This window comes from Bifidobacterium simiarum, from assembly GCF_002802905.1.
Taxonomy (GTDB): Bacteria; Actinomycetota; Actinomycetes; order Actinomycetales; family Bifidobacteriaceae; genus Galliscardovia; species Galliscardovia simiarum.
This window is the reverse complement of sequence record NZ_PEBK01000001.1, coordinates 115,343-173,013: the sequence shown is the minus strand read 5'-3', so window position 1 is coordinate 173,013 and position 57,671 is coordinate 115,343. Positions and strand designations below refer to the sequence as shown.

Here is a 57,671-nt window from a genome sequence, read left to right as displayed (position 1 = left end):
AGGCCCGCGGACGCGCCCGCGACGTGGCGCTGATGCTCAAGGCCGACGTCGAGGACGTCAAGTAACAGGCCTAGCGGCAGGCCACCAACGCGATACCAAGCGGCGGGGCGCCGAAACGGCGAATTGTAGCCGCCGCTTGGTATCGTAATTGACGATTATTCACCCCTGATTTTCACTCCGGTAACGCTGTGAGAAAGGTCATGATGGAGAAGCTGGAAAAGCTCTACGAGGGCAAAGCCAAGAAAATGTACGCCACTGACGACCCCGAGGTGCTGTGGGTCGAGTACTCCAACCAAGCCACCGCCTTCAACGGCGAGAAGAAGGAGCAGATCGCCGGCAAGGGTCAGCTCAACAACCGCATCACCACGGTGCTGTTCGACCTGCTCAAGGCCCGCGGCGTGGAAAGCCACTTCATCAAGCAGATCAACGAGACCGACCAGCTCGTGCGCAAGATGACGATGTTCCCGCTGGAGATCATCATGCGCAACGTGGCCGCCGGCTCCTTCGCCAAGCGTTACGGCGTGGAGGAGGGCACCGAGCTCAAGAAGCCGATCCTCGAGTTCTGCCTGAAGTCCGACGATCTGGGCGACCCGTTCATCAACGATGACGGTATCATCGCGCTGGGCATCGCCACCGAGGAGGAGCTCGCCGAGATCTCCCGTCAGGCCCGCGAGGTCAACAAGCAGCTTTCCGACATCTTCTCCAAGATCGACGTGAAGCTGGTGGACTTCAAGATCGAGGAGGGCAAGACCTCCGACGGCACGATCCTGCTGGCCGACGAGATCACCCCCGACACCTGCCGCCTGTGGGATCAGAAGGACCACTCCGGCAAGGTCGAGCACCTCGACAAGGACCTGTTCCGCCGCGGTCTGGGCTCGATCATCCCGGCCTACGAGGAGATCGATTCCCGCCTCGAGGCTCTGGCCAAGGCCGAGGGCGTCGAGATCAAGTAAGACGATTACCGGCCCGTATCCATTACGATGCGGGCCTTTTCTATCCTTTCCATCCCTGTTCTATCGTTTCTATCGTTTCGGAAGGATGATAGCGTGGTCTATCGCGTGTATGTAGAGAAGAAGCCCGGCTTTGACGTCGAGGCCCAGCAGCTGAAGGGCGAGCTCAACACCATCGTGGGCGTCGAGGGCCTGTCCGGCCTGCGGGTGATCAACCGCTACGACGTCGAGGGCATCAGCGAGGAGCTGTTCGCCCGCACCGTGCCCACCGTGTTCAGCGAGCCCCAGGTGGACGATGTGGCGTACGATCTGCCCGATTTCGGCGGCGCCCGCGTGTTCGCCATCGAGTACCTGCCCGGCCAGTTCGATCAGCGGGCCGATTCCGCCAGCGAGTGCATCCAGCTGATCAGCCAGGGCGAACGGCCGACCGTGCGCTCCGCCAAGCTGTACGTGCTCGAGGGCGATCTCGCCGACGATGACGTCGAGGCGATCAAGCATTACGTGATCAACCCGGTCGAGGCCCGCGAGGCGTCGCTGGCCACCCGCGAGACGCTGAAGACCAAGGTGCCGGTGCCCGGCAAGGTGGAGGTCATCGACGGCTTCCGCACGCTGGACGCCGAGGCCGGCCAGCGGTTCATCGACGAGCGTGGCCTGGCAATGGATCTCGCCGACCTCGAGTTCTGCCAGCGCTACTTCACCGAGGAAGGCCGCGACCCCACGATCACCGAGATCAAGGTGATCGACACCTACTGGTCCGACCACTGCCGTCACACCACGTTCGGCACGCGACTGGAGAACGTGACGATCGACGACGCCACGGTGCAGGCCGCGTTCGACAAGTACCTCGCCATCCGCCACGAGCTGGGCCGCGACGCCAAGCCGGTGTGCCTGATGGACATGGGCACGATCGGCGCCAAGTACCTCAAGGCGCACGGCGTGCTGAAGAACCTCGACGAGTCGGAGGAGATCAACGCCTGCACCGTCAAGGTGAAGGTGGACGTCAACGGCCACGACGAGGACTGGCTGTTCCTCTTCAAGAACGAAACGCACAACCACCCCACCGAGATCGAGCCGTTCGGTGGCGCGGCCACCTGCATCGGCGGCTGCATCCGCGACCCCCTGTCGGGCCGTTCCTACGTGTATCAGGCCATGCGCGTCACCGGCGCCGGAGACCCGACCGTGCCGGTGAGCGAGACGCTGCAGGGCAAGCTGCCGCAGCGCAAGCTGGTGACCACCGCGGCCGCCGGCTACTCCTCCTACGGCAACCAGATCGGTCTGGCCACCGGTCAGGTCGATGAGATCTACCACCCGGGCTATGTGGCCAAGCGCATGGAGGTGGGTGCCGTCGTGGCAGCCACCCCGGCCGATCACGTCCGTCGCGAAACCCCGGCCCCCGGCGACAAGATCATCCTGTTGGGCGGCCGCACCGGCCGTGACGGCATCGGCGGCGCCACCGGTGCCTCCAAGGCGCATAACGTGGAGTCCCTGGAGCTCGACGGCGCCGAGGTGCAGAAGGGCAACGCCCCCGTGGAGCGCAAGCTGCAGCGTCTGTTCCGCCGCGGCGACGCCTGCCGCCTGATCAAGCGTTGCAACGACTTCGGCGCGGGCGGCGTCTCCGTGGCCGTGGGCGAGCTGGCCGACGGCCTGTACGTGGATCTCAACGCCGTGCCGAAGAAGTACGAGGGTCTGGACGGCACCGAGCTGGCCATTTCCGAGTCTCAGGAGCGCATGGCCGTGGACGTGGCCGCCGAAGACGTGGACGAGTTCCTCGGCTATGCCCGCGAGGAGAACCTCGAGGCCACGGTGATCGCCACCGTGACCGAGGATCCGCGCATGACCATGGTGTGGAACGGCGACGCGATCGTGGATCTCAGCCGCGAGTTCCTCGCATCCAACGGCGCGCCGAAGCATCAGGACGTGCACGTCAAGGCCCCCGAATCGTATGAGACCCCGTGGATGGCCGGCTCGCTCGCCGACCGCATGACCAGCCTGGTCACCGATCTCAACGTGGCCTCCAACAAGGGCCTATCCGAACGCTTCGACTCCACGATCGGCGCGGGCACCGTGCTCATGCCGTTCGGCGGCCGCCGCCAGCTCACCCCGAGCCAGGCCATGGTGGCCAAGTTCCCGGTGTTCGGCGAGACCACCACCGCCTCGGCGATGGCATGGGGCTTCAACCCGTACATCATGAGCCGCAACCAGTTCACCGGCGCCTACCTGTCCGTGGTCGAGTCCATCGCCAAGCTGGTGGCCACCGGTTTCAAGCGCGAGAACGCCTACCTGAGCTTCCAGGAGTACTTCGAGAAGCTGCGTGACGAGCCGGAACGCTGGGGCAAGCCGATGGCCGCGGTGCTCGGCGCGCTCATGGCGCAGGTCGATCTCGGCGTCGGCGCGATCGGCGGCAAGGACTCCATGTCCGGCACCTTCGAGCATCTGGACGTGCCGCCCACGCTGATCAGCTTCGCCGTGGCCTGCGGCCCGATGGGCAACACCGTCTCCCCCGAGTTCAAGAAGGCCGGTCACACGCTGGTGCGCATCGCCCCGCGTTATCAGGCCGACGGACTCACCCCCGATCCGGAGAGCCTGATCGAAACGCTGTCCGTGGTGGAGGGCCTGATCGAGGACGGCATGGTGGCCGCGGCTGCCACGCCCGGCTACGGCTGCACCGCCGAGACGCTGTTCAAGATGACCGTGGGCAACCGCATCGGCGTGGCGCTCGACCCGTCGATCGCCGTGGACGACCTGTTCACCCCGGCGTACGGCAGCTTCGTCGTGGAGCTGGCCGACGACGCCAAGCTGCCGCCCGTGAGCAATCTGGTGTGCATGGGCCGGATCGGCGAGACCACCGAGGCCTACGAGTTCTCCGCCGCCGGCGAGACGCTCGACCTCGCCACGCTGCAGGAGGCGTGGGAGCACGGCATCGAAGAGGTGTTCCCGTACCGAGGCAAGGGCGAGGCCGTGGAGACGGTGAACTACACCGCCGGCCGCAAGGTGAGCCACTCCTCCGCCACGATCGCCAAGCCGCGCGTGATCATCCCCGTGTTCCCCGGCAACAACTGCGAGTACGATACGGCCGCCGCGTTCGAGCGCGCCGGTGCCGAAGCCTCCACGCTGGTGATCAACAACCTCACCCCCGAGGCCGTGGCCGAAAGCACGCAGGCGCTGGTCGACGAGATCCGCCGCAGCCAGATCGTGATGATCCCCGGTGGCTTCTCCGGCGGCGACGAACCCGACGGCTCCGCGAAGTTCATCACCGCGTTCTTCCGCGCCCCGGCCGTCACCGAGGCGGTGCGCGACCTGCTGAAGAACCGCGACGGTCTGATGCTGGGCATCTGCAACGGCTTCCAGGCGCTCATCAAGCTGGGTCTGGTGCCGTACGGCGACATCGTGCCGATGACCGACGCCTGCCCGACGCTGACGTTCAACACCATCGGCCGCCACCAGAGCCGACTCGTGCGCACCCGCGTGGCCTCGAACCTCTCCCCGTGGCTGGCGAAGACCGAGGTGGGCGACGTGCACACCGTGGCCATCTCGCACGGCGAGGGCCGCTTCGTCGCCTCCGACGAGGTGCTGGCCGAGCTCAAGGCCAACGGTCAGATCGCCACGCAGTACGTGGACGAGGCCGGCGTGCCGAGCATGGATCTGGACGTGAACCCGAACGGCTCGCTGCTCGCCATCGAGGGCATCACCAGCCCCGACGGCCGCGTGTTCGGTAAGATGGGCCACTCGGAGCGTAGCGGCAATGGCCTGTACCTCAACGTGCCGGGCAACAAGTACCAGCCGATCTTCGAGGCCGGCGTCGAGTACTTCACCGCCTGATAGCCGGGCTGCCGATTATCGCCGATAATCAAAAGGGCGTTGTCGCCGGAGCATGATGACTCCGGCGGCAACGCCCTTTTTGTCCTTTTTTCGATGATCGGATCAGTCGATCTGCTTGAGAATGAAGGCGTTGTAGGCGCGATCGGCGATGACCTTCGTGCCGGCGAAATCCATGCCGGCCCCGACCAACGCTCCGGCGACCGGCACGACCTTCACCAGATTGACCGTTCCCGTGGTGCCAAACTTGGTCAGCATCCTGAATCCCACCTTCTTGTTGATGGAGGTCAGTACCGAGCCGGGCAGCTTCTTCAGCATGCCCATGGTGACCTTGTTCGCCACTTCTATGCCGGTCTTCTTCACCGTATCCGTCACGGAGGTACCCACGAGGCACAGGTAGGCCAGCGTCTGCACCTCATCCTCATGGGTGTCGTAGCCTCCCATGTAGGCAAGAGCCGCGACCATGCGCATCTGCACGTAGATCACGCTGCTGATGTTGGCGGGGATGGACACCGGCAGGGTCAGCAGCCCGCCAAAGCCGGTGACGAACCCGGAGGTGGAGCATTTGGCGATCTGATTGGCGATGAACCGTTTGGCCGCCTTCTCCGGCGAACCGTAACGATCCAGATATTCCTGCGCCATATCGTCGCTGCTTTTGCTCACCTTGGGAATGCCGTTCAACGCCGCGTCGTAGCATTTGTCGAGGATTTCAGACATCTGCTCCTGCGTGAGCACGGTGGAGCCGATGTTCTGCACGGTCTCCTTGACCTTGTTCGCCGTATTGGCGGCGCTGGCCGCGGCTCCGGACGCGGCTTTGCCCACGCCGTCCGCCACATTCTTCGCCGCATTGCCTACATTGTCGATCACGCTCATGATCGTCTCCTTAGCCTGATGGTTCACAACCCCCGGCATCACTGCCCTACAGTCATGGTATGGGGGGGCAGTACTTTTCACCGCCATCAACAGCCATGTTTTCGCCGCGAGAACACACCCGGCATCCCCGCCGCGGGCGTCCATCGGCAAAGCCAACCAAGGTGGTAAGCGAATCCATACCGAATAGCGTGGCAAGGGATGCGCGGCACTCAACCGATCCCCTATATCCCCCGATCAACGATCAAAATGAATATCCTCACCGAACAGCCTTCGCCAAGCATCGACAACCTCATCGAATCCCCGGACCAGAGCCGCGTGTATCAAACGTATATGCTTCGGAGGAATTTTGCCATGATTATGGGATAGCGACACCGTACCATCCTCATGCAGCACGAATCTCGCCAAATCCCGCCGTCCTCCACGCGCCACATGAACGTGAACACCATGCTCCCGATCCAGTGTGCTGAAGTAGATGCTGTATCCGGCCAGAAAGAAGATCTCAGGCATCGGCATATTCCCGGTCGATGGCTCGAAAATCGTCGATCATCGGCTTCATCTTCTCGAACCAGTGATGTAGAAAGGGCTCCCCTGCCTTGCCGAACGTGGATGTCAGGATGTTGCCGTGATCATCCAACGTGGCGGTCCGATCGAAGCCGAGTTCGGACACCACCATCGTGGTGTCATCCCATTGGGTTTTGATCCCATCCATAATGAACACATTGTCTTCGGACATCATCGGTTCCTTTCCAATAGGGAACACCATCCATGATAGGTCCCCTGATTCGGTCAAGGCTTCCAATCGCCTCATCCAAAACGACAGAGCACCGGACTCGACCAAATCCTCGGTCAGCGTATGGTCATTCCTCGATTTCCGAAATGCTGTAGTCGATATTGTCCGCATCAGAGGAAAGCGGATAATCCCCCGGACTCGACATATGCAGCACCTCGCCCCCGGTCCTGTAGCAGCTTATCTGATACTGTGCGAATGATTCCGCTTCCGACATGGTATCGAATAGCTCGCCGCATTCCACATCCCCGTCCGGGTAGCACATAGTCACTTGATATTTCATCATTCCTCCTTGAATGCGTCTTCCTCTAGTATGACCGATCATACGAATCGACGTACGTAATGTTCGATGGCAAACCACCATATCCCAATGCGGACATTTCAAGTTCCTTGCCCGCCGATCGAATCCATCCTTCAGGAAGTCGACGCAGATGAGAATCGATGCGCAGTATACGCTCACATTCCGTGTCTGAGGAGCCAGACGGATCAGACAATATGGCGTCACAACCTTTTGCCAGATGATCCATAGGCGTGAAATCCCGGGTGTTGGGCTCGCTCGATTCCCGAGAACAGACATATGCGGCCACGCATGCTCCGACAGTGCCAATGCCAACGGCTCCCATGATAAGAACGGTTCGATGGTTACGCGCCCACCGTCGCGCTCGATCGTATCGCGATGAGCTCTCGGGAGAATTCTCCGCTGCGTTAATCATTTCGTCCATGACTTCCACAGTTCCTTTCCATTCATGCCGTATCGATATTCAAATTCGCGTGGCGCTTTGAATCGTCTTCTGCCTCCCACCATATTCGCGAATGGATTACCTCACCATGGGTTTTATAGTGCGTATGTCGTTTAAATATCAGTAAAATATACCCATGGCATGGGCATATCAAATACGACAATGGAACGAGAATCTGCGTAGACTTCAAAAAGAACGCAAGCTCACCCAGCAGGGTCTTGCCGATGAGATGAAGCTTCGGGGATTCGGCCGCTGCAAGGTCAAGGATGTCTGGCGATGGGAGCACGTATCCGCTGACGGCAAAGGATTCCCCTCATATATGAAGATGCTGGCATTGGCCGACTGCCTCGGCGTCGACGTTCCGTATCTGATGGGCGACATGGAAGCCCGACATTACGATGAGCAGGCCCTCGCCGACCGTCTGGGAATTGACCCCGGTGCGATCGCCCTGTTGCTGGAGCTCAAGCCCGAAATCATCGACGGCATAAGGGTGGAAAATGGATCAACCGTCATGTCCGAAATCATCGTGGACATGTTCGATCCAATGATCCGCAGTGATTACGAGCGTCTGGTGAAAGCCTATATGTGCAGAAGACTCTGCGACGACCCCCAAGAAGCCGAACAGGAACGGGAACGCGTGGAGCAGGAGATACGGCTTGACCGCTTTGAACTCGTGGAATCGTTTTCCTCCATGCTGCGACAACGATACGAAGCCCCCACCGCAATAGACGACTATCTCAGCGACAAGGGGAAGCAACAACTAGCGGAGCAACAACGACAGCAGAAAGTCAAAGAACAACGACACGCGAAGCTGATTCCTCCGGAGCGGATCGGTGAAATAGCACAGCACCTTTCGACTGTTAGCCGAACCGTGGAATCATACGGAAAGACCATCGCCACGATCCGCAATGAGGCCGCGGCACGCATACGCCAGCAAATCGCGGACCACTAATATCCCCTGCCGGCTTATCGAGACACCACACCCGGCATCGCATACCGACATCGGCCGATCATTCGCCGCGCTCGCGGACCTCCCTGGCGGTCTGGGCGATGATCTCGTCGTAGCCGGCGAGCGCGGCGAATGGCATGAACTGTGCGGCTCGGTTGCGCATCGGCATGTGGGGATGCTTCGTGGACCGGTGATGCGGCAGATCGATGATGTCATCGTATCGGCGCGTGGATTCGAATTTCATGCGGCATGGCCTCCGATCTGCGTGTGGCGCTGCAGTCCGGTGGCGCCCTGTTCCAGGTTCATGCCCTTGACCACGGCGTTCCGGCCGAATCGTCGTTTCACGTTCAATAGCGTCTCCTGCACCCGGGTCTCCCGATCGTCCGACGACCGCATGTCCGCGTCCTCGGTCTGCGTCGGTCCGGCTCCGCCCTCCCCCGCACCGACCGCCGACCCGTCCGTCTGCAATCCGCCGACATCCGTCAGCAATCCGTCGGCATCCACCGCGGCGACCGCGAACAGATCGGGCTGCTCATACCGGCGTTCGGCGTCAAGCTCCTCCTTCGTCCTCAATCCGCCGGCCACCACGGTGAGGCGTCTCACCTGCAGCAGCGGATTGACGATCCGGTCATACAGATCCGTCATGGCCTGCCGGATCCTCGTACCCGATGCCGTATGCCCGCCGAGGTCGATCGATCCGTTCGCCGGTTTGGGCACCCGACGCCCGTAGTGGTCCAGCGACACCGCGCCCGTATACTCCTTCGCCGCACGGACCGCGGCGGCCCGCTCCTCGTCGGTCGCGCACGAATCCAGCCGGGCGGAGTCCAGACTTCCGACGTCGTAGCCGACCATCAGGGCGATCCGGTCGGCCAGCACCCGTTTCTCCACCAGTTCGAGGGCGAGATCGTCGGCCATCTCCTTGACGATCAGCCGTCCCGTGGCGAAATCGGCCGGACCGGTGAGCACCTGACCGGAGCTGATGCTGTGATCGGCCGGGCGATACCGTTTGATGTCGGCGATGGTGCACGGCTCCCAGCCCCACGCGTGGTCGATGAGCAGTTCCGCGTTCACCCCGAACATGCGGTAGAGCAGATCCTCGTTGTGATAGTCCGAGGCGCGGCCGAGCGAACAGCGGGCGATGTCGCCCATCGTCATCAGCCCCTGCCGCTCCAGTTTGCGCGCATATCCGCGTCCCACCCGCCAGAAGTCGGTGAGCGGACGGTGCGACCACAGCATCCGCCGGTAGGATCGTTCGTCCAGTTCGGCGACGCGCACCCCGTCGGTGTCGGCGGGCATGTGCTTGGCGACGATGTCCATGGCCACCTTGGCCAGATACAGGTTCGTGCCGATCCCGGCGGTGGCGGTGATGCCGGTGGTGCGGTAGATGTCACGGACGATGGTCCGGGCCATGTCGTGGCCGGTCATGCCCATGGCCCGCAGGTATCCGGTCGCGTCGATGAACACCTCGTCGATGGAGTAGACGTGGATATCCTCGTCACTGGCGTATTTGAGATAGATCTCGTAAATCTTCGCACTGCAGTGCAGGTAGTGCGACATACGCGGTTTCGCGGCGATGAAGGCGGCCCCCAGCGTGGGATCGGCGGCCAGTTCGTCGGCGTCGAACGATTCGCCGGAGAACCGGTGGCCCGGAGAGTGCAGACGCCGTTCGGCGTTCACCAGCGACATCGTATGCTCGACCTCGAACAGTCGGGCGCGGCCGGGCAGGCCGTACGCCTTGAGCGACGGGGAGACCGCGAGGCAGATGGTCTTCGCCGTACGGGATCGGTCGGCCACCACCAGATTCGTGCGCAGCGGGTCAAGACCGCGTTCCACACACTCCACCGACGCATAGAACGACTTGAGATCGATCGCGATGTATGTGCGCGACCAATGGTTTCCGTCAGCCATTCCATCACCTCCCATCGGCGGATCCGCGCGGAACCGATTCCGCGGCGTTCTCCCCAGACTACCAGAACAATCGAACATTTGTTCTATGGATTGGGTGGCACGACGGCCGTGCCATTACGACGGATAGCACAGGCGACCCATTGGAGTTTTGGCCGGAATTCTGATATCCTCACCGATAGTTCAAGGCAATGACTAAAGCTGGGAATTAGCACTCCACCCTTGCCACCGAGAACATCGGCAAGCCGCACGAGCTAAGCTGGGAACAGTAACGAAAGGTGGTGCAGCATGTCCACATTGACCATGAAACGACGGGCCAGAAACATCGAGGCCGCGCAGCGCAGACGCACCAGCGAAGCCATCGCCGCCCTTTCCACCCAATTGAGCATCGGAAACGATCTGCCTACCGGCATCCGTCGATACCGTTCCAAAGAAGAGTTTCTGGCAAGCATTCGCGCCGTCATCGATAAGGTCGACGCCGAATGATCGAATACGATGCCACCGACTGGTTTTATGCAGATATCGCACGACTACGCAGATATCAGGCAATACTGGTCGATTCGGTCTATGATCTGCTCGATTTCCATTTGCTGGAATACGGCGGCGTTCCCGAATCGTGTAATCCGCATCGCCTCAAGATCGGCAGAGGATGCCTTACCGGATACATGGAATGTCACGTGGAAGACGACGTGCTTCTGATATACAAGGTCATCCACCAACATGTTCTCCTCGTACGACTGTGCACGCATTGGGAGTTATACCGTTGCGTCTTCGATTCGCACACATGGCCAGATCCGAAGGTCGAAGCGGAAGAAAAGAGGCTGCACAACATGACCGATCAGCGGATCGAAATTGAGATGTTCGAGTAGCAATACATCCTCTTGATAGACTTGACCGTTCGAGGAATCAGCGGTTTCCGCTGCTGGGAATTAGCATTCACCCCTCTTGATAGACTTGCCGGGTGCTCCCCGCACGCACAACACGGGCTGGGAATTAGCATTCACCCCTCTTGATAGACTTGCGCAACGCCTACGTGGGGGAACTCGCATGCTGGGAATTAGCATTCACCCCTCTTGATAGACTTGGTCCGCAAACCTCATAGGCACGACTGTCGCTGGGAATTAGCATTCACCCCTCTTGATAGACTTGGCGCATCACCAATCGCCTCCTCGAAGAGGCTGGGAATTAGCATTCACCCCTCTTGATAGACTTGGACCTCACACACCCACCCGCTAGGAACGGCTGGGAATTAGCATTCACCCCTCTTGATAGACTTGCACCGATGGCATTACGTCGATCGAACCAGCTGGGAATTAGCATTCACCCCTCTTGATAGACTTGGACGTCGGCGGCGTCAGCCTCCAGACGTGCTGGGAATTAGCATTCACCCCTCTTGATAGACTTGCGACCCCCGGTCGATGCGCCTCTCGTCCGCTGGGAATTAGCATTCACCCCTCTTGATAGACTTGACGCGGAACGACGCGCCAAGGAGACCTTGCTGGGAATTAGCATTCACCCCTCTTGATAGACTTGGTTCCAACCAGCTTGCCGGGGCTCGTGTGCTGGGAATTAGCATTCACCCCTCTTGATAGACTTGCCACTTGCGCACGGTATTCCAACGACGCGCTGGGAATTAGCATTCACCCCTCTTGATAGACTTGACCCCAAACAAGACCACGGTAAAGGAGAGCTGGGAATTAGCATTCACCCCTCTTGATAGACTTGGATGGCTGTAAGCGGAAAGTACCGACCAGCTGGGAATTAGCATTCACCCCTCTTGATAGACTTGGACACTGGACACGGTACGGGCCCAGCTCGCTGGGAATTAGCATTCACCCCTCTTGATAGACTTGTTGACCAACACGGCTACACCGATAAGGAGCTGGGAATTAGCATTCACCCCTCTTGATAGACTTGGCTAGCATACCCGTTAGTCGTGTTGTGTGCTGGGAATTAGCATTCACCCCTCTTGATAGACTTGGCCACGCCATGAACCCAAGGGACGCGAGGCTGGGAATTAGCATTCACCCCTCTTGATAGACTTGTCCTCGGCGCAAATCACCGATGCGATCAGCTGGGAATTAGCATTCACCCCTCTTGATAGACTTGTTAGCCCATCAGGAGGGGTTATTTTTCAACGGTTTCAAGGGCTTTTCCATTCAAAAAAGCGTAAATACCTCGGGCGTTTCCTTGGATTCATCCTGTTGCAGACCCGAAAATCTCAGAGCAGATGACCATTGATGGTCGCTGATATGCAGAACACGTACCATGCCTTTGGGAGGAAGATTCTCCTTGATGGCACGAACCGTAGCCCTGTTCCCGGCCTGAGTAGGCGTATACCGCGCATATACGGAGAACTGCACCATGCAATATCCCATATCAAGCAGCAAATTACGAAAATCAGTCGCATATTTTCTCTGTAGCTTCGTCGCCACAGGCAAATCAAACATAACCAGACACCACATACCACCACTATCCTCATCCGTTTTCATCATGCCCCCACATATTCCGGAACCGGCAATCGGTCGATCTTCTTCTCGCAGTACAGACCAAACTGTTGCGCGAAATCATTCAATGAGCTGGGAATGGTCAATCCGGTGCCGTTGAATTGCTGGTTCACCGAATCCACCAGATATCTCTTAACGTCCTTGTCGTTCAACGAATCCGTAGATTCGAGTTGTGCTACCGAATAATCAATAGCGGGGCGATACACTTCCAATAGGTCATCAGCCAAGCAGAAGTAGTTTCCTCGACCATGATGATTCACACCGATCGATGGAATCAGCCCGGAGGAGATGACCGCCTTGATCGTGAATCCTCTCAGTACCGTGTACGCATAATCCAATTGCGCGTTTCGGCCACTCCCCTTACCTGGAATTCTGGAGAATGACAGATCCTTAGGAAATACTCGTTTCCAATATTCTCGGGCAGCCTGTCCCTCGCAATTCGAGGGGTCACCAGATCTGACGGAAGCGGCAATAGCACGAAGAACACCTCCTCCTCCGATGCCCTGAGCATCAAGACATGCCGCCTGACCTCGAATTTTCGACTGGACGATGCGCGCCCACGCGTTCTTCCTCCGAGGAACGGACATGCCTACCTGAGCCAGTTGACGCTGCGTAACCGTCGTGGGAAGATCGGTCCAGGCGTGGAGCGCCGCATCCGGCACTCCACGCCAATCGCACAGCATGACGGACACGCCGAACCGTGCCATCTCATGCAAGACCGCGGCAGAACAGTCCACACGCAGACCCAGCAGAACGACCGCCACCTGAGCTAGTGGAACGTCCGCCGTACCTTCATTCCCATCCCGGCGTATCCGCATGTTGCCGCGAACATACGAGATCCTTCCTTGGAGCTTGGTACAATCAATCACTCTCCACTGGCTCTGCATGATCATTCACCTCATTCCGGCCATGACCATGAGACCGGCAAACCGGATGATGACGTCCAGCGTGGCTCCCCGAATGCGTTACGCCGGATTATGCGAGGCCGATATCGATCGATTACTCCAATTGCAGGAAACCATCCTTGACGATTAATAATCTTGTCGACACCGTCGGGAATTTCGATATTTCCGAATTCCGTTAGCTTCTTCAATCCTTCTGAAGCCAACATCCTCGGACGCAAACGCAACTTTGATGGAGAATAGAACCCATCCACAACCCATCTCCTACAAGCATTACGCCCTTCATCGTTCATCCCGTCGAAGAATTGCATGAATTCTCCGATCTGTCCGCTGAGCGGAGCAGCCGAGAGGTCCAGCTCGATTTCATCACCGACGATCAGATACCCCAGATATTCCGCACGCCCTTCCTGCACGGCTTGTACCGTTCTCGGTTCGCCATACCGCATGGAAATCGACTGCGGATGAAGGGCCACCGAGAAAAGATCATCATGTCGTGAATATCGCAGATCCGTCTGGAACACGCGAATCATGCCATAGAAGTACTTGCGTACGCCTCTGGCATTCGCCTTCCAACATCGATAGACGCGCGCGTGATGGATGGTCGATCCAATGTCAGCGGATCCTCCCTGTACGGCAATTTGAGCTGCCTTGGACGCAAAAAATCCGACGGTTTCTTGAGTGGAAACCCTCTGCCCGTTCACGGTGATGCTACGCGACTCATCGGCTGGCAACCCCTTGACGGGACTGTAATCCGGCAATCGCGTAAGCGCACAGTACAGTGCCGGGGTGGAAGCCCGCCGAATCAGATCCGCATCCATGGCTTCGCACAGGCGCAACTTGACCAACTTATGAATGGTGGCGTCGTGAACGATTGAATTGCCGAGGGAGTACCGTCGCCATTGGCTCACCGGCACCCGGTCCTCATCCAATGCCTCGTTCATCAGAGCCAGCAGTCTGTCCATGGATGACAGCCATTGTTGATATGAGGCATATCCGCTGTCGGTCGGTGTCGGATACTCCTTCCACGACACCTCACCCGAAGTTCTCCTCGTGAGACGCTGAGATTCACGCATGGAATCCCGTTCCATCATCGTCTGGGCAACCGCATGGTTCATCATCGCGATCACCGCGGCGTCAACCGCATGATGACGGCGATCCAGACGCGTCTTCGTCTTCGCTCCAATGAAATGAATCTTGCCCTCGATACCGCTTGCCTTACGGGCAAGAGCAGTCACCTTTCCCTGGAACACCCAGACTTTCGTCGTCGGCACAGATGCATAGGAGTCCTCAGGCGCATCATTCCGATACCTCTCGGCATTGAAATACCAATCGATGCGTCGATGAAGTTCGTCCGCCATCCATGCCACTGATTCGATGGACCGGTTGTCGATCGGATCGTCCTGCTCGGTTTGCTCCAGTCGTGCCTTAACGGCCTGGTGGAAGGCACGCTGTTCCCGCGGAGACGCACCCGAATCCGCAAGAAACGCATCGACGCGTTTCTTCGCACCGCTTAGGCTCACCTCACGGTCGCGTGCAGCAGATGTCCTCGCCCACACGGCAAACGGGATGTTGGACTTCATTCGATTGCACTCGGCACAAACGGCCGCAAGATTGGTCCTCGTGTTTGTGGATCCAGCACCCTTACGAGGCACGATATGATCCATCTCACAGGTTCGGAACGTAATCGGCGAGCCGCAGTACAGGCACTGGCCGTTCTGTCTCTGCACAGCCTCCAAGCGACGTATGTCAGAATTACGCACACTGTCCTGAGACTCATCCTCCCGCAGTTTCCTTTCCAGTTCCTGTCGGGAAGCGAATCGTCGCTCGTTGATCCGCTCATACTCTCTCTGGGCTTTTCGGGCAGAGGCTACGGAGCCCAATGAATTGCGGACATGTTCAATCTGCACGGTGACGGGATCCCCCCATCGCCGTTGGCAATTGATGAGATACCGATTCACGATCTTCAGTACACGGTCAACCGCAGGATTACCCAACGGCGCATCGATGGGATCTGACGGCGGCCGCCAATTATCCGACACATCGAACATCGATTTTCGAGCCTCGTGTAGATCGTCTTCGGCAGTCAGCATGCGTTCGGTGAGCTTCGTTAAGGTGCTTACCGAATATGCGGCGCGACCGGCAGGCAGATCGATGGAATCCAAACGCGTCAAACCGTCATCGTCGAGCGTGTCGATGAATTCGATGGCTTCGGCATAATCAAGATCGTCCCGAACTCGATCGACGTCCACCGTGTTGGTCAACAGGCGAATCATTGCCTCCTGCGACCCCTCCGAGGCATCATTCCACCAACGTAGCAATGGCTTGCGAATCTTCGGCTCGGCAGCATAGATACGCTGGATAGACGTCAAACGAGGCGGCCTCGTAGCGATACGTTCTTCACCGTCTTCAGTAAGTTTACCTACGCCGCGAATCTGGCTGCGCTTCAATCCCAGCAATTCCGCCACATCAGACCACGTAATATCGTCACTGGACGGCGTGCAGAGGTTATCGAACACCATCTGTCGCTCATCAACCGTCAACGGTCGTTCCATCCCGTTTTCGAAGATTCGCAGATTGGTGACGACATTAATGATCCGGTAGCGCTGAAACGTCAGAGACGCCTTCAACGCGCGTGGCTGGCTGGGGTCCAGTGGATCACGCCCGACCCGGGATTCGGCCGAGCCTTTCGGGGATACCACATGGAACACTTCGCGGAAGATCGGCAGCCACTCCTCCTTGGGAACTCGTTGTACTTCGAAAATGCGTTTGAGCTCATTCGCATTGTCCTCCTGCATCATGCGCACGGGTAGCAATCCCTGAACTGAAACTTTCTCAGCGGTATTCACCTTGGTACGCAGCCGAGGCGCCTCAGTGAAGCCGTTGGCCAGCACCGCATGCACGATCTGCGCTGGAGTGAGTTCCTGAGGCAGTGTTTTCCCGAGCTTTTCCTCTGCCCGATCAAGCAATTCCTCGTATTGTTTGGAATACGGGACATCAGGCAGCAGAGAATCCACTCGCTTGTAGGAATTGCGCCAACCACGATGACGGGCGATATGCCGAACAGCGATCGAAATGTCTTCACGACGAATCTCATCATCCTCGATGTAGTGTGTCGCCAGATCGCTCCTGACCTGCCACTCTTCGAAAGGCAATGTCAGCGATTCGGGCTCGATAATTGGATACCCGGCCTGCTCAAGAGCCAAATCTACCCTCTGTAGTCTGGCCCGGCGACGGCGACGCATCCTTCGTACTCGTCTCCCCACGCCAGACATTGCCTTTCGAGTGATGGCCTCCTTGTTCTTTTCCGGATCAACGCCACCATCATGAATCACACTTTGCATATTCAGAATGCGAATCGGAGCACCCTCATTATCCACTTCGATTGACGCAAGCCCCACTGAATTGAGACCAACATCAATCCCCAATTTGTATGGTCGTTTAGTCATTTATGCCTCCTCGCTACTCGCAACATGCTATCAAAGAAGTGGGTTATAGGCCAAAATGTGTGTCTGTTTCGACTCGCCTGCCGTTACGGCAGTAAGCGCCTCCTGTCCGAGCCTGTGCGGGCTGCGCGTTACCGGGTGCGGATTGTGTGTCACCGGGTGCAGGTGGCGTCACTCGGTGCACCCGCACCCTGTGACGCGTCCCGCACCCTGTCACACCCCCAACGCACCTCGTCACATCCCCAACGCCCCCGGTCACGCTCCAACCCTGACGACCTGCTGTGGGGCCTAACCGTTGTCACGTCCCCGCAGTCCCCATTGACCGATCGGATTGCCGGACACACATCTTGGCCCGTAACCCAAGGAAGGCTTACAACGAAAAACGGGGCGGACCTTTCGGCCCGCCCCTGCAGAAATCTGCTTAGCATTCAAAGCGGCTAACGAGTCCGCTCTTACTGGGAATTAGCAGTTCTTATTATGCCGCTCGAGGGGGACAACGTAGTTCACACCACGACGGGGCGTCGGTTGTATTGCGCGGTTGATAACGTGGGGATGATTGAATCCTCACGGTAACTCTATATGAAGGAGCTAGGCTTGTCCGCCGAATTGGAAGACATTCACGAGGAGTGCGGCGTCTTCGGCGTCTGGGGTCATCCGGATGCCGCCCGTCTCACCTATTTCGGTCTGCATGCGCTGCAGCATCGCGGTCAGGAGGGAGCCGGCATCGTCTCCAACGACCACGGCCATCTGATCGGACACCGAGGACTGGGACTGCTCACCCAGGTGTTCGGCGACGAACGCGAAATCGAACGACTCAAGGGCGACAAGGCCATCGGCCACGTGCGCTATGCGACGGCCGGCAGCGGCACCACCGACAACATCCAGCCGTTCATCTTCCGCTTCCACGATGGCGACATGGCCCTCGGCCACAACGGCAATCTCACCAACTGCCCCAGCCTGCGCCGCAAGCTGGAGGACGAAGGTGCGATCTTCCACTCCAACTCGGACACCGAGGTGCTCATGCACCTGATCCGCCGTTCCAGCCAGCCCACCTTCATGGACAAGCTCAAGGAGGCGCTCAACACCGTCCACGGCGGCTTCGCCTACCTGATCATGACGCAGGACGCCATGATCGGCGCACTCGACCCGAACGGCTTCCGACCGCTGAGCCTCGGCCGCATGAAGAACGGCGCCTACGTGCTCGCCTCCGAAACCTGCGCGCTCGACATCGTCGGCGCCGAACTGGTGCGCGACATCCGCCCCGGCGAGATCGTGGTGGTGAACGACGACGGCTACACCATCGACACGTACACCGACAAGACCCAGCTGGCCATCTGCTCGATGGAGTTCATCTACTTCGCCCGCCCGGATTCCAACATCTACGGCGTGAACGTGCACTCCGCCCGCAAGCGCATGGGCGCCCGCCTCGCGCAGGAGGCCCCCGCCGACGCCGACATGGTGATCGGCGTGCCCAACTCCTCCCTTTCCGCCGCCTCCGGCTACGCCGAAGAGCTCGGCCTGCCCAACGAGATGGGCCTGATCAAGAACCAGTACGTGGCTCGTACGTTCATCCAGCCCACGCAGGAACTGCGCGAACAGGGCGTGCGCATGAAGCTCTCCGCCGTGCGCGGCGTGGTCAAGGGCAAGAAGGTCGTGGTGATTGACGATTCCATCGTGCGCGGCACCACGTCCAAGCGCATCGTCCAGCTGCTCAAGGAGGCAGGCGCCGCCGAAGTGCACATGCGCATCAGCTCCCCGCCGCTGAAATACCCCTGCTTCTACGGCATCGACATCTCCACCACCAAGGAGCTCATCGCCGGCAAGAAGAGCGTCGAGGAGATCCGCGAGTTCATCGGCGCCGACTCCCTCTCCTACCTGAGCCTCGACGGTCTGGTCGAATCCATCGGCCTGGGCGCGGACGCCCCGTACGGCGGCCTGTGCGTCGCCTACTTCAACGGCGACTACCCCACCGCCCTCGACGACTACGAGCAGGACTTCCTCAAGTCCCTGACCCCGGAGGACCGCGTCAAGCTTCCGCAGTTCGCGCTCAACAAGAGCCACTACGAAGGCAACGAGTACTCCTGCCAGCACGGACTCGAGTCCGGCGAATAACCGCCAACAACCAGCCGCCGCCGGAGCCTCGGCTCCGGCACCCCTCGGTGAGCCATACGCCACCGACATCCCCAATCCCCCGTTCATCATCCAGCTCCCGTTCGGGGAGCCCCACCTCAGGGAACACCCAAGAAAGGTTCATCATGCCCAAAGCGTACGAGAACGCAGGCGTCAGCGTCGAAGCCGGATACGAAGTCGTCAAGCGCATCAAGTCCCACGTCGCCCGCACCAACCGCCCCGGCGTCGTCGGCGGCATCGGCGGCTTCGGCGGCCTATTCGATCTCGCCTCGCTCGGCTACAAGGAGCCGGTGCTGATCTCCGGCACCGACGGCGTCGGCACCAAGCTCGTCGTCGCCAAGATGGCCAACAAGCATAACACCATTGGCATTGACTGCGTGGCCATGTGCGTCAACGATATCGCCGCCCAGGGCGGCCAGCCGCTCTTCTTCCTCGACTACATCGCCTGCGGCAAGAACGACCCGGCCCTGCTCGAACAGGTCGTCGCCGGCGTGGCCGACGGCTGCGTGCAGGCCGAAGCCGGCCTCATCGGCGGCGAAACCGCCGAAATGCCCGGCATGTACGACGAAGACGAATACGATCTCGCCGGCTTCACCGTCGGCGTGGCCGAAAAGTCCGCCATCGTCGACGGCTCCACCATCACCGACGGCGACGTGCTCATCGGCCTGCCCAGCTCCGGCGTGCACTCCAACGGCTTCTCCCTCGTGCGCAAGGCCCTGTTCGAGCAGGCCGGCTACACCGTCGACACCGAACTGCCGGAACTCGGCGGCGCCAAGCTCGGCGACGTGCTGCTCACCCCCACCAAGATCTACGTGAAGACCCTCAAGCCGCTGTTCACGGCCGGCGTGGTCAAGGGCGTCGCCCACATCACCGGCGGCGGCTTCATCGAAAACATCCCGCGCATGATCCCCGGCGGCCTCGCCGCCGACATCCAGCTCGGCACCTGGCCCGTCCTGCCGATCTTCGACGTGCTCGAAAAGGCCGGCGACATCGACCACAAGGAGATGTACAACATCTTCAACATGGGCATCGGCATGGTGCTCGCCGTCGCCAAGGACCGCGCCGACGAAACCCTCGCCATCCTCAAGGAGCACGACGAAGCCGCCTACGTGCTCGGCTCCATCGTCAAGTCCGCCGACGGTTCGCAGATCACCCTGCACGACTGACCGACGGCCGGCCGACCCTCACAGGCACCGGCACACGACAGCAAAACGTACAACGCAACGGCATACAGCAGCTGAAAGGAACAGCAACATCATGGGACAGAAGGTTCTGGTCGTCGGATCGGGCGCGCGCGAACACACCATCGCCCACACCCTGCTCAAGGGAGCCAGCGTCGACGACGTCTACGTGGCACCCGGCAACCCCGGCATGGTCGCGGACGGCATCCACGTCATCCAACTGAGCGAATCCAACCACGCCGCCCTCGTCGACTTCGCCGTGCAGAACGACATCGACTGGGTCTTCGTCGGCCCCGAGGTCCCCCTCATCGAAGGACTCGTCGACGACTTCGCCGCCTCCAACATCCCCGCGTTCGGCCCTGACAAGCAGGCCGCGCAGATCGAAGGCTCCAAGACCTTCGCCAAGGAGCTCATGCAGCGTCACGGCGTACCCACCGCCGCCTACGCCACGTTCTCTGACTTCGACAAGGCCAAGGAATACGTCGAAGCCAAGGGCGCCCCGATCGTCATCAAGGCCGACGGACTCGCCGCCGGCAAGGGCGTCACCGTCGCCATGACCGAAGAGGACGCCATCCGCGCCCTCGAAGAGATCTTCCTCGACCACCGCTTCGGTGCCGCCGGTGCCTCCGTCGTCATCGAAGAATTCCTCGAAGGCCAGGAATTCTCCCTCATGAGCTTCGTCCGCGGCAAGGAATTCTGGACCATGCCGATCTCCCAGGACCACAAGCGCGCCTACGACGGCGACAAGGGCCCCAACACCGGCGGCATGGGCGCCTACAGCCCCGTCCCCCAGATCGCCCAGTCCGTCATCGACGAAGCCATCGACAAGATCGTCCGCCCCGTCACCGCCGCCATGGTCGACGAAGGCACCCCCTTCAACGGCATCCTCTACGCCGGCCTCATCGCCACCGCCGACGGCCCCAAGGTCATCGAATTCAACGCCCGCTTCGGTGACCCCGAAACCGAAGTCGTCCTCCCCAAGCTCACCTCCGACCTCGGCGCCGGCATCTGGGCCCTCCTCACCGGCGGCACCCCCGAATTCACCTGGGACGACCAGCGCGCCACCCTCGGCGTCGTCCTCGCCTCCGACGGCTACCCCACCAACGTCATCAAAGGCGCCCACATCCCCGCCTTCACCATCGACGACCCCGACACCCACATCTACTACGCCGGCGTCACCACCACCGGCGAACAGGGCGACCAGCTCATCGCCAACTCCGGTCGCGTCCTCCTCGTCGAAACCACCGCCGACACCCTCCAAGCCGCACAGGACAAGGTGTACGCGATCATCGACGCGGTGGAAACGCCGGGACTGTTTTATCGCCACGACATCGGCGCCAAAGCCTTGAAGTGAAATAGCGGAGCGTCTGCGGCGTTGCAGAGGGTTCGACGTACCTGCGCTACGCGCCCTCGCGGCCTGCAGAGGCCGCTCGCATCGCCTACCGGCAGTCCACCGGACTGCCGGTTTCACGGCTCAGCGCCTTCGTCTCCCACGCCTTGAAACCGCACGCGCTATTTCACTTCAAGGAAACGGTTGGGGCGATGGGCCTGCGGCCGTCGCCCGAATAACAAAGGGTGGTGTCCTCTCCGATTTCATGGAATGGACACCACCCTTTGGTGTTTGCAGTCACCTCATCCGACCGGCAAAGCCGGCCACCTTCCCCTCAAGGGGAAGGCAAGATCCCGGTCCTTTCAGGCTTCCCCCTCTGGGGGAAGCTGGCGGCGTAGCCGACTGATGAGGGCGAACGAAGCACCCGCGTAACACCCAGGACTCAGCGACTCAGGCTCAGCGGCCCAGACTCTGGGCGTTTTCGATCAGCGCGGTCTTCAGGTCGCTTTCCAGCTGACGCATCTTCGTTTCGTCGGCCGCACGGTTCGCCTTGCCCTCCTGCTGGATCTGCACGGTCTCCTTCAACGTGGAGATCAGCTCGGCGTTCACCTTCTCCAGCGTCTCGATATCCACCACCGAACGCTGGTTCGCCTTCTCCGCGTCCACGGCGCCCTGATGCAGGGCTCGGGCGTTGCGCTCCAGCAGCTTGTTCGTCACATCGTCGGTCTTCTTCTGCAGATCAAGCGCCTGACGCTGGTTCTCCAGACCCAGCGCGATCACCATCTGGCTCTTCCACACCGGAATCGTGGTGGAGATCGTCGTATCGATCTTGTCGCACACCATCTGATCCGCATTCTGGATGATCTTGATCTGCGGCGCGGTCTGCAGGCAGATCACGCTCACCCGGTCCAGATCGTCCAGCCGCTTGGCGAAGCGCTCCAGTTTGCTCTTGAAATCGCTGAGCACCTGCGCCTGCATCGGGTCGCCGCTGGCCTGCGCCTCGGCCTCCAGCTTCGGCAGCTGGTTGGCGTTGAAATCGTCCAGTGCCTTCTTGCCGGCCAGCACGGTGATCTTCAGCTCCCGATACTGCTCGGCGTTGCGGTCGTACATCGTGTTGAACAGCGAGATATCGGAGACCAGCTGGGTCTGCGAGCGCTCCAGCCGGCCGACGATGTCGTCGATCTGCGAGGAGACCTTCTCGTAGCGCCGGCGCAGCTTGTTGATGTTCACCGCCAGCGTGCCGATGATCGGAATGCGCTTGACCGCGCCGAGCTCCGCCTCATCCACCGTGGTGAGCAGCCCCTGCAGCAGTTCGCCGGCCTCGCCCACGTCCTTCGACCGCGTGCGCGAGAGAATGTCGTCGGCGAACGTGGATGTGGCGCGCTGCACGTCCTTGCCGTAGCTGGATTCAATGCCGTCGCGGGTCAGATCCAGCGAATTCGCCATCTGCTCCACGCGGGCGCGATCCGCCTCGGGCAGTTTCGCCAGCTGGGCCGCCGCCGAGGAATCGGCCGCATCCGCTTCGATCATCGAAGCCGCATCCCCCGTCGTCGCCGTAAGATCGCCGGACGTCTTCGATCCGGTCAGATCACTGAGACTGATTTCCTTCATGGCCGTTCCTTTCTATTCAGGCCGTTTCCTGCCCGGTTGATGTCCGCACGGTCCGTGCGCACCCGCCGGTCATCGTTTCACCGCTTACTTGCCGGAGAGCACGCCGATCAGCTTCTGCATGGCGTCGTTGTTGGGCAGTTCGCTCACCGCGGGGATCTGGTCCACCGTGCCGGAGACGCCGAACCGCTTGATCGGATCGGTGCCCACGTAGTTCGCGGACCGCAATCCGTGATGCTCCCACGCGTACTTCTGCATGTCCTCGCTCCTGAGCAGTGTCAGCAGCTTCTCGCCCTTGTCGTCCAACGGGATCAGCATGTGCGTGGACCAGACGGTGGGCGTGGGGTAGGCGATCACGATGTCATCCTTCACCTGCTTCCACGCGTCGGGCTGGTTGGCGGCGAGGTCGAGGATCTGGCTTTCGTAGCCGATCATCATCGGCTTGGATCCGACGCCCAGCGTGAGGAACTGGTTGAAGCTGTCCTCCGAACTGGTTTCCATCCACCCGGACTTGTCGAAGATCGACTTGATCGCGGCACGGTCCCGGTCGATCGACGCGGACGTGGCGGGCTGCCCGCCGTTGAGCACCGTGGCCACCAGGGCCGCGTACTCGTTGCCGGAGTTGGATTTCACCGGATCGGTGGAGTCGATGCGGAACTGACCGTATCCGGACGACCAGCCGACGTCGGCCCAGGTCTTGTTGTTGCGCATCGCGTCCACGGCCTTGGCCATGTCCATGTGGTACACGTTGCCGCTTTTGCTCATCAGACCGGTTTTGACCAGTCCGTCGGCCACCTGCTTGTGCGTGTACAGCACGATCGGCGAGTTGAACACGATGTCGGCCCGTGACGTGTCGACCCCCTTGGCCTTGCCGTATTCCACGGCGGCCTTGGACGAGGGGAAAAGATAGTCCATGCCCTTGCGGTCGGCGTCCATCATCGCCAGCGATCCGGCCTTGCGGTAGTCGACGTTGATGCCGTGCGAGGCGGCGAGCTTGGCGAACCCGGCGTCCTCGAACAGGCTGATCTTCTCGCCGCCGAGGTATCCGGTCACGCTCTGCGTTTCGACCGGTTTGGGCGCGTTGCTTGTCTGCCAGTTGCGAAACACGGTGATGCCGCCGATGATCAGCACCACGGCAAGCAGCGCGGCGAGACCGATGGTCTTTGATTTCGACAGCTTCATGCCTGTTCCTTTCCATGATCGTCATTCCCGCCGGACGCATATCCACCGGCCACGTATCCGCCAGCCTTGTGTCCGCCGGCCGTATTCCCACCGGCCGCGTATCCGTCGGCAGTCTCCCGATCGGCCGTGTACCCGTCCATGCTCGCCAGCCGTACGATCGCGTCAGAGTCGGCGGACAGGGCGAGCCGCTTGGACTCCACGGCGTGGGAGAGCTCGCCGGCCGCAGTCTTCTCCAGCACCTGCAGGGCCTCGATGGTTTCGGCCTTGGCCCGTTCGGTCTGGTCGGGGGCGCCGGCGTGCTCCACGTCCACGTACCCGCGCAGCAGCTTGAGGCTCTGGCCGCCGTAGACGTTGATGAAATGCCGCAAGGTGTCGTACGAGGAGGGGTTGGCCTCCACGAACCGGATGAGCGAGCCGGTGGCCACGACGATGTCGTCGGCCTCCTTGCGCACCTGCGGGTCGAGAGTGCGGGCGATCAGCCGCTGCATGTCGTCGACGCAGGAGCGGGCCCGGTCGAGGGTGTCGGCCGCCTGCTGCCCGTTGGGGATCGCCGAGGCGAGCAGCTGGCCGATCTTGCGTTCCGGCGCGGTCAGGTAGCTCACCCCCACGTAGCCGAGCACGGCCACCACGGCGGAGGCGCCGAGGCCGAGCAGCCCTCCCCCACTGATCCAGAAGGTCACGCCGGCGAGGGCGAGACCGGCGATGAAGGCGAGTATGGTACCCACCATCAGTTGAATCCCTTCACTTCGCGGAACACGGTGGCGAGGTCCTCGCTGCGTCCGTCGAACACCTTGGCGTTGGAGAGGGAGGCGAGCTCCTTGAGCTGCGAGGGGTCGGCGTCGCCGAACATGATCGAGAAGATCGGCACGTCATTGCCCTGGCTTCGGTAGAGCGAGGTGAACGCGTCCTTGTCGCCGGTCTGCGACTGGCCGTCGGTCATGAGCACGATCGCGGTGGTGTAGGCGCTGCGGTCGGAGGGCATGTTCCGAAGGGCGAGTTCGAGTCCCTTGTAGATGTTGGTGCCGCCCATGGGGTCGGTGTTCTGGCCTTCGGAGAGCACCTGCGTGGTGTCGGAGCCGACGGTCTTGGCCGCCACGCTGGCGTCGCTGGAGAACGGGATGAGGATGTTCACGTCCTTCGACCCCGGTTCGATGCGGGCCTGCTTGGCCTGTGCGGGGTTGAGCGCGGCGTTGAGGCCGCGGACCACGCCGTCCTTGCCGGAGCCGTACATGGAGCCGGAGTAGTCGACCACCCACACCGTCCAGCTGGGCTTGCGCAGCATGGTCTGGTAGACGGTGAGCGCGCTGTTGATCACTCCGGCGGCGGGCATGGGGATGGCCTTCAGGGTTTCGGCGCTGGTGTTGATGCCCCAGTCGGCACGGAACGCCTCTTTCACCTTGGCGTCGTCCTTGTTGGTGAGGGTGCCGCCGAGACCGGTGCGGCGGCCGGCGCGTTCGAACAGCAGCTTGGAATCCTTGGAGTGCAGGGCGTCACTGAACTTGCCGTAGGCGTCGTTGAGCTTCTGGCCGCGATCCACATAGCCGAGCGGCGAATCGGAGACCGCGATGCCGTCGGACGGGTAGACGGCCAGCAGCGGGTCCTTGGATTTCGCGGTGAGCGACCGGTCGGTCTGGATGACCAGCGATTCGTAGTTGACCATCGCGTCGAACCGGCCGGGATTGGCGACGACCATGTCCTTGAGCCAGTCCGAGGAGCCGGAGGATCGGTCCACGCCGGAGAGCAGGGTCTGCACGTTGGCCTGCACGTTCGCGTTGCTGAGGTCGGCGGCCGTGACCGCGCGGTTGGCGCCGACGATGGCGGTGAGGAACGCCAGATAGGCGGAGGCGCCGGAGTTGGACTGCGTGGCCGAGGTCATGGAGAACTTCAGCTGCTTCGACTTGACCGCGGCGATGATGTCCTTGGTGCTTACGGATTTGGTCTTGCCGGACGAGTCGGCCCAACCGAGCTTGACGGCCTTGGACTTGGCGATGCCGAAGACGACCGGGGTGACGGACGTGCTGTTCGCGTCCTTGACGACGTGCTTGGTGTCGCCCATGGAGATCCACATCGAAGAGGCGGGCCATACGGCGTCGTAGTTGCGGCCGCCGGCCTGCAGCGCCTTCATGATGTCGAGCGAACCCATGTAGTCGATGGTCACGGCGACCTTGGAATCGTCGACGGCCTTCTGGATGGCGGCGGAGACCTCCTTGTTCTCCGATCCGGAGGCGATCCGCAAGGTGGCGGTGGCCGAGCCTTCGGCCGGCTTGTACTGTTCGGTCTTGCCGTTGTTGGTGACGGTGGGTTTGGCCGTGGAGCTCGGATCGTAATCGGAGGTGTTCGACCCGTTCGATCCGCCCGACGAGGACGAGGACGCACCCGGGGAGCCGGCGCCGCAGCCGGCGAGCGCCATGGTCATGGCCAGCGCGGCGGCCAGCGCGGTCAGCGCCCGGGGCCTGCGTGAGTCGAATGTCTGGGGCCTTACCGCCCGGGGGTCCGCGCCGTGGCCGTGGGGGCTTGTGCCGTGGCCGTGGGGGCTCATCGGATCGCGGCCGAGGGACTTCATCGAACCGACGACATCGCGTATCTTCCGTACCGCCCGTATTGCCCGTGCCATTCGTGCCATTCGCCGCGCCTGGACCATCGCATCTCCCGTTTTCCGTTCCCCGTCGAGTTGGTCTGCGCCGATGGTGGCCGGATCTTCCCGGCGTCGGCGGCGATCCGGCGGGATGTGTGTATTCCCATTGTCCGGCAACGATTCGGCATTGGGGAGAGCGCAAGATGAACGCACCGTGAACATCAGTCAACCAATGGGGGCCGGTTACGTAGTTGTGGTGGGTAAGATATGTCTAAAAGGGGTAAACACGAAGTCGTAACCATTCATTTCAAACCATTCACAATCACCGTCGGGGGGGGGTGACAGCATAGGGGGTGTTGTCTGATTGTTCGTACGGTAAAGCTCGTTTGAATCGACAGTGACGCTGCCGTTCGGCGAGAAGGCCAGGAAAGACGATCCGGCAGCATCCCATGACGGCATGGGCCTGCGGATTCGGCCCACACCATGGGATCGAAGAGAACACCGAAAGGAAGGTTCGACCATGAGTACAGGAACTCCTGCACATTCAAGCAGGCTATGGAAACTGGGCATCGGCGCGGTCGCGTCAGTGGCGATGCTGCTACCGATGGGGGCCGTGGCCAATGCCGCGGAGGAGGGTGCTGCGGCATCTTCCGCCGCCCCGACTTCATCTAACACGAAGACCACCGCTTCAGCATCTGCCTCAAAGATATCCGGCAACGCATCAGCAGCCACCGGTGACGTTCTCATCAACGCCACGAATTTCCCCGATAGCAATTTCCGGAAATACGTGTCCAAGAAGTTTGATGTAAATGGTAATGGAAAATTAAGCGCATCAGAGCGAAGCCAAGTAACGGAAATTTACGGCGGCTACAGCATCAACAATCAGGATGTTTCTTACACTTCCGCAAAAGGCATTGAGTTTTTCCCCAATTTAAGATCGCTTGATCTTAATGGGTATACCGGTAAATCTCTGGATGCATCTCACAACACCATGTTGGAGAGATTGTTCATAGATCCCACGGCAGATGCTTCGAGTCTGACCTCCTTGGCTCTTCCTCATACCGAGGAACTAACACAACTATATATAGGCGACAGCAGCCTGCAGTCAGTAGACGTGTCGCATAATCCGCAACTACAAGAACTGACTATTAGCTCAGATCATTTGTCTTCTTTGGATCTGTCGCATAATACCCAGCTGACGTTTTTGCGAATTGACAGTCTGAAGGCTCCAATGACTTCTTTGGATCTGTCACATAATACCCAACTAACTAAGGTACTGATTTATGGAACTCATCTAGCATCTTTAGACGTATCAAAAAACCGTAATTTGACATTGCTGGAGATCGCCGGCAGCGAAAACGAAAATGATTCATCGTTTTTGACTCCTATACGTTCTCTAGATGTATCGCATAACGTCAAATTGGATCGATTGAAAATCGGTTCAGACCGCATGTCTTCTCTGGATGTGTCGCACAATGTGAATCTGACTGATCTGGATGTTTCAGCAACTCCTCTAACGACATTGGATGTGTCACATAATACTCAGTTGGAGAAGTTGCATATTCAGGGAACTCGTCTGGCTTCTGTGGATGTAACACATAACAAGAAGCTAACGACTTTGTTGATCTCTGGAGTTGACATGGATGGTGTCAACCCCGGAGAAAGCATGCGGAACGACGGAGAAAATGCAGCCACCATACTTGCCGTAAAAGGATGGAATCAACCACTGAATGAGGGGAATTCTTATTCAGTCGAAGGCTCTTCGCTAGATCTGAAAAAATTGATTCCATGGTTTGATGTATCCAAAGTCTCCGACATCGAAGGAGGCAAGATTTCGCCTTCTGGAGTCATCTCCCCTATTGTGAGCGAATCCGATTATTCATACGCCTTGGTTTCTTATAAGTATGCGGGCATACTTAAGGCTTACGTTTACTTCAACATACCTGAACCCGTGTATCACACCGTAAGCTTCGATGCTAGGGGCGGTACTCCTTTCGAAGATCAATATGTCAAAGATGGTGACAAAGCTCCGCAGTTGGAGCCGTATCGATGGGGATACTCCTTCGCGGGCTGGTACTACGGCAACGCGAAGTGGGACTTCAACCGCGCAGTTACCAGCGATATTACGTTGGTCGCACATTGGACGAAGAACGCCGAGCCGGTGACCTACCGCACCGTGGCGTTCAACAGCAACGGTGGTTCGGCCGTGACCTCGCAGAAGGTCACGAACGGCGGCAAGGTCAAGCAGCCGGCCAACCCGACCCGCAGCGGCTACACGTTCGCGGGCTGGTACTACGGCAACGCGAAGTGGGACTTCAACCGCGGCGTCACCGCGAACATCACGCTGACGGCCCAGTGGACGAAGAACCCGACGCCGGTCGTGTACCGTACGGTGGCGTTCAACAGCAACGGTGGTTCGAAGGTGGCCTCCCAGAAGGTCGCCAACGGCGGCAAGGTCAAGCAGCCGGCCACCCCGACCCGCAGCGGCTACACGTTCGCGGGCTGGTACTACGGCAACGCGAAGTGGGACTTCAACCGCGGGGTGACGGCGAACATCACGCTGACCGCCCGGTGGACGAAGAACGCGCCGTCGAAGCCGGCCGTCAGGCAGGTGCCCGTGTACCGCGTGTACAACCGTCGGTCCGGTCTGCACCACTACACGACGAACAAGGCGGAGAAGAACATGCTCGTGCGCTTGGGCTGGCGTGACGAGAGCCGCAAGGCCGCCTCGTTCATCACCGTGTCGAAGGACACGCCCGGCGCCCGTCCGGTGTACCGCGAGTACAACCGCAGGACCGGCAACCACAACTGGACCCTCAACAAGGCGGAGCACGACATGCTCGTGCGCCTCGGCTGGAAAAACGAGGGCGTCGCCTGGTACGCGCCGTCGAGCGGCAAGAACGTGTACCGCCTGTACAACAGGAATTCCGGCGAGCACGTATACACGATGAGCTACGGCGAGTATGTCGCCGTGCAGCGTGCCGGCTGGCGCGGCGAAGGCGTGGCCTGGAAGTCGCTCTAGTTTATTGAGCTTCCCCTCGAGGGGAAGCTGACAGCCGTCAGGCTGACTGATGAGGTGGCGAGCGAGGCGTGACTTAATTTACTGCTTCGTCCATCGCCCTCATCAGTCGGCTTCGCCGACAGCTTCCCCCAAGGGGGAAGCCCGGAGTAATTGAACCGCCGTGTGATGGGATTCGGCCACCCCGGTCTCGCTTCGCTCGACAGCTCCCGACGTTTTATGCGACGTGCGCCCGGTAAAGGCGCACTGCCACGAATACTCCTACTGGACTGTTCGTTCGACAGGAGTATGAACTGAAACACGGCTTTATTCGTCACCTAATCCGACCGGCTTCGCCGGCCACCTTCCCAAGGGAAGACAAAATAGACCTTGCACCCGCAGGCGAACTGGGGGTGGCCGAGCAACGCACCGTCACCACCGACCTCCACCGCATCATGTGCATCTCACTTATGAGCGCATATGTCGTCTATACTCGACACTTCACCCTGTAAACACCAAAAATGTCGAGTATGGACGACACTTCCGAGACCTGAATCGGACCCGTGCAACGCCATGACGGGTGGAGGACCCTCGCCAGACACGCCAGGCATATTTGATCACTCGCTCCGTGACCGGGCGCGGGTACCACGTGACAGGGTTCATGATGTGTCACAGGGTGCGGGTGCACCCGGTGACACACGATAACAACCCTTGGAATTGCAACGGTTTTCGAACCGCGTGACAGGGTGCGGACGCACCCGGTGACGGTATCCGCACCATGTCACGCCATAATGAACGACCACCGTCATCAAAACACCTCATCCGACCGGTGATACTGCGTTCGACCACCCCCAGTCGGCTCAGCCGACAGCTCCCGCAGCGAGACTGGGGGTGGTCGAACGACGCACTGCCTGCGCTTAGGCCATGAGCTGCTGGGCGATGTCGCGGAACTGGGCGGCGAGGGGAGTGTCGGCCAGGGTGCCGTCGGGGTTCAGCACCACGGGGCGGCCGGCTTCGCCGTCGATGCGCACCTCGGGCTCCAGCGGCAGCGACCCGAGCAGCGGCACGTCGTGGCCCAGTGCCTCGGTGAGCTGTTCGGAGACGCGCGCTCCCCCGCCTTCGCCGAAGATGCGCAGCTTCTCGCCGTGGTGCTCGTAGTAGCTCATGTTCTCGATCACGCCGCGCACCTGCATCGGCACCTGCAGGGCCACGAGTCCGGCGCGCACCGCCACGTCGGAGGCACTGGGCTGCGGGGTGGTGACCACCACGAGCTCGGCGTTCGGCAGGGCCTGCGCCACGGAGATCGCCATGTCGCCGGTGCCGGGCGCCAGATCGAGCAGCAGCACGTCGGGCTCACCCCACCACACGTCGGAAAGGAACTGCTCGAGCGAGCGCTGCAGGCGCGGCCCACGCCACAGGATCGCCCGGTCGGCGCCGGCGAACATGCCGATGGAGATGAGCTTGACCCCCCATGCGGTGACGGGCATGAGCATGCCGTTCAAATTGGTGGGCTGGCTGTGCGTGCCGAACAGGGTGGGCAGGGAGAAGCCGTAGATGTCGGCGTCGATGGCCGCGGTGTCGTAGCCGAGCGCGGCGAACGTGGCGGCGAGGTTCGCGGTGACCGACGACTTGCCGACGCCGCCCTTGCCGGAGGCGATGGCGAAGATGCGGGTCTTGGAGCCGGCCTTGGTAAACGGGTTCTCCTTGCGCTGGGCCTTGAGATCGTTGACGAGGCCTGTGAGCTTCTCGCGGCTCATCGAGGCCACGTCGATGTGCGGCACGAGCGTGGCGGCCGGGTAGGAGGTGACGGCCTCGTTGATCTTGTCGATGATCGTCTGGGTGAGCGGGCATCCTTCGACGGTGAGCTCCACCTTGATCGTCACGTCGACCACGGACCGTCCGGAGTCGATGACGTCGCGCGGCACCGCCTCGATGCCGGTGATCATTCCCAGATCGGTGATGGACTTGCCCAGCTCCGGGTCGATGACCCGGCTGAGACGAGTACGGACGTTTCTTTCGATGACATCGGTCATTCCCACGCGATTCGTTGCAGACATAGCCTCCACCCTACCGTGAACCGGTTCGAACATTCCAGATGTTATTCCGCAGAGCTTGTGGAGGAATCGGCCTCCTCAGCACCCGCCGAATCAGCACCCGCCGAATCGGCAGGCTCACCCGGCTCCCCGGTGGCCAGCAGCCGCGCGAACTGCGCCTCGTCGAGCATGGGCACACCCAGCGCCTCGGCCTTCGCGGCCTTGGATCCGGCGTTCGCACCGACCACCACGTACGTGGTCTTCTTGCTCACCGATCCTGCGGCCTTGCCGCCGTGGTCGATGATGGCCTGCTTGGCGCCGTCGCGGCTGAAGCCCTCCAACGAGCCGGTGACCACCACGGTCATGCCCTCCAGTGTCTGCGGGTCGTCGTTCGTCTCCACATGCGAGCCGACTCCGGCGGCACGCCATGCGGCCAGCGTACGACCGCGCCAGTCCTCGGGGTCGCGGGCGGCCTCGAACCACCGCACCACGGATTCGGCGATCTCCGGTCCGATGCCGTCGATCTCGAGCAGATCGTCCACACCCGCCTGCTCGATCGCCTCCAAAGAGCCGAACTGGGAGGCGATCAGGCGCGCGGTGGGCGGACCGAGACGGCGGATGGAAAGCCCCACGAGTACCCGCCACAGATCCGCGGACCGGGCCTTGTCGATCTCGTCGAGCATCTTGCGGGTGTTCTCCCCCGGCCTCACGTACACCGGCTGCTCCACAACATCCCCGCCGCGCAGACGACGGGTCACATGGTCCACGATCACCGCGTCGGCGGGCACTTCGTACGCCGGATAGTCGGCGCGGATGTTCTCGGCCGGGGTCTTGCCAGTGATCTTCTTCGCGTCGGTGCGGGCCGTCCAGAACGCGGGCGTGCGATACCACAGGCCGGATCCGCCGACCCGCCTGCGCTTCTTTCGCGGCCTACCGGTCTTCGGGTTCACGTCCTCGCGCACTTCGATGATCGGGATCTCACGCCATACGTACACGTCGCGCAGCCGGTCGACGGCGAGGTCGAACAGTCCGGCCTCGCTGGTCAGCGTCGGCGTCTGCGGGTCGGGCAGGAGCAGTCCGGCCGGCGGCTCGTACGGCTGCGGCTCCTCCCCCGGTCCGACGATGATCTCATGCCGGGTCGGATCGTAGGTGTCCACAGAATCGGGGCGGTCGGCCTCGGGATTGGTCAGCGCGATGGCGCTCTGATCGCCCAGATGCTCGATGTCGAAGGCCTTGCGGGAGGCGAGGTTGATGATCCGCTCGGTCAGCTGGGCGGGGCAGCTTTCCACGTTGGGGCAGCGGATGTCCTTGTCGCCTTCCTTGGCGGGGGCCAGTTTCGCCCCGCAGCTCGGGCAGTGTTCGGGCATCACGAACTCGCGCAGCCGCTCCTCGCGGCCCTTGCGCCGTTCCAGCACGGGGCCGACGAGCTCGGGGATCACGTCGCCGGCCTTGCGCACCACCACGGTGTCGCCGATCAGCACCCCCTTGCGCTTGACCTCGGAGGAGTTGTGCAGCGTGGTGCGGGCCACGGTGGAGCCGGCCACGTACACGGGCTTCAGCACGGCCACGGGGGTCACGCGGCCGGTGCGGCCCACCTGCACGGTGATGTCGAGCAGTTCGGTGTTCACCTCTTCGGGCGGGTACTTGTAGGCGATGGCCCAGCGCGGGGCGCGCGACGTGGCGCCGAGCCGCCGCTGCAAGCCGAGGTCGTCGACCTTCACGACGATGCCGTCGAGCGCGTGCTCGATGTCCTGCCGGTGCTCGCCGTAGTAGTCGATCATGTCGATGATCTGGACGAACGAGGTGACCTCACGGTTGTGCGGGGAGACCGGCACCCCCCATTTGGCATACAGCGCGTACGCCTCGGACTGGTTGTGCACCGCGTCGTGGGTGCCGCGCGGATGGTCGGCGCCCCAGTCGAGCGTGCCGATGCCGTGCGCGTAGAACGTGAGCCGGCGCGTGGCGGTGATGCGCGGGTCCTTCTGCCTGAGCGACCCGGCGGCCGCGTTGCGCGGGTTGGCGAACGGGGTCTTGCCCTCGGCCTCGGCCCGCTCGTTGAGCGCATGGAAGTCGTCGAAGCGCATGAACACCTCGCCGCGTACCTCCACCATGTCGGGGATGTCGGCCGGATCGCCCTCGAGGTTCTGCGGGATGTTCGAGATCGTGCGCGCGTTGAGCGTGATGTCCTCGCCGGTCACGCCGTCGCCGCGGGTCAGGCCCTGTTCGAGCACGCCGTTGCGGTAGATCAGGTTCAGTGCCAGACCGTCGATCTTCACCTCGCAGGTCATGGGCAGCGGCTTGCCTTCGGGCCAGTCGAGGTCGCGGATCACCGAATCGTACCAGTCGCGCAGCTCTTCGATGCTGAACACGTCGTCGAGGCTCATCATGCGGCTGGGGTGGCGCACCGACGCGAAGTCGTTGGAGAATGTGCCGCCTACGCGGTGGGTGGGCGACTGCGGGGTGTCGAGCATGGGGAACGCCGCCTCCAGCCGTTCGAGGCAGCGCAGGCGGGCGTCGTAGGCGGCGTCGGAGGAGACGGGCGCGTCGTCGATGTAGTAGGCGATCTGATCGGATTCCACCCATGCGGCCACGCGGGTCCACAGGCGGGCGGCCGCTTCGGTGCTCATCGTGGTGACGTCGAGCGCGTCCAGCTTCATCGCGTCGGCGTCGGTGGCGGAAAGCGCGGCGATCCAGCCTTCCGACCCCGGCTCGAAGCGGGAGAGCGTGTCGTCGGCGCCGACCTGCCCGTCGCCGTCGAGATCCCAGGCGAGCTGTTCGGTGTCCGGTGACTGCGATGCCATATGTGGTCTCCCTTATGCCCTTGTTGCGTGATACCGCCTACATATACCGCCTACATTGTAGGGGTATCTCCGGGACGCTAGGCGTTGAGGGACCGCAGGAACTGGATCTGGATGGCGTCCAGCCCGTCGCCGTCGACCTTCATGCGGGCCGCGGCCATCGACAGCGTGCGCGCGGGCACGAACAGCGCGTTGTCCACGCAGACGCGGGCCGCGTCGCGCACGATGCCCGCCACCTCGGTGTTCGGCCATACGGGCAGGTCATGCTCCTCGAGCACGGCCTGCGCCTCCTCTACGGTCTGCGGCACCGCAATGCACTGCGAGCGGGCTCGGGCCATGAGTTCGGCCAGCTCGGACTCCACCTGCCCCATGCCGCCGGAGCTGATCTGGTCGCTCATGATGTATGCGGCGACGGCCACGGCGAACTCGTCGCGCATCCATGCCGAATACGCCAGACGGTAGTAGGCGAACGAGGCGTCGTCGCGGTCGAGCGCCACGCGCAGCGCGTTGAGGCAGGCCGCGCGGGCGGACTCCCAGTCGCCGGTGCGGGCCAGGGCGATGGCCATCTTCAGATGCGACAGCGGGTAGGCGGGCGCGTAGGCGACCATGGCGTTGAGGTGCGGCAGCGCGGCCTTCGCGCTGTCGATCTGGGCGAGCACGTCGGCCAGTTCCATATGCGCGTAGAACAGGTTGTCGGGGATCAGCACGGTATGTTCGTCCGGTGTGGCGAACAGGCGGTTGTACACCACGCGTTCGGCGTACGAGTTGAAGTACCGCGGCACGCCGTTCACGCCGGAGAACATGCGGTCCATTTCGGCCACCGCCGCCTCGGCCATCGAGATCGCCTTGGCCGGCTGGCCGGAGAACAGCATGTCACGGGCCTTGAGCCGCTGCTCGTCGAGTCGGTCGCCCATGGTGAACTTCGCGTCCGGTGTGTCCCGGCCGTCGATCAGCGCGCTGGTGACGTCGGAGGAGATCGAGTCGAGCTCCGGATCGGCGATGCGGTGGATGACGTCCATCGCACGCTCGGCCCGGACCGGCGACGGGTCGCGGTCGTTGGCGGCGAGCGCGTGGAAGTCGTTGACCGCCCGCTGGAGCACGTCGGCGCGTTGGATGGCCAGATCGAGGGCGTCTCGGGCGCCCAGCACGCGGGCCACGTCGTCGGGGAAGCGCTGTCCGCTCAGTTCCGGCTCCTCCTGCGAGCCGTGGGGCGAGTAGGCGTGGTCGCGGATGTCGAAGTCGGCGGTGATCGGCTTGAACCCGCCATTGCCGTCGACGTCCATCACCGCGTTGAACGCGCGGTACATGTGCTGGGGACGGTTCAGCCCGCAGACCCTGATCATCTCCAGGAACCGGTCGCGTTCGAAGGTGACGGTGACGAGATTGCGGACCGTGGGGTTGCGGCGCAGGGCGGCGAGCGGATCGTCGCCGTCCATGTCGGCAGCCATATCGCCGGTGCCGTCGCCGGACGGCACCGCACCATCCAGATCGGTACCGCCGAGATCATCACCGCCGAGACCGTCGGCGTCGGCGTCCGTCACGGCGGGGCCGGCGCCGGGATCGGCGAACATCATCTCATCGAGATCGACGCCCTTCATCAGCTCCCGGAAGGTCTCGTCCATGGAGTCCTGAGAATCCGAATCCCGGGAATCCGCATTCTGGGAATCGCCGGAATCATTGCCGTTCCTGGGGTCCGTGGATTCGGACTCGGCCCCGTCCGCGGCACCGGCGTCGATCGGACCTTCGACTGGCCCGGCGGTCAGTGCGGCCGGATTGCCGTGCACGTCGCCGTCCTTGGGATCGGCCTTGCCGCCGCCGGTGTTGAGGTCCCGGCCGGTGCGGATGCGTTCGAAGGCGCTCAGGGCCTCGCCCATCGCCGCGGAGATCGCGGAATCCTGCTCGTCCACAGCCTCCTCGAGGCCGATGGAATCGACATGCAGCGACACCTTGCGCACATGCTCGTCCACGCCGAAGGCGAGCGCGGCCATCATCAGGCCGACCCGCAGATTGTAGTCGGTGCTCATCGAGGCGCGTTCTGCGTCGGAGAGGTCCACCCACGTGCGCTGGTGCTCGTCGTAACGGGTGGAGGGCATCATCGACGTGCCGGCGGTGGTGAAGCCGATCGCCACGTTGCCGTCGGCCAGATTGGACCGGAATTCGGCGTCGAAGCGGTAGGGCAGCCGTAGCCGGCGCACCAGCGAGGAGAGGGTCTGGCGGTACACCCATTCCGAGCCGCCCGCATACGAACTGGTCTCGCCGTCGCCGGACTGCGCGGTTCCGGGCTGCGCGGTTCCGTCCCGCACGGGACCGTCCGCTGCCAGCGGATCGGGGTGTTCGGCGGCGATGCGCTGCGCGGCCTCGCCGGCCACCTTCACCATGGCCGCCAGTGCCGGGGTGCCGTCGTCATGCACCGGGTCGAAGCTCTTGCCGGGGGTCTCCTCGAGCTTCAGCGCGGTCAGAGCCGGGTTGAGCAGCAGGGCGCGGTCCAGCTGGGCGGCCTGCGCGTGGGTCACGTTGTCCTCGGTGGGGTTGGCGCCGATCCGGCCGTTGCGTTCGAGCCACAGGCTCACGTCGGCGAACCGGTTGAGATTGCCTTCGATGCGCAGCGCGGTCAGCGCGGGACGGAACTCCAGCGAGGAGTCCCATCCGAAGAAGTAGCCGCCGGAGAACGGCGAGGTGAACAGCTTGAGCGGTTCGGCGCCGTGCACGGCCTCCAGACCCTCGGCCTTGTCGAGAGCGCCGGCCTCGTTCATCAGGTCGGCGAAATGGTCCTCCAGTCCGGAGGCGCGCAGACCGTGGGCGCGGGCGCGCAGCGTGTCCTTCACACTGCGTCGGATCGCGCCGATCGGGGCCTCGCCGCGCAGACGGCGGAAGATGTTGCCCGAGCCAAAGCCGATGAGCACGCCGTTGAAGCGCGGCAGCAGATAGGTGGCGAAGAACGCGGAGGCGATCGCGTCACGGTATTCGAGTCCGGCCCTCAGCCCCACGGGCAGTTCGGGCCGCAACTGTTCGAGCGTGTAGCGGTTGTCGGACTTGAGCCAGGAGGCCAGCCACATCATCTCGTCGTTCTCGTCGCGGCCGACGATGCCGCCCTGCAGGGCGTGCTCGTAGCCGTCCTCGGCGCCGCCGTCGCGCCGGCCTTCGAGCCGGCTCTTCATCACGAGGATCTCCTCCTCCTTGGCGAAGAGGAACACCGGATCGGCGCCCTGCACGTCGGGGGCGATCTCCTCGCCGGCGAAGACGCGGCCCTTGTCGTCCACGAACGCGACCGGCGCGCAATGTCGGCGGTCCGGGAACACGCCGAGCGTGAATCCGCGGCCGCGGGTCTCGGGGAACTGCGCCCAGCCGACGGCCAGTCCTTCGGGCACGCCGGGCATGGCGTCGAGGATGTGCTTCTTGGTCAGCGGGCCGAGCGGACGGGCGTTGCGGGTCAGCGCCTCGATCACGGCCCGTTCGCCGTCGGCCGCGGAACGCATGGCGTCGCCGAACGCGCTGCCGGTGCCGGAGGGGTCTGCGGAGGCGGATGGTTTCGGTGCCGATCCGCCGAATCGGGCGGCCAGTCCGCTCACCAACCCCTGCAGACGATCGAAACGATGGGGACGCTGCTCGCCGTCATGGCGCTGGTTGGAGGGAGACTTCGACATAACGTTCATTGTCACAATCCACTCAGACAACCTCAGCGTTTCCTCGCCTATAGAGAACATGCCCGTAGAGAACACGAGGAAACGCCGTGGACGAGGGCCGGGACGTCACCGTCCGGCGCTGATGGATCGCAGTACGTTGATCATCTCGATCGCGCCGAGCGCGCAATCGAAGCCCTTGTTGCCGGCCTTGGTGCCGGCGCGTTCGATCGCCTGCTCGATGTTCTCGGTGGTGATCACACCGAACAGCACCGGTACGTCGGAGTTCAGGGAGACCTGCGCGATGCCCTTGGCGGTTTCGTTGCACACCAGATCGTAGTGGGAGGTGCTGCCGCGGATGATGGCGCCGAGGCAGATCACCGCGTCGTATCGGCCGGTGGCGGTCATGCGCTTGGCTGCGATCGGAATCTCGAACGAGCCGGGCACCCAGGCCACGTCGACGTCGTCATCGGACACGCCGTGCCGACGCAGGCCGTCCTGTGCGCCGGAAAGCAGCTTCGACGTGATGAATTCGTTGAAGCGTGCGACCACGATGCCCACGCGGATCGGGTGCTCTCGCCCTTCGGCCGTGCTTTCGGCGACGAGCTTTCCTTCGAATACGGTCATGACCGTTCCTCCTTTGCCGGAACGCCCAGCAGGTGTCCCATGCGTTGTTGTTTGGTTGACAGATATCGGGCGTCGAACTCGTTCGGCGCGATGACGATCGGCACGCGGCTGGCCACGGTGATGCCGGCCTGCCGCAGCTGGTCGATTTTGTCGGGGTTGTTGGTCATCAGGTCGATGGACCGTACGCCAAGGTCGCGTAGAATGGCCGCGGCCGTGCGGTATTCGCGCATGTCGGCGGGGAACCCGAGTCTGAGATTGGCGTCGAGGGTGTCGAAGCCCTGCTCCTGAAGCTCGTAGGTGCGCAGTTTGTTGAGCAATCCGATACCACGCCCCTCCTGACTGAGATACAGCAGCACGCCGCGGCCCTGCTCGGCGATCCGCCGCATGGCCTCGTGCAGCTGGGGGCCGCAGTCGCAGCGACACGACCCGAACACGTCTCCGGTGAGGCACTGGGAGTGCACGCGGCACAGCACGGGTCGCGGATCGGCGGGAGTCCCGTCGGCGTGAATCGTATTGCCGGCATCCGTGGCGGCGTCGGTGGCTGCATTCATCGCGGTCAGCAGATCGTCCCCCATCACCAGCGCCACATGCTCGCCGCCGTCTTCGGATTCATAGCCGACCATGGTGAATTGCCCGTATTCGCTGGGCAGCGACACCTGCGCCACGCGATGAACGACGCTGGGGAACTCGTGCGTACGGCGGTAGTCCTGCAACTGGGCGATGGTGATGTACGTCAGACCGTGTTCCTCGGCGAAGGCGCGCAGATCGTCGCGGCGCATCATGGTGCCGTCCCGCTTCATCATCTCGCAGCACAGGCCGCACGGCTCAAGACCGGCAAGTCGTGCCAGATCGACGGTGGCCTCGGTGTGCCCGTTGCGTTCGAGCACGCCGCCGTCGCGCGCCACCAACGGGAACATGTGGCCGGGGCGACGGAAATCCTCGGGCTTGGCCTCCGGGTCCACGCACGCCATGGCGGTGACGGAACGGTCGCGGGCGCTGATGCCGGTGGATGTGGCGATGTGGTCGATGGACACCGTGAACGCGGTGTGGTGGTTGTCGGTGTTCGTGGCGCACATCGGCGGCAGCTTCAGCCGTTCGGCCAGTTTCGCGCTCATCGGGGTGCAGATCAGGCCCCGTCCCTCGCTGGCCATGAACGCGATGTTCTTCGGAGTGGCGAAGCGTGCGGCGCAGATGAGGTCGCCCTCGTTCTCGCGGCTTTCGTCGTCGGCCACCACCACGATGCGCCCGGCGGCGATGTCCCGGATGGCCCGCTCCACGGACGCCGCGGATTCGGAGACGGAGATGGTATTCGAGTCGTTGATTGTCATGTCTGTCATGTCCTTATATCTGGTATGCCTTGCAATATCGATATGTTCCGGATGAGCCGGATGTTCCGGGAACCGGTCACTCGACGGGTCAGAAACCATGTTCGAGCAGAAAGTTCCGTGTCAGCGAACCGCCGGCGCCGGCGGCGGAATGGCCACCGTCCCCGACCGGATGCCCTCCGTCCATGCCCATCAGCCGGGCCACGTATCTGGCGATGGGGTCGATCTCAAGATTGACGCGGTCACCCACGCGGCGTTCGGGAAGCACGGTGTGCTCGGCGGTGTGGGGAATGATCGACACGCCGAACCCTTGATCGTCGGCGAACGTCACCGTCAGGCTGATCCCCTCGACGGCAATCGACCCCTTCTCCGCGATGAACCGCATGAGGTCGCGTGGGGCGCGGATCGTGTATTCGATGGCGATGCCGTCGCGCTTGATCGAGGCGATTTCGCCGGTGCCGTCAATATGGCCGGAGACGATATGCCCCGAGAATCGGCCGTCCGCGCTCATCGCCCGTTCCAGATCAACGTGACTGCCCCGATGCAGGGTGCCCAGACTCGATCGGCGCAGGGTCTCGTGCATCACGTCGGCGGTGAACTCGGAGCCGTCGACGCCGGTGACGGTTAGGCACACGCCATTGACCGCGATGCTCTCCCCGAGCACGGTGCGATCGGTGACCACCACGTCGGATGCGACTGTGAGACGAGCGAAGTCGCCCCCCTTCACCAGAGACATCACCGTACCGAGATCCTCAACGATTCCGGTGAACATATGCCACCTCTCCTTCGACCAGCACGTCATCGCCCAGACGGATCGTCTTCGGATCGACGACTCGGAAACAGTCGTCGGGCGTTTTCACTCCCTCGCCGCCGACCGGCGACGGCGCCGATACGCCGCCGAACAGTTTCGGTGCGATGTAGGCGTCGACCTTGTCGACCACCTGGGCGTGCAGTGCGGACCATGCCAGCGTGGCGCCGCCTTCGATCATCACGCTGTCGATGCCGCGGGCGCCGAGCGTCGTCATCAGTGCGGGCAGACTCGGATGGCCGGCGTCGTCCGGCTCCACCGTCAGCACTTCGCAACCGGCGTCACGGTAGTGGCGCACTTTGTCGGCAGCCTTGGCAGCGGCATCGGCGTCGTCCCGACCATCGGCCGGCAGCGTAACGATGATCGTAGGGGTTTCACGGGCCGTGGCCACCACCGTCGAATCCAACGGCGTGCGCAGTCGCCCGTCGCAGATGATGCGGACGGGATCGTGGCCGTCCTCGAGCCGGCAGGTGAGCCGCGGGTCGTCGGCGATCACCGTGCCTGCGCCGACCATGATGGCGGCGAACCGGTTGCGGTCCTCATGCACCCGGTGTCGCGCCTGCTCGCCGGTGATCCAGCGGGACGCTCCGGTTCTCGTCGCGATCCTACCGTCCAAGGTCATCGCGTATTTCAGCAGAACGAACGGCTTTTTGCCGACGATGTAGTGCAGGAAGATCTCGTTCATCGCATCGCATTCGTCACGCAGCACGTTTTCGGTCACCGCGATGCCGGCCTGTCTCAGCTGTCGGATGCCCTTGCCGGCGACCAGCGGATTCGGATCGGCGGAGCCGACGACTACCCTTGCGATTCCCGCGTCGATCAGCGCCTGCGTGCACGGCGGCTGCTTGCCCTGATGGCAGCATGGCTCCAATGTGACGTAGATGGTCGCCCCGCGTACCGAAATGCCTTGTCGCTTCGCGGATTCCAGTGCGTCTCGTTCGGCATGCCAGCCGCCGAAATGGTCATGATGACCGGTGGCGATGATCCGACCGTCGCGAACGATGACGGCCCCCACCAGCGGATTGGGGTTGACCTTGCCCAATCCTCGCTTCGCGTGGTCCAATGCCACGGACATGTATTCCCTATCGTCCACGGTTCCCCTTTCGACGCGATAGAGCATGTCCAGGGATTCGTGGCTGCGCGTCGCATACCGCACGCACCACGCGCCAAACGCACCGTGCTGCGCGCCCTGCCTCGTCATGGGCCCGATATGAAACAACCCCGAACTCCATAAGGAATTCAGGGTCCTGATCATAAGGCCACGACGGGTATGCTTACGCCGCCGCATGCTTCTTTCATCCAGACTGTAACTGTCGGTACCGGAGTCACACCGGTTCACGAGCGCTTGCGCTCCCACATTCTCGTCGACACTGATGTGCGTTCGAATGCTCGCGGACTATACCGCCGATCGGGAATTTCACCCTGCCCTGAAGATGCGTATTCGATTATCGACATTCATTGAACCGCATATCGGCGACAATCGGGACCCGGGGCGAGAATCCGTCATTCCTTCGGTTCTCCTACAATGAAACGGTGAGACTCCGTACATCGCCGGCAGACGGCGGGACCACCCGGAAACGCGTGATCCCGAACGTGCCGTACCCCTTCCTGTGGATCGCCGCGCTGATCATCGTGCTACTGGAGATCGGTCCGTTCAACCTGCCGTTCTGGTCGACCCTGCGGATGCCGCAATCCGCCTCCCAGACGCAGACCGCATCCCAGACGCAATCCGCTCCCCAGACGCAATCCGCTCCCCAATCACAGACCGCGGCCCGCACGACGACCCGGATCGGCAAGGGACTGGAGCATAACGGCGACGGCGTGCTGCTGATCGACGATCCGACGCAGGCCTATATCGAGATCGACGGGCTCGACGCCCCGGTCTCGACGGTCCGGTGGCTGCCCGGCGGGGCGAGCGAGAAGGATGCGCTGCTGCAGGGTGAGAAGCACCCGTTCCTCAATACGCTGCATCTGCGGCTCGACACCCGTACCGGGTCCGGCGCCGACGCGGTCTGGCACACCGGAACCGAACAGGCCATGCACCGGTGGACCGACGTCACCGCGTATCTGCGCAACCACACCGATGACGGCGGCGGCAAGGTGAGCGCGATCCGCCTGTGGGTGCAGGAAACCACGGGCGCCCAGTTCGCCTTCGACTCCGTGGCGATCAACGTTCCGGTGCCGTTCCGCATCGACTGGCTGCGGGTGGGGGTGATGGCGATCGTCGCCGTGATGCTGTTCGTGCTGCGGCCGCGATCCCGCCTGTACCGCGTGACGCTGAACACGGCGAGCCGGCGGCAGCGGATCATCTTCGCCGTGGCCTGCATCCCGCTGGCCGTCTACCTCGGCCATACGATCTGGAAGGCGATGTGGCAGGGGCCGCAGGTGTTCCATCAGCCGTACAACTACGTCTACGATTTCGACCAGTACGCGCGGGTGGCCGACTCCCTGCTGCACGGCCGGCCGTGGCTTGATCTGCCGGTGCCGAGGCAGCTGGCCGAGGCGGCCGATCCGTACGACGTGAACACCCGCAACCAGCTGCTCTCGCAGGGCGTGGGCGACATCTACTGGGATCATGTGTTCTTCAACGGCCACTGGTACTCGTACTTCGGCGTGGTGCCGGCGGTGCTGGTGTTCCTGCCGTATCAGCTCGTCACCTCGCTGTGGGTGCCCGGCGGCGCATGGCTGCCCGCCTCGGTGGCGGCGGCGCTGTTCTCCGTCGGCTTCGTGGTGTTCGGTTCGCTGCTGGTCATCCGCCTGTTCGCACGGAACTTCCCCCATACCAGCGTGGGCATGACCGTACTGGCCCTGATCGCGTTCCTCACCGGATCGGACATCTGGTTCCTGTGCCTGCGCGGCACGTTCTACGAGGTGCCGCTCACCGCGGCGCTGATGATGGCGACGCTGGGCCTGTGGCTGTGGCTGGGCGCGCGCCGCACCTGGGACGAGACCCGCGGACGCTGGCGCATGTGGACCGCCGACGACGTGTGGCTGGACGGGGAGGACGGACGGCAGGATCCGGCCGCGGCCCCGCATCCCACGCGGATACGGCTCTCGCTGCCGCATATCGCCTTCGGATCGCTGTGCGTGGCGGCCACGCTGGGATGCCGCGCCACGTTCATCGCGGTGGCGCTGCTGTTCCTGCCGATCTTCGCCGACGAGATCCGATCCGGACTGGTGCTGGGATTCATCAGGCCCCTGCTGCCCCACCGCTGGCGAAGCCGGATGTTCGAGGCGGAGGACTGCCGGTCGGGTTCGGCGGGTGGCGGGTCGGGCGCGAAAACCGACGGTCCGACCGCGGCTCCGATTCGGCCGCTGGCCAGCTGGAAACGCGATCTGGCCGCCCTGCTGCCGGCCTTCGCGGTGTTCGCCGCCCTGCTGTCCTACAACTTCTGGCGGTTCGGCTCGTTCCTCGATTTCGGCAACGACAAGCAACTGACCGTCACCGATCTCAACCAGTACCGCGAGCCGCTGGACGTGCTGGGGCAGATCGTGAGCTACTACCTGTTCATCCCGCCCCGACTGATCGACCGGTTCCCGTGGCTGGCCGTGCCGAGCACTCCATTGAACTCGTGGCAGTATCACGAGCGTCTGCTGTGCGGATTCCTGTGGTTCGCACCGATCTGCCTGCTACTGATCGCCCTGCCGTGGATGCGCCGGACGCTCGGACGCCACCGCATGTGGGGCATGGCCTGCACGCTGCTGGGGCTGGGCGTGCTGGAGCTGGTTTTCGTCAGCTACAAAGGCGGCATGGACTGGCGCTACGTCGGCGATTTCGCGTGGCTGTTCGTGTTCGCCACGATCCTGATCATGCCCTCGCTGGGCGAATGGGCCGCCACGAGACGGTTCATGCCCGCCACGCACGGCGTCCCGACCGTCCTTGGCACCCGCGGTGCGATGACGATGCTGATCGTGCTGACGCTGCTCACGTTGGCTATGACGGTGGCGTGCACGTTCATGACCGGCAAGATCGCCCCGTTGCGCGCGTCCGACCCGACGGCGTACTACACGGTCGAATCATGGTTCTCGTGGCTGTAGTGAGCGGCGCGATCAGGATGATCGGCCGGGATTCCGGCCGCAGAGGGCATGGAAAAGCCTCCCGGGATATTCTTCGGGAGGCTTGTACGGATCTGCGGGTTAGAGGCCTGTTGGTCAGCTTGTCTATCAGCCCGTCGGTTAGTTAGTGAAGTAATTAACCACGGTGATCGGGCCGAAGCTCCGATGGCTCAGATCAGGCCTCGTGCCGCTGCATCGCCTGCGTGGCGTAGTAGGCGGCGCCGACGATGCCCGCATCGTTGAGCAGCGCGGCCGGCACGATCGGGGTGTCCACCTGGATGTAGGGGAAGAACTTCTCGTGCTTCTTGCTCACGCCGCCGCCGACGACGAACACGTCGGGGCTGAAGTAGTGCTCCAGCAGACGGTAGTACTTGGTCAGGCGCTTGCCCCACTTCTTCCAGCTCAGCTCGTCGCGGGTGCGAGCGGAGTCGGCGGCGTACTTCTCGGCATCGCCCTTGCCCTCAAGGAGCAGGTGACCGAGCTCGGTGCAGGGCACGAGCTGGCCGTTCATGATCAGCGCGGTGCCGATGCCGGTGCCCAGCGTGGTGGCGATGACGAGGCCCTTGTTGCCCTTGGCCGCACCGTAGGCGGCTTCGGCGAGGCCGGCGGCGTCGGCGTCATTGACCACGTGCACCTCACGGCCGGTTTCGTCGCACATCAGCTGGTTGACGTCCACGCCCACCCAGGACTGGTCGAGGTTGGCCATGAATCCCAGTGCGCGGCCGGGCTTGACCGGCGCGGGGAACGCGATGCCGATGGGGGTGCCGTCGTTCACCTCGTAGTGGTCGAGGATCTGCTTGACCACGGCGGCGACATTCTTCGGGGTGGCCTCCTCGGGAGTGGGGATGCGCAGTCGCTCGCAGGCGAACTTGCCTTCGCCGAGGTCCACCGGGGCGCCCTTGATGCCGGAGCCGCCGATGTCGATGCCGAAGGCCTGTGCGGATTCAATCATGATCTTCTCCTCGTCGAGTTATTGGGGATATGTGGCGATTGTAACCCACGAAACCGTCCGCGGCCCGGCGAGGGCCCACGGACGGCGTGGCGGACGGTTCCTCCTATGCCAGTTCGTCCGACAGCTCGTCCGCACCTGAGGCGACCGCGCCGCCGCGCACGCGACGCAGGTTCTCGTGCATGATCACCATGAGCAGCAGGATCACCACGAGGAACCACGGGAACAGGGCGATGGTCACGTGGTTGGCGATCCAGCCGAACACCGGCGGGGCTGAGAGGCTGCCCACGTAGGCGCAGGCCATCTGCACGCCGACGATCGCCTGCGACTTGTCGGCGCCGAAGTAGGCGGGCGTGGAGTGGATCACGCACGGGTAGATCGGGGCACAGCCCAGTCCCACGACGATCAGGCCGGCGAGCGTGGTGAGGTCGCCGGGAATCGGCAGCAGCATGAGCACGATGCCGCAGGCCACCAGCACCTGACCGATACGGATCATCGTCGGGTCGTTAAAACGCATGGTGAGGAAGCCGCTGACCGCCCGGCCGACCGTGATGCCCACGTAGAACAGGCTCGCCCACGCGGCGGCCTGCTTGGCGTCCACGCCGTGGTCGAGCACCATGTAGCTGGCGGCCCACAGACCGGTGGTCATCTCCAGCGCGGAGTAGCAGAAGAACATGATCAGGATGGATTTGGCGCCGCGGATGGCGAACACGTCGAGCAGGCCGAGCGGCTTGCGGGGTTCGGACGGCGACGATGCGGACGAGGATTCGGACGACGACTCGGCTTCGGCCTTGTCCTCCGGGGATTCGACTCCGGATGCACCCCCTGCGGTTTCGGCTTCGGAGGACCGACCCGCGACCGCCGCCTCGCCGGATCGCGTGCGCCACAGCGGCAGGCTGAATATCAGCAGCGCGGTGAGGCCCACCTGCAGGATCGCGATCCAGCGGTAGCCGCTGTTCCAGCCGAATCCGCCGGTCAGCGCGAAGCTCATGATGTACGGTCCGGCGCTGGCGCCGAGACCCCACATGCAGTGCAACCAGCTCATATGCCGGCTGGCGTAGTGCAGGGCCACGTAGTTGTTCAGTGCCGCGTCCACGCCGCCGGCGCCGAGACCGTAGGGAATGGCCCACAGGCACAGCATCCAGAAGGTCGAGGAGAACGAGAATCCGCCGAGCGCAACCGCTGTCATCGCCACGCTGATGACGGTGACCTTGCCGGCGCCGAGTTTCAGAGTGAGCCGGTCGCTCATCAGCGCGGAGATGATGGTGCCGGCGCTGATGATCATCGAGATGGTGCCGGCGTACGAGACCGGCACGCCGAACTGCTGATACATGACGGGCCAAGCGGAGCCGAGCACGGCGTCCGGCAGGCCGAGACTGATGAAGGCGGCGTAGATCACCGCCAGAAGAAGATTGCCCATCGCACGTTCCTTTGGCATCGTATGGAAAACGGTCACGCTGCTGTGGCCTCGCTGAGAAGGCATCGGCACGACGTCCTCGGTACGGCATCATCGTCATCGGGACGTACGCAACCACGGTATTGCAAACGCTTGCACAACAACGTCAGGAAACAGCCTAGGCGGGATTCCAGTACGACACGCCGACAACCAACCGATCGGTAGGCGCTTGATCGGCATGGCACCGATCAAGCGCCTACCGACGTATGGAACGGAACGGGCGACCGGAATGGAACGGAACGAGATCTCAGAACGAGAGCTTGTGCTCCTTCCACGGGGAGTGCTTCTTGCGGTCGATGCCGCGGATGCGCCACAGTCGGTTGCGCGTGTCCACGTCGCACAGCAGGTACCCGGAGACGAACGCGACCCGGAAATCCTCGAAGTCGATCTTGTCGCGGCCGAGCTCCTCGTAGGCCCTGAGGCAGGAGACGTTGGCCATCTCCTCGGCCAGCATGTCGCAGCGCTCCTCATAGCCCAGGGAGTCGTCGCACTCGATCAGCCACTGCCGGATCGAGAACAGGCCACGGATGCGCCCCTCGTCGATCAGCTTCATCAGCGATTCGATGATGCGCAGGCGATTCGCCCAGATCGTGTCGCGCAGCACGTCCGGATCCCCAACCATCATCATGGTGCCGGAGGCGTCGGCGGCGTCCTCGTTCTCGATGTCGGCCTGCTCCTCCAGCCATTTGAAACCGACGGTGCGGTAGGCGGCCAGCGCCAGGGCGGCCCGCCAGGAGGCGTTGTCGGGATGGTTGGTGGCCACCTGCTCGGCGGTGATCTGGTGCGGCGCCTGCAGCGTGGACTCGGCGAACTCCCGCACCGTGCCCTTGCCGGGCAGGTAGATCGTCTCGGCGCTGCGACGCAAACGGACCACACTCGACTCGGCCACGCGATGGCAGATCTTGGCGAACTGCCGGGGGTCGAGGCTCGCCCCGCCCACGAGGAACCCGTCGATGCCGTAGCGACGGATGATCGCGGAGGCGTTGTCGGGCTTGACGGATCCGCCGTAGAGGATCCGCACCTTCTCGGCCACGTCGGCGCCGAAGGTGGCGTTGATGAAGTCGCGGATGTCGGCGAGCGCGGATTCGATGACCGGCGGCTCAGGGGTGGCGCCGGTGCCGATCGACCACACCGGCTCGTAGGCCACGATCACCTTGCACATGTCGGCGGCGGAGAGCAGGCGCACGGCGGCGACCAGCTGGTTGAGGGCGTAGTCGATGCCGATGCCGTTGTCGCGGCCGAGCTTGGTCTCGCCGATGCAGATGATCGGGGTCATGCCGGCGTCGAGCACCACGCGCACCTTCTGGTCGATGGTGTCGTCGTCCTCGGGATGGTACCGGCGCTGTTCGGAGTGGCCGACCAGCACGTACCGGCAGTCGAGGGCCGCGAGCATCTGCGCGCTGATGTCGCCGGTGTAGGCACCGGCGTCCAGTTCGCTCACGTTCTGGGCGCCGAAATACAGTTCGGAGGTCATTCTGGTCTTGCGGGCCATGTCGCGGATGGCCAGCAGGCTGGTGAACGACGGCAGCACGCCGATCTCGGTGCGGTTCACCATGGTGTTCGACGCCTCCATGCGGTTGACCCATCCTTCGTTGGATCCCGCGTATTCCAGCAGCCACTGCCCGGCCTGGACGTGGTCGAGATTCATCTTCCAATTGCCGATGATCATCGGGGTGCGTACCACGGAGTCATTGTATTTCACGACTGTATCTACCTCTGTTCACTGCCGTTGGTCGTTGGATCGTTTTCTGCTGGATCGTTCATCGCCGGTCAGGCGCCCCACCGTTCGATGACGGGCTGTCCCTTGTGGTCGCCGAGCACCACGTAGCGTGCGGTGCCGAGCTCGAACTTGCGTCCGTCGGCGGCGGGCATGTCCACCCATGCGCAGGTGACCAGACGCAGGATGTGCGAGTGGGCCACGAGCAGCACGTCCTCGCCGCGGTCGGCGTATTCGCGGGCCTTTTCGGCGATGCGGGAGGCGCGGGCGAAGGCCTCGTCGAGCAGTTCGCCCTCGGTGAGGTGCACGGTGACCTGATGGCCGTCAGGCAGGGTCTCGACGCGTTCCTCGCCGAGGGATTCGGGCACGGCCTGCGGTCCGTCGACCCACAGGTTCCAGGTGCGGCCGAGGGCTTCGCCGATCTGGCCGCGGGTGCGGCCTTCGGCGCGGCCGTAGTCCCATTCCATGAGGTCGTCGCACGGCGTGGCGTCGAATCCGGCGAGCTTGGCGGTTTCGCTGGCCCGCACCAGCGGCGAGCAGAACGCCGCGGCGAACGGTTCGGGGTGGTCGGCGCGCAGCCGTTCGCCCGCGTCGATGGCCTGCTGGCGGCCGGTTTCAGTCAGCGGCACGTCGGTGCGGCCGGTGTGCTGACCGGATACGGCCCAGTAGGTCTGACCATGACGAAGAAGATAGACGTTGCCCTTGCTCATTGTTGTTGTTCACTCTTTCCGTACGACTGTGTACTGCTGTGTTGGCGTATCGCCGTGTCCTGCCACGACGGTTATTGATGGCGGATGGTGGTGGCGGATGCGCGAACACCCATCATGCGCGCATCCGTCTCGTTCATGGGATCGGCCGGCCGCCGCGCCCGCCCGCGCAGCCTTCGCGCGGGTTCGGGTTGCGGCGGCGGCCAAGGCCGTGTCGACCGGGGCTACTCCCCCGCCGGCGCGACCACCGGCTCGAGCACCGACCGGTAGGTCACCTTGCGGGCGTGGCCGGCGCTGCCGAGCAGTTCGGCGACCTGCGCCACCTTGGCGGTCATGGCCTTGCGGCCGGCGGCGTTCCACTTGCGCGGGTCGAAATACTTCTTGCCCACGCGGTGGGAGCGCTGCTTGCCGTCGGCGGCGACGAAGAAGGCATCGATGCCGTTGGTGAACTCGTACTGGGTGTCGGTGTCAACGTTCATCTTCACCACGCCGTCCTTCACCGCGGCGCGCACGTCCTCGTCGGAGGAGCCGGATCCGCCGTGGAACACGTACATGTTGCGCACGCCGGTCTTCTCGGCGATCTCGGAAAGCAGTTCGGGCTTGAGGTCGGGGATCACGGCGGTGCCGTGCGCGTTGCCGAAGGCCACGGCGAGCAGGTAGTCGTCCTCGTCGAGACCGAGGTCCTTGAACACCTGCTGGATCACGGCGACGTCCTCCGGGGTGCTGTAGACGGCCTTGTCGGCCACGCCGTCCTCCATGCCGCCCCACTTGCCGCCGGCCTCGACCTCGAGCACGCCGTCGACGGCCTCGACCATCGGCAGCAGCTCGCGGATGGTGGCCGCGTTGTCGTGGATCTCGTCGTGGGAGCCGTCGAACATGAACGAGTCGAAGATCTTCTCCTCGCCGGCGTCCTTGAGCTTCTTGAGCTCGACGAGCAGAGGCTTGAGCCAGGTGTCGACGTAGTCGGCGTGGCAGTGGTCGGTGTGCAGCATGATCGGCACGTGGTGGCTCTTGCGCAGGTCGCGCATCATGCGGCCGATGATGATGGAGCCTTCGACCGGATCTCCCGTCGGGCTGGCCTGCTTGGCGCCCCCGATGCTCACCTGCACGAACCCTGCGCTGTTAGCCTGCTCGAGTCCCTCCATCGCCGCGATGGCGGTGTCGAGATTGCTGATGTTGATCGCGGGATACGCGAACCCCCCGTTGTGGGCGTCGTCGAGCAGCTGCCTGACTTCGGCCTTGGTCATGGTGAAGGTGTTGCCGGTATCGGTCATGTCCATCCCCTCAAAGTGTGGTGACGTCGACGCCATGCGCGGCGCCGAGCCGAACGATCATCCGCCGTCCGACAGTCTCCATGGTCGCACCTTTGCATGAACGATTGCAACCGGCTTCGGCGATAAGTTCCGCACAGGGGTCGAACAGCACAAAAGCGTAACGGATCCACACTCGTTCCCTTGCGCTTTCGTGCGATTAGAACGCAACAAGTCACACGCAAACACACAAAACCGCACGACACGCTTACAGAAGATCATTTTTCCGTTCCGTGTTGTGCACTTCTCTATCGGTTCTTGTGTTCGAATGAGCAAAAACTCACAATTTACTCGAACATCACACCGTCGGCACCCGAAAGACACCGTCCGGCATGACGCCGGTCACCGGCCGTTCACCCAACAAACCCAACGCGTCCGAAGCACCGCGCGCGGCCAGCAAGACGCACCCTCCAAGCACCCTACGCCCTACGCCTCGAGCGCCGCGGCGACGGCCGCGAGCAGACGACGCACCCCGTCCTCGAACACCGCCGGCTCGGGCAGCAGCGACACCGCCACATAGCCGTTCGACGTCATGTCGAAGAAGAACCCCGGCTGCGCGGTGGCCCGCCACCGGTCGATCAGCGAGAGCACCAGCTCGCTTTCGTCGATCGCCGAAGGGAACCGCAGCAGCACGTTCCAACCCCCTTCCGCATGCAGCACGTCGGTGATGCCCAGATCGTCGTCGGCCAGCAGTCGGCGCAGACGATCCAGATTGCCGCGGGTCCGCTCGCGCACCCGCTCGGTCTGGGCGGGTGCGGCGTCCAGCAGTTCGGGAATCCGATCGGCGATGAGGTCGCTCATCGGCAGGAAGTCGTCGGCGATCACGTCGAGCCGGCGCATCGCCTCGGCGACGTCGGAGTCCGGACCGGAGACCTCGATCCACCCCACCTTGGCGTGGGGCGCGGCCAGCATCTTCGAGAACCCGTCCAGCGCGAAGGTGAGTACGCCCCCCTCGCCGGCCAGCCGGCGTCGGCCGGGCAGCGGGTCGAGCGCATAGTCGAAGAACACCTCGTCGGCGATGATCGCCACCTGCCGTTCAGCACACAGCCGCACGAGCCGCTCACGCTCGTCGGGGTGCACGTACGAGCCGGTGGGGTTGTTCGGGTTGATGAGCACTAGCGCACGGGCCCGCTCGCCGTACTCGTCCAGCAGCTCCTCGATCCGAGCCACGTCGATCATCCACGATCCGTCGTAGAGCAGCTGGTACTCGGCCACGTCCACGGCCTCGAGCCTCGCGATCGACTCGATCAGCGGATACCCGGGCTTGGGGGCCAGCACCACGTCGCCGGGATCGCACAGCAGCTTGATCAGCCACGAATACGCCTGGGAGGTCGAGCTGAGCAGATACAGCCGGTCGGGATCCACCGGACCGTTCACATCCGGACCCCCGTCCCGGTTCCCGCTCCCGTCCCGGCCGAGGAAGTCAGCGAGGGCCCTGCGCGCCGCCACCGGACCGCGAGGATTCGCCTCGTAGACGTTCGGGATCCCGGCCGGCGCCAGACCATGGCGCGTGGGGTTGGAATCGTTGAGCTTCATCAGGGCCATGCCGTCGGCCTTCGCCCGGGCCTCGGCAAGCGATATGGCATTCGGATCGGTGACGTCCACTCGGGAGGAAAAACGCATGGTGCTTATTGTAGGTGTCCACCGCGAATGCGGCTGATACCCACGGCGAACGCGGCGATGTCCACCGCGGGCGGCGCCCGACACCCCGAGCGCACGGCCGTGCTATATTAGCCATGCAAGTTTCAGGGAAGGTGCGATTCCTTACTGGCGGTAAACCGGCGACCGGGATTCCCAACGGTCGGTCGGCAAGCCCGCGACCCGCGTCATGCGGCTGATCCGGTGAGAATCCGAAGCCAACGGTCAAAGTCCGGATGAAAGAAACGAGGTGCTCGCTATGAGCGAATCTTCGCATATCACCAATGCTCATGCCACCGGTGTGGCCGATTCCGGCCGCTGGTCCACCAAGCGCATCGCCGTCTACGCCCTGTTCGTGGCGCTGACCATGGTCACCAGCTTCATCGAGCTGCCGATCTTCCCGGCCGCCCCGTGGCTCAAGTACGATCCGTCCGGCATCGTGTGCCTGGTGGCCGGCTTCGCGTTCGGCCCCGCGGCCGCGGCGATCGTCAGCGTGCTCGGCTTCATTCCGCACGTGTTCGGCGACCCGTGGGGCTCGCTGATGGCCGTGCTGGTGGCGCTGGCGCTCAGCGTGCCGGCATCGCTGATCTACCGTAAGGTCCACACCCGCAAGGGTGCGACGATCGGCATTCTCGTCGGCGCCGTGTGCGCGATCGCGATCGCGCTGCTGGGCAATCTGGTGGTCACCCCGATCTACGCGCATATGACCGTGGCCCAGGTGGCCGCGCTGATCGTGCCGATCCTGCTGCCGTTCAACGTGCTCAAGATGGCGATCCACGGCGTGGTGACGTTCCTGATCTACAAGCCGATCTCCAACCTGCTCGACAAGACCGGCAAGACCGCGAAGTAGTCCGCATGATCCCGAATGCCGGAGACGGCGGGGCCAGTCGCCCTGCGGTCCCCGGCATTCGCATACCTGCCCGATCCTTTCGCCTTCCGCATATCCGTCTGTTCCCCACCTCGTATTCCGACAATCACCGCCTATTCCGGCAATCACTCTGGATGGACACCCGCATTCCCATGACCGATTCATCACCCATCACCGTCACCACGACCAACCGCACCGACGCCGCCGACCGGTTCGCGGCCGAGCTGCATGACGTGCGGTTCAGCTACGACGACGGGGCCAGCTGGGCGCTCGACGGCGTCGACCTCGACATCCGCATGGGCGAACACGTCGCGATCGTGGGCGCGAACGGATCGGGCAAGTCCACGCTGGGACGGCTGATCGCCGGACTCGCCGCCCCCGACGCCGGCACGGTACGGCTGATGGGCGAGACCGTCTACTCCCCCGACGCCCGCGCGGATGCCGAGGCGTACCGGCACGCCCGTCATGGGATCGGCGCGGTGTTCCAGAATCCGGAGGACCAGATCGTCACCACGGTCACGGCCGACGACGTGGCCTTCGGACCGGAGAACCTCGGCGTACCGCGCGAACGGATCGGCGAGCGCGTCGACCGGGCGCTGGCCGCGGTCGACATGGCCGGATCCGCCGAGGCCGATCCGACGCGCATGTCCGGCGGACAGCAGCAGCGCGTGGCGATCGCAGGCATGCTGGCCATGCGCCCGGGCATGCTGGTGATGGACGAGCCGACCGCGATGCTGGACGTCGCGGCGCGGGCCGAGGTGATGGCGGTGATCGACCGGCTCCACGCCGCCGGCACCACCGTGGTGCATATCACGCACGGCCGGGACGAGGCCGATCGGGCCGATCGCATCGTCGTCATGGAGGCGGGGCGGATCGTCCGCATCGAATCGGGCCATCGCGGCGCCGGGTTGATCGATACCGATCGGACCAATGACACCGATCGGACCAATGACACTGATCGGGCCGATACCAGCCGGACTGATTCGGCACAGTCCGATTCAACACTGACTGATTCAGCACAGTCCGATTCGGACAGGGTCGACGAGGCCGAGACCCCGTCCGATCCGATCATCACCGTCGACCATGTCTCCTTCGCCTATCCGGACGGCACGCCGGTGATCCGCGACCGGTCACTGACCGTGAACCGCGGCGAGACAGTCGCGATCGTCGGCCGCAACGGCTGTGGCAAATCCACGCTGGCCCGACTGCTGTGCGCGCTGGACGTTCCGGCCCACGGCGGCATCAGCGTCGACGGGATCCCCGTCGCGGTCCCCCGCGGCCCGCATCGGATCTCACGCGCGGCCAAACGGGCCGATCTGGCCCGGCTGCGCCGCACGGTGGGCTATGTGATGCAGCATCCCGAACGTCAGCTGTTCGCCGACACGGTGGGCGAGGACGTGGCGTACGGCCCGCGCAACATGGGCCTGTCGGAAGCCGATGTGGCCGACCGGGTGACCGAGTCGCTGCGACTGCTGGGCATCGAGCATCTGGCCGACCGTTCGCCGTTCGCCCTGTCCGGCGGCCAACAGCGTCTGGCGGCCATCGCCGGCATCCTCGCCTGTCGGCCGAAGATCCTGATCATGGACGAGCCGACGAGCAGTCTGGACGAGCGGGCGAGCGCCCGGATCCACGAACTGCTCGGCACCCTGCGACGCCAGGGCGTCACCGTGGTGCTGATCACGCATCATGCCGACGAGATGCGACTGGCCGACCGGGTCATCGACCTGTCGGAGGCCTTTCCGTCCGGCGGAGAGCCGTCCGACCGTCGCTACCGATCCGACCGTCATCCGCGAAGGAGCCGGGTGCGCTCGTCGTTCGTCGCCAAGCTCGACCCGCGCGTGAAGATGACGACGTTCCTCATCATGATGTTCACCGCATTCGCGATCACCACGCCCGCCCAGCTGGCCGTCGCCGCCGCGATCGTGCTGGCGATCCTCGCCGCGGCGCGGCTGAGCCCCGTGAAGCTGCTGCATACGATCCGCATGTTCCTCGCCCTGTTCGCGATCATGTGGGTGCTGAACCTGTGCTTCACGCAGTCGGGCACCGTGCTGGCGACCATCGGCCCGCTGCCGATCACCGACGACGGCCTGTGGGTCGCGACCCTGTACTTCTGCCGTCTGGTGCTGGTGATCGTGCTGGGCGCGGTGATCCTGCACACTACCACGCCCACGGCCATGACCGACGCGTTCGAGGCGCTGCTCCGGCCGCTGCAACGGTTCGGCATGCACACCGACGAGCTGGCGCTGGTGATGAGCCTGGCCCTGCGGTTCATCCCCACGCTCACCGCGGAGACCCGGTCGATCATCGACGCGCAGTCGGCCCGCGGCGGGTCGATCGAAACCGGCTCGCCCGCGAAGCGCCTCAGGGCCGCGGTCGCCATCATCATCCCGATCTTCGCCGGCACGCTGCGCCACGCCGACAACCTCTCCCTGGCGCTCGACGCCCGGTCGTACGAGGGCGGGGCGCATCGCACGCACTGGCATCGGCTGGCGGTCGGCTGGCGCGACGCCGCGCTCGCCGCGGTCTGCGTGCTCTATGTGGCGGCGATCGCCCTTCTGCCGTTCGTCGTGTGAGTCTTCGCTCGACCATAGGCTTCGTTTGACCACCCTCAGTCAGCTACGCTGCCAGCCCCCGCCAGCGGGGGCTGTCACGCTTGCGTGACTGGGGGTGGTCAAATCCCCCCTCCTCCCTGACGGCGGCATAGGGGCGGGATATTAGAATTCGGGGCATGGAACAATCACAGCAACTACCGCAGTACGGGCATGACGACCACGAACAGGCCGACCATGGCCATGTGAAAACCGTGGCCGATCTGTTCGTCGAATGTTTGGTGAACGAGGGCGTGCAGACCATCTACGGCATCCCCGGCGAGGAAAACATCCCGCTTATGGAGGCCATCGAACGCGATGGGCGCATCCGCTTCGTCCTGACCCGCCACGAGCAGGGCGCCGGCTTCATGGCCGCCACGCAGGGGCATCTGACCGGCAAGCCCGGCGTGTGTCTGGCCACGCTCGGCCCCGGCGCACTGAACCTCACCCTGCCGGTGGCCCAGGCGAATGCGGGCACCACGCCGCTGGTCGCGATCTGCGCGCAGGGCAACGTGACCCGTCTATACAAGGAGTCGCATCAGATCATCGATCTGGTGAGCGTGTTCCGGCCGCTCACCCAGTGGACGTCGATGGTCATGGAACCGGCGTCGGTGCCGGAGATGGTGCGCAAGGCGTTCTCGATCTCGCAGCGCAACCGTCCGGGCGCCACCTGCCTGATCCTGCCGGAGGACGTGGCCGAAATGCCGGCGCCGGCCGGGGCCCATCCGCTGCCGCTGCCCGACCCGATGAGCTTCGCCCCCACCGACGAGACGATCGAACGGGCCGTGAGCCTGATCCGCGGCGCGAAGCATCCGATCATCCTCGCCGGCAACGGCGTGGCCCGAGGCCATGCGGAACGCCGGCTGCTGGAGCTGGCCGAACAGCTCAACGTGCCGGTGGCCACCACGTTCGAAGGCAAGGGCGTGATCTCCGACCGCGTGCCGCTGGCGCTCGGCGTGGTCGGGTTCATGCAGCACGACTACGAGAACTTCGCGTTCGACGAGGCGGACCTCATCATCTCGGTGGGCTTCTCGATCCAGCAGTTCGATCCGAAGAAGATCAACCCGAACGACGACAAGACCATCATCCACATCAACACGTTCATCGAGGACACCGACGCGCACTACTCCACGGCGCTGAACATCATGGGCAACATCGACGCCACGCTCAAGGCGCTGATCGCCGGGCTGAAGGCCTCGCGGGTCACGTTCGGGATCTCGCATCCGAGGATCCACGAACTGCTGACCGACGAGTACGAGGCGTTCGCGCACGACGACTCGTTCCCGATGAAGCCG

At 63.2% G+C, this 57,671-nt stretch carries 41 protein-coding genes, 1 CRISPR repeat array and 2 riboswitches (2 of these 44 running past the window's edge); of the genes, 14 read left to right on the top strand and 27 right to left on the bottom strand.

Going from position 1 to position 57,671, the window contains the following annotated elements; all coding sequences use genetic code 11:
- The 3 genes from purT to CSQ87_RS00595 form a co-directional block, all read left to right on the top strand.
- On the top strand, positions 1-65 hold the final stretch of the coding sequence (gene purT, locus CSQ87_RS00605) for a formate-dependent phosphoribosylglycinamide formyltransferase (RefSeq protein WP_100511914.1). 1,276 nt of this gene lie to the left of the window's left edge; 65 of the gene's 1,341 nt are visible here — the last part of the coding sequence; its start codon lies beyond the left edge, outside the window; the stop codon is at positions 63-65.
- Between the two features lie 138 nt (positions 66-203).
- Positions 204-953 (top strand): phosphoribosylaminoimidazolesuccinocarboxamide synthase, encoded by a 750-nt coding sequence (gene purC, locus CSQ87_RS00600; RefSeq protein WP_100511913.1) that lies wholly within the window; start codon positions 204-206, stop codon positions 951-953.
- Between the two features lie 93 nt (positions 954-1,046).
- Positions 1,047-4,769, top strand: coding sequence for a phosphoribosylformylglycinamidine synthase (locus tag CSQ87_RS00595; RefSeq protein ID WP_100511912.1), 3,723 nt, complete (start codon positions 1,047-1,049; stop codon positions 4,767-4,769).
- A 102-nt stretch (positions 4,770-4,871) separates the two neighbouring features.
- Here CSQ87_RS00595 and CSQ87_RS00590 read toward each other — a convergent pair whose 3' ends face one another.
- The 4 genes from CSQ87_RS00590 to CSQ87_RS00575 all read right to left on the bottom strand — a co-directional run bounded on the left by CSQ87_RS00590 (position 4,872) and on the right by CSQ87_RS00575 (position 6,709).
- Positions 4,872-5,639: an EcsC family protein gene (locus CSQ87_RS00590; RefSeq protein WP_100511910.1), complete on the bottom strand. Its 768-nt coding sequence runs from the start codon at positions 5,637-5,639 to the stop codon at positions 4,872-4,874.
- Positions 5,640-5,873: 234 nt separating this feature from the next.
- Positions 5,874-6,146, bottom strand: a complete 273-nt coding sequence (locus CSQ87_RS00585) for a DUF4160 domain-containing protein (RefSeq protein WP_165776668.1) — start codon at positions 6,144-6,146, stop codon at positions 5,874-5,876.
- A complete protein-coding gene (locus CSQ87_RS00580) occupies positions 6,139-6,375 on the bottom strand; it encodes a hypothetical protein (protein ID WP_100511907.1) in 237 nt (78 codons plus the stop codon). The genes CSQ87_RS00585 and CSQ87_RS00580 overlap by 8 nt, the downstream gene beginning before the upstream one ends.
- Before the next feature lie 121 nt (positions 6,376-6,496).
- Positions 6,497-6,709, bottom strand: a complete 213-nt coding sequence (locus CSQ87_RS00575) for a hypothetical protein (RefSeq protein WP_165776667.1) — start codon at positions 6,707-6,709, stop codon at positions 6,497-6,499.
- 593 nt (positions 6,710-7,302) lie between these two features.
- Here CSQ87_RS00575 and CSQ87_RS00570 point away from each other — a divergent pair.
- Positions 7,303-8,118: a helix-turn-helix domain-containing protein gene (locus tag CSQ87_RS00570; protein WP_133122309.1), complete on the top strand. Its 816-nt coding sequence runs from the start codon at positions 7,303-7,305 to the stop codon at positions 8,116-8,118.
- Positions 8,119-8,176: 58 nt separating this feature from the next.
- Here the strand turns inward: CSQ87_RS00570 and CSQ87_RS00565 are convergent, their stop codons facing one another.
- Both CSQ87_RS00565 and CSQ87_RS00560 read right to left on the bottom strand, forming a co-directional pair.
- Positions 8,177-8,359, bottom strand: coding sequence for a hypothetical protein (locus CSQ87_RS00565; protein ID WP_100511904.1), 183 nt, complete (start codon positions 8,357-8,359; stop codon positions 8,177-8,179).
- Entirely contained in the window at positions 8,356-10,023 is a 1,668-nt protein-coding gene (locus tag CSQ87_RS00560) for a Y-family DNA polymerase (protein WP_100511903.1), read from the bottom strand. Before CSQ87_RS00560 ends, CSQ87_RS00565 begins: the two co-directional genes overlap by 4 nt.
- Positions 10,024-10,308: 285 nt before the next feature.
- On the opposite strand from CSQ87_RS00560, the gene CSQ87_RS00555 reads away from it, so the two are divergent.
- Complete coding sequence (locus CSQ87_RS00555; RefSeq protein WP_133122308.1) at positions 10,309-10,506, top strand: hypothetical protein; 198 nt, start codon at positions 10,309-10,311, stop codon at positions 10,504-10,506.
- Entirely contained in the window at positions 10,503-10,889 is a 387-nt protein-coding gene (locus CSQ87_RS11250) for a type II toxin-antitoxin system YafQ family toxin (protein WP_423734756.1), read from the top strand. Before CSQ87_RS00555 ends, CSQ87_RS11250 begins: the two co-directional genes overlap by 4 nt.
- 52 nt (positions 10,890-10,941) lie before the next feature.
- Positions 10,942-12,129: direct repeats of the CRISPR family, unit length 36 nt; unit sequence GCTGGGAATTAGCATTCACCCCTCTTGATAGACTTG.
- Positions 12,130-12,179: 50 nt separating this feature from the next.
- On the opposite strand, the gene cas2 is transcribed toward CSQ87_RS11250, so the two are convergent.
- Genes cas2 through cas9 form a run of 3 tightly spaced genes read right to left on the bottom strand, consistent with a single transcriptional unit; the run spans position 12,180 to position 16,875 of the window.
- On the bottom strand, positions 12,180-12,512 hold the full coding sequence (cas2, locus tag CSQ87_RS00545; RefSeq protein WP_100512197.1) for a CRISPR-associated endonuclease Cas2: 333 nt from the start codon (positions 12,510-12,512) through the stop codon (positions 12,180-12,182).
- Positions 12,512-13,414: a type II CRISPR-associated endonuclease Cas1 gene (cas1, locus tag CSQ87_RS00540; RefSeq protein ID WP_100512196.1), complete on the bottom strand. Its 903-nt coding sequence runs from the start codon at positions 13,412-13,414 to the stop codon at positions 12,512-12,514. Before cas1 ends, cas2 begins: the two co-directional genes overlap by 1 nt.
- 11 nt (positions 13,415-13,425) lie before the next feature.
- The gene (cas9, locus tag CSQ87_RS00535; protein WP_100511901.1) at positions 13,426-16,875 is read right to left on the bottom strand and encodes a type II CRISPR RNA-guided endonuclease Cas9; all 3,450 of its coding nucleotides are present in this window, start codon (positions 16,873-16,875) and stop codon (positions 13,426-13,428) included.
- Positions 16,876-17,466: 591 nt separating this feature from the next.
- On the opposite strand from cas9, the gene purF reads away from it, so the two are divergent.
- The 3 genes from purF (at position 17,467) to purD (ending at position 21,537) form a co-directional block, all read left to right on the top strand.
- Entirely contained in the window at positions 17,467-18,984 is a 1,518-nt protein-coding gene (gene purF, locus CSQ87_RS00530) for an amidophosphoribosyltransferase (protein ID WP_100511900.1), read from the top strand.
- 143 nt (positions 18,985-19,127) lie between these two features.
- Positions 19,128-20,168 (top strand): phosphoribosylformylglycinamidine cyclo-ligase, encoded by a 1,041-nt coding sequence (purM, locus tag CSQ87_RS00525; RefSeq protein ID WP_100511899.1) that lies wholly within the window; start codon positions 19,128-19,130, stop codon positions 20,166-20,168.
- Positions 20,169-20,259: 91 nt separating this feature from the next.
- The gene (gene purD / locus CSQ87_RS00520; protein WP_100511898.1) at positions 20,260-21,537 is read left to right on the top strand and encodes a phosphoribosylamine--glycine ligase; all 1,278 of its coding nucleotides are present in this window, start codon (positions 20,260-20,262) and stop codon (positions 21,535-21,537) included.
- Between the two features lie 432 nt (positions 21,538-21,969).
- Here the strand turns inward: purD and CSQ87_RS00515 are convergent, their stop codons facing one another.
- From CSQ87_RS00515 to CSQ87_RS11070, 5 genes are all read right to left on the bottom strand, one after another.
- The gene (locus tag CSQ87_RS00515; protein WP_243388768.1) at positions 21,970-23,124 is read right to left on the bottom strand and encodes a toxic anion resistance protein; all 1,155 of its coding nucleotides are present in this window, start codon (positions 23,122-23,124) and stop codon (positions 21,970-21,972) included.
- 84 nt (positions 23,125-23,208) lie between these two features.
- Entirely contained in the window at positions 23,209-24,303 is a 1,095-nt protein-coding gene (locus tag CSQ87_RS00510; protein WP_100511897.1) for a substrate-binding domain-containing protein, read from the bottom strand.
- Complete coding sequence (locus tag CSQ87_RS00505; RefSeq protein WP_100511896.1) at positions 24,300-25,031, bottom strand: 5-bromo-4-chloroindolyl phosphate hydrolysis family protein; 732 nt, start codon at positions 25,029-25,031, stop codon at positions 24,300-24,302. The genes CSQ87_RS00510 and CSQ87_RS00505 overlap by 4 nt, the downstream gene beginning before the upstream one ends.
- On the bottom strand, positions 25,031-26,917 hold the full coding sequence (locus CSQ87_RS00500) for a vWA domain-containing protein (protein ID WP_243388767.1): 1,887 nt from the start codon (positions 26,915-26,917) through the stop codon (positions 25,031-25,033). Before CSQ87_RS00500 ends, CSQ87_RS00505 begins: the two co-directional genes overlap by 1 nt.
- A 204-nt stretch (positions 26,918-27,121) precedes the next feature.
- Positions 27,122-27,610, bottom strand: coding sequence for a hypothetical protein (locus CSQ87_RS11070; RefSeq protein WP_243388796.1), 489 nt, complete (start codon positions 27,608-27,610; stop codon positions 27,122-27,124).
- A gap of 259 nt (positions 27,611-27,869) precedes the next feature.
- Between CSQ87_RS11070 and CSQ87_RS11065 the strand changes: the two genes are divergently transcribed.
- Entirely contained in the window at positions 27,870-29,900 is a 2,031-nt protein-coding gene (locus CSQ87_RS11065; RefSeq protein WP_341476077.1) for an InlB B-repeat-containing protein, read from the top strand.
- An 893-nt stretch (positions 29,901-30,793) separates the two neighbouring features.
- Here the strand turns inward: CSQ87_RS11065 and CSQ87_RS00490 are convergent.
- From CSQ87_RS00490 to ribD, 7 genes are all read right to left on the bottom strand, one after another.
- On the bottom strand, positions 30,794-31,909 hold the full coding sequence (locus tag CSQ87_RS00490; protein ID WP_100511894.1) for an Mrp/NBP35 family ATP-binding protein: 1,116 nt from the start codon (positions 31,907-31,909) through the stop codon (positions 30,794-30,796).
- A 65-nt stretch (positions 31,910-31,974) separates the two neighbouring features.
- Entirely contained in the window at positions 31,975-34,710 is a 2,736-nt protein-coding gene (ligA, locus tag CSQ87_RS00485) for an NAD-dependent DNA ligase LigA (RefSeq protein WP_100511893.1), read from the bottom strand.
- Between the two features lie 77 nt (positions 34,711-34,787).
- On the bottom strand, positions 34,788-38,276 hold the full coding sequence (locus CSQ87_RS00480; RefSeq protein ID WP_100512193.1) for a tetratricopeptide repeat protein: 3,489 nt from the start codon (positions 38,274-38,276) through the stop codon (positions 34,788-34,790).
- 180 nt (positions 38,277-38,456) lie between these two features.
- Positions 38,457-38,954, bottom strand: coding sequence for a 6,7-dimethyl-8-ribityllumazine synthase (gene ribH / locus CSQ87_RS00475; protein ID WP_100511892.1), 498 nt, complete (start codon positions 38,952-38,954; stop codon positions 38,457-38,459).
- Complete coding sequence (ribB, locus tag CSQ87_RS00470; RefSeq protein ID WP_100511891.1) at positions 38,951-40,282, bottom strand: 3,4-dihydroxy-2-butanone-4-phosphate synthase; 1,332 nt, start codon at positions 40,280-40,282, stop codon at positions 38,951-38,953. Before ribB ends, ribH begins: the two co-directional genes overlap by 4 nt.
- Before the next feature lie 88 nt (positions 40,283-40,370).
- Complete coding sequence (locus CSQ87_RS00465) at positions 40,371-41,051, bottom strand: riboflavin synthase (RefSeq protein WP_100511890.1); 681 nt, start codon at positions 41,049-41,051, stop codon at positions 40,371-40,373.
- Entirely contained in the window at positions 41,032-42,180 is a 1,149-nt protein-coding gene (ribD, locus tag CSQ87_RS00460) for a bifunctional diaminohydroxyphosphoribosylaminopyrimidine deaminase/5-amino-6-(5-phosphoribosylamino)uracil reductase RibD (protein ID WP_100512192.1), read from the bottom strand. The genes CSQ87_RS00465 and ribD overlap by 20 nt, the downstream gene beginning before the upstream one ends.
- A 189-nt stretch (positions 42,181-42,369) precedes the next feature.
- A riboswitch (FMN riboswitch) is annotated at positions 42,370-42,526 on the bottom strand.
- A gap of 94 nt (positions 42,527-42,620) precedes the next feature.
- Here ribD and CSQ87_RS00455 point away from each other — a divergent pair.
- Positions 42,621-45,125 carry an LTA synthase family protein gene (locus CSQ87_RS00455; RefSeq protein WP_133122307.1) on the top strand — a complete coding sequence of 835 codons (2,505 nt, stop codon included), beginning with the start codon at positions 42,621-42,623 and terminating at the stop codon, positions 45,123-45,125.
- 193 nt (positions 45,126-45,318) lie between these two features.
- Here CSQ87_RS00455 and ppgK read toward each other — a convergent pair whose 3' ends face one another.
- From ppgK to CSQ87_RS00425, 6 genes are all read right to left on the bottom strand, one after another.
- Positions 45,319-46,095, bottom strand: coding sequence for a polyphosphate--glucose phosphotransferase (ppgK, locus tag CSQ87_RS00450; protein ID WP_100511888.1), 777 nt, complete (start codon positions 46,093-46,095; stop codon positions 45,319-45,321).
- A gap of 103 nt (positions 46,096-46,198) precedes the next feature.
- On the bottom strand, positions 46,199-47,512 hold the full coding sequence (locus tag CSQ87_RS00445) for an MFS transporter (protein ID WP_100511887.1): 1,314 nt from the start codon (positions 47,510-47,512) through the stop codon (positions 46,199-46,201).
- A gap of 283 nt (positions 47,513-47,795) precedes the next feature.
- A complete protein-coding gene (gene tpiA, locus CSQ87_RS00440) occupies positions 47,796-49,250 on the bottom strand; it encodes a triose-phosphate isomerase (protein ID WP_100511886.1) in 1,455 nt (484 codons plus the stop codon).
- A 68-nt stretch (positions 49,251-49,318) separates the two neighbouring features.
- Positions 49,319-49,975 (bottom strand): histidine phosphatase family protein, encoded by a 657-nt coding sequence (locus CSQ87_RS00435; RefSeq protein WP_100511885.1) that lies wholly within the window; start codon positions 49,973-49,975, stop codon positions 49,319-49,321.
- A 221-nt stretch (positions 49,976-50,196) separates the two neighbouring features.
- On the bottom strand, positions 50,197-51,246 hold the full coding sequence (locus CSQ87_RS00430; protein ID WP_165776665.1) for a class II fructose-bisphosphate aldolase: 1,050 nt from the start codon (positions 51,244-51,246) through the stop codon (positions 50,197-50,199).
- A gap of 462 nt (positions 51,247-51,708) precedes the next feature.
- Positions 51,709-52,905: a pyridoxal phosphate-dependent aminotransferase gene (locus CSQ87_RS00425; RefSeq protein WP_100511883.1), complete on the bottom strand. Its 1,197-nt coding sequence runs from the start codon at positions 52,903-52,905 to the stop codon at positions 51,709-51,711.
- 114 nt (positions 52,906-53,019) lie between these two features.
- A riboswitch (FMN riboswitch) is annotated at positions 53,020-53,172 on the top strand.
- A gap of 7 nt (positions 53,173-53,179) precedes the next feature.
- Between CSQ87_RS00425 and CSQ87_RS00420 the strand changes: the two genes are divergently transcribed.
- The 3 genes from CSQ87_RS00420 to CSQ87_RS00410 form a co-directional block, all read left to right on the top strand.
- Positions 53,180-53,770 (top strand): ECF transporter S component, encoded by a 591-nt coding sequence (locus CSQ87_RS00420; protein ID WP_100511882.1) that lies wholly within the window; start codon positions 53,180-53,182, stop codon positions 53,768-53,770.
- Positions 53,771-53,940: 170 nt separating this feature from the next.
- Positions 53,941-56,361, top strand: coding sequence for an energy-coupling factor transporter ATPase (locus CSQ87_RS00415; protein WP_100511881.1), 2,421 nt, complete (start codon positions 53,941-53,943; stop codon positions 56,359-56,361).
- 155 nt (positions 56,362-56,516) lie between these two features.
- Positions 56,517-57,671, top strand: the 5' portion of a protein-coding gene (locus CSQ87_RS00410) for an acetolactate synthase large subunit (protein ID WP_100511880.1). The gene runs 570 nt beyond the window's last position; the window shows 1,155 of its 1,725 coding nt (coding positions 1-1,155); the start codon lies at positions 56,517-56,519; its stop codon lies beyond the right edge, outside the window.

Excerpts from the sequence above, each read along its gene's own strand:
- purC (WP_100511913.1), top strand. The coding sequence starts at position 204 with ATGGAGAAGCTGGAAAAGCTCTACGAGGGCAAAGCCAAGAAAATGTAC.
- CSQ87_RS00590 (WP_100511910.1), bottom strand. The coding sequence starts at position 5,639 with ATGAGCGTGATCGACAATGTAGGCAATGCGGCGAAGAATGTGGCGGAC.
- CSQ87_RS00585 (WP_165776668.1), bottom strand. The coding sequence starts at position 6,146 with ATGCCTGAGATCTTCTTTCTGGCCGGATACAGCATCTACTTCAGCACA.
- CSQ87_RS00580 (WP_100511907.1), bottom strand. The coding sequence starts at position 6,375 with ATGATGTCCGAAGACAATGTGTTCATTATGGATGGGATCAAAACCCAA.
- CSQ87_RS00575 (WP_165776667.1), bottom strand. The coding sequence starts at position 6,709 with ATGAAATATCAAGTGACTATGTGCTACCCGGACGGGGATGTGGAATGC.
- CSQ87_RS00570 (WP_133122309.1), top strand. The coding sequence starts at position 7,303 with ATGGCATGGGCATATCAAATACGACAATGGAACGAGAATCTGCGTAGA.
- CSQ87_RS00565 (WP_100511904.1), bottom strand. The coding sequence starts at position 8,359 with ATGAAATTCGAATCCACGCGCCGATACGATGACATCATCGATCTGCCG.
- CSQ87_RS00560 (WP_100511903.1), bottom strand. The coding sequence starts at position 10,023 with ATGGCTGACGGAAACCATTGGTCGCGCACATACATCGCGATCGATCTC.
- CSQ87_RS00555 (WP_133122308.1), top strand. The coding sequence starts at position 10,309 with ATGTCCACATTGACCATGAAACGACGGGCCAGAAACATCGAGGCCGCG.
- CSQ87_RS11250 (WP_423734756.1), top strand. The coding sequence starts at position 10,503 with ATGATCGAATACGATGCCACCGACTGGTTTTATGCAGATATCGCACGA.
- cas2 (WP_100512197.1), bottom strand. The coding sequence starts at position 12,512 with ATGAAAACGGATGAGGATAGTGGTGGTATGTGGTGTCTGGTTATGTTT.
- cas1 (WP_100512196.1), bottom strand. The coding sequence starts at position 13,414 with ATGCAGAGCCAGTGGAGAGTGATTGATTGTACCAAGCTCCAAGGAAGG.
- cas9 (WP_100511901.1), bottom strand. The coding sequence starts at position 16,875 with ATGACTAAACGACCATACAAATTGGGGATTGATGTTGGTCTCAATTCA.
- purM (WP_100511899.1), top strand. The coding sequence starts at position 19,128 with ATGCCCAAAGCGTACGAGAACGCAGGCGTCAGCGTCGAAGCCGGATAC.
- purD (WP_100511898.1), top strand. The coding sequence starts at position 20,260 with ATGGGACAGAAGGTTCTGGTCGTCGGATCGGGCGCGCGCGAACACACC.
- CSQ87_RS00515 (WP_243388768.1), bottom strand. The coding sequence starts at position 23,124 with ATGAAGGAAATCAGTCTCAGTGATCTGACCGGATCGAAGACGTCCGGC.
- CSQ87_RS00510 (WP_100511897.1), bottom strand. The coding sequence starts at position 24,303 with ATGAAGCTGTCGAAATCAAAGACCATCGGTCTCGCCGCGCTGCTTGCC.
- CSQ87_RS00505 (WP_100511896.1), bottom strand. The coding sequence starts at position 25,031 with ATGGTGGGTACCATACTCGCCTTCATCGCCGGTCTCGCCCTCGCCGGC.
- CSQ87_RS00500 (WP_243388767.1), bottom strand. The coding sequence starts at position 26,917 with ATGGCACGGGCAATACGGGCGGTACGGAAGATACGCGATGTCGTCGGT.
- CSQ87_RS11065 (WP_341476077.1), top strand. The coding sequence starts at position 27,870 with ATGTTGGAGAGATTGTTCATAGATCCCACGGCAGATGCTTCGAGTCTG.
- CSQ87_RS00490 (WP_100511894.1), bottom strand. The coding sequence starts at position 31,909 with ATGACCGATGTCATCGAAAGAAACGTCCGTACTCGTCTCAGCCGGGTC.
- ligA (WP_100511893.1), bottom strand. The coding sequence starts at position 34,710 with ATGGCATCGCAGTCACCGGACACCGAACAGCTCGCCTGGGATCTCGAC.
- ribH (WP_100511892.1), bottom strand. The coding sequence starts at position 38,954 with ATGACCGTATTCGAAGGAAAGCTCGTCGCCGAAAGCACGGCCGAAGGG.
- ribB (WP_100511891.1), bottom strand. The coding sequence starts at position 40,282 with ATGACAATCAACGACTCGAATACCATCTCCGTCTCCGAATCCGCGGCG.
- CSQ87_RS00465 (WP_100511890.1), bottom strand. The coding sequence starts at position 41,051 with ATGTTCACCGGAATCGTTGAGGATCTCGGTACGGTGATGTCTCTGGTG.
- ppgK (WP_100511888.1), bottom strand. The coding sequence starts at position 46,095 with ATGATTGAATCCGCACAGGCCTTCGGCATCGACATCGGCGGCTCCGGC.
- CSQ87_RS00445 (WP_100511887.1), bottom strand. The coding sequence starts at position 47,512 with ATGGGCAATCTTCTTCTGGCGGTGATCTACGCCGCCTTCATCAGTCTC.
- CSQ87_RS00435 (WP_100511885.1), bottom strand. The coding sequence starts at position 49,975 with ATGAGCAAGGGCAACGTCTATCTTCTTCGTCATGGTCAGACCTACTGG.
- CSQ87_RS00430 (WP_165776665.1), bottom strand. The coding sequence starts at position 51,246 with ATGACCGATACCGGCAACACCTTCACCATGACCAAGGCCGAAGTCAGG.
- CSQ87_RS00425 (WP_100511883.1), bottom strand. The coding sequence starts at position 52,905 with ATGCGTTTTTCCTCCCGAGTGGACGTCACCGATCCGAATGCCATATCG.
- CSQ87_RS00420 (WP_100511882.1), top strand. The coding sequence starts at position 53,180 with ATGAGCGAATCTTCGCATATCACCAATGCTCATGCCACCGGTGTGGCC.
- CSQ87_RS00415 (WP_100511881.1), top strand. The coding sequence starts at position 53,941 with ATGACCGATTCATCACCCATCACCGTCACCACGACCAACCGCACCGAC.